The following is a 54,494-nucleotide window of genomic DNA, read 5'->3' as shown; positions in this document are numbered from 1 at the left end:
CGTCGAAGGTCGGGCCGCTGGCCAGCGGCGTGGCGCCATCGGCATGGCGCACCTCGACGTTCGTGACGCCGTTGCGGCGCAGGTTGGCGGCGGCGAAGGCGGCCAGGCCGGGGTCGATCTCCAGGCTCAGCACCTGGGCCGCGCGATGGGCCAGCAGGGCGGCCATGAAGCCGGAGCCGGCGCCGATCTCGAGCACGCTCTCGTGCTTCTGGATGTGCAGGTCCTGCAGCATGCGGGCCTCGACCTTGGGCGAGAGCATGCACTGGCCGGGTTCCTTGGCGGTGCTGGCGCCCTCGAGCGGGATCTCCATGTCGAAGAATGCCAGCGCACGGTGCGCCTCGGGCACGTAGTCCTCGCGCCGGATCTGGGCCAGCAGGTCGAGGATGTCGAGATCGAGCACGTCCCAGGGACGGATCTGCTGTTCGATCATGTTGAAGCGCAGGCGCTCGAGCGTGGGGGTGGGGTTCATGGGGTCTCTCCTCGCGGACTCAGGACAAACTTTCGATTTTAGGCGTCGCCACGGGCGTGGCTTCGGCGACCGGCTTCGGCTGGCCGGTCCAGCGGCGGCGGGCCCAGTTGGCCAGGTCGTCCATGTAGCAATAGACCACCGGCACCACCACCAGCGTCAGCAGCGACGAGGTGATGACCCCGCCGATCACGGCCTGGCCCATCGGCGCGCGCTGCTCCGAGCCTTCGCTGATCGCGAAGGCCAGCGGCACCATGCCGAAGATCATTGCCAGCGTCGTCATCAGGATCGGGCGCAGCCGCACGCGGGCCGCCAGCAGCAGGGCCTCGGCGCGCGGCAGGCCCGGCACCGGCGTGCCGTCGTCGGCGACGCCGGGCTCGCGCGCGCGGATCGCGAAGTCGACCAGCAGGATCGCGTTCTTGGTCACCAGGCCCATCAGCATGACCACGCCGATGATCGAGAACATCGACAGCGTCGAGCGGAAGATCAGCAGCGCCAGCACGACGCCGATCAGGGTCAGCGGCAGCGCCGTCATCAGCGCCAGCGGCTGCAGGAAGCTCTTGAACTGGCTGGCCAGGATCATGTAGATGAAGATCACCGCCAGCGCCAGCGCCGAGACCGCGTAGCCGAAGGACTCCTGCATGTTCTTGGTCGAGCCGCTGAACTGCCAGCCATAGCCCGGTGGGAAGGCAATGCCGGCCAGCGCCGCGCGGACGTCGGCCGAGACCTCGCCGGCCGAGCGGCCGTCGACGTTGGCGTTGATGCTCACCTCGCGCGCCAGGGCGCGGCGGTTGATCTGGTTCGGGCCGGTCGATTCGCGCACCTCGGCCACTTGCGCCAAGCGCACGATGCGGCTCGAGCCGTCGGCATTGGCGCCGACCGCGGTGCTCAGGAAGGGCAGGCGGGCCAGGTCGGCCGGCGAGTTGCGCACCTCGGGCGCCAGGCGCACGTTGACGTCGTAGGTCTGGTCGTCGGGCGCGCGCCAGTTGCCCACCGTGGTGCCGGCCACCAGCGTGCGCAGCGCGGCCGCGATCGGCGCCACGCCGAGGCCGAGGTCGGAGGCGGCATCGCGCCGGATCACCACGCTGACCGTCGGCTTGTCGGGCTTCAGGCTGGAGTCGAGGTCGACCAGGCCGGGGATCGGGCGGATCTTGTCCATCACGCGAACGGTCAGTCGCTCGAGCTCCTTCAGGTCGGGCCCCTGCAGCGAGAACTCGATCGGCTTGTTGCCGCCGACCGAATCGCGCAGGCCGACGTGCGTGACCGTGATGCCCGGAATGGCGCGCAGCCGCTCGCGCAGCACGGTCGACATCTGGTCGACGCTGCGGCTGCGCGCGCGCCGGTCGACCAGCCGCACGTAGATGCTGGCGTAGATCTTGCCCTGGGCGTCGCCGCTGTTGATGGTGGTGAGCGTGTAGCGGACCTCGGGCATCTCGCGCAGCACCGTCTCGACCTGGCGTGCCTTGGCCTCGGTCACTTCGAGCGAGGAGCCGACCGGGGTGTAGAAGCTGATCGAGGTCTCGGAGAAGTCGGCCTTGGGCACGAACTCGGTGCCCAGCAGCGGCACCATGAAGATGCTGCCGATGAAGATGCCGATGGCCGCGAACACGGTGGCCAGCTTGTGCACCAGCGCCCAGCGCAGGATGCCCTGGTAGCCCTCGGCCAGCCGCTCGGTGGCGCGGTCGAACCAGCCGGTGACGCGGCCGATGGTCTTGTCGTAGAAGGTGACGGGTGCTTCGTTCTTGCCGTGCTTGTCGATCGCCGGGTCGTGCCAGATGCTCGACATCATCGGGTCGAGCGTGAAGCTCACGAACATCGAGATCATCACGGCCGCCACGATCGTGATGCCGAACTCGTGGAAGAACTTGCCGATGATGCCTTCCATGAAGCCGATCGGCAGGAACACCGCGACGATCGACAGCGTGGTCGCCAGCACCGCCAGGCCGATCTCCTGGGTGCCGTCCAGCGAGGCCTGGTAGGCCTTCTTGCCCATCTGCACGTGGCGCACGATGTTCTCGCGCACCACGATTGCGTCGTCGATCAGGAGGCCCACGCACAGCGACAGCGCCATCAGCGTGATCATGTTGATCGTGAAGCCGAACATCGCCATGAACCAGAAGGTGCCGATCAGCGCGATCGGCAAGGTCAGGCCGGTGATCACGGTCGAGCGCCAGGAGTTCAGGAACAGGAAGACGATGAGCACCGTGAGCAGGGCGCCTTCGATCAGCGTCTGGCGCACGTTGTCGACCGCCACCCGGATCGGTCGCGAGGCATCGGCGATCGGCTCCAGCCGCACGCCCGGCGGCAGCTGCGGCTTGATCTCGGCGATCGCCTTGACCAGCCCGTCGACCACCTGGATGGTGTTCTCGTCCTGCGCCTTCTGCACTGACAGCAGCAAGGTGCGCTGACCGTTGTAGAGCGCCAGGCTGTCGATCTCCTGGGCGCCGTCGCGCACCGTCGCGACCTGGTCGACCCGGATCGGCGCGCCGCCCTTGCGGGCCACGATGATGCGGCCAAAATCCTCGGGCCGCTCCATGCGGGCGTCGATCTGGACCACGCGGTCCTGTTCGAGCGAGCGCACCGAGCCGACCGGCAGCGCCTGGTTCTCGCTGCGCACCGCATCGACCACCTGGCTGGCGCTGACGCCGAAGGCTTCCATCGCCTGCGGATTGAGGTAGATGTTGATCTCGCGCTTGGTGCCGCCGACCAGCGTCACGGAGCCGACGCCGCGCACGTTCTCCAGCCGCTTCTTGAGCACCTGGTCGGCCCAGTTGGTCAATTCGACGGCGCTGGGCTGCTTGTCCTTGTCGCCCTCGGGCAGTACCGCCACCGACCAGACGGCGCGCGAGGCCGGGTCGAAGCGCAGCACGCGCGGGTCCTTCACTTCGTCGCGGAACAAGGGCCGCACGCCGGCCACTTTCTCGCGCACGTCGTCGGCGGCCTTGCGGCCATCGACATAGAGCTGGAACTCGATGATGACGACCGACTGGCCCTCATAGCTGCGCGAGGTCAGGGCGTTGATGCCGGCGATCGAGTTGACGCCTTCCTCGATCTTCTTGGTGACTTCGCTCTCGACGATCTCGGGCGAGGCGCCCGGGTACTCGGTGATCACCACCACCACCGGGAAGTCGATGTTCGGGAACTGGTCGACCTGCAGGCGCTGGTAGGAGAAGGCGCCCAGCACCACCAGGGCGAGCATGAGCATGGTCGCGAAGACCGGATTCTTGAGACTGACGCGGGTGAACCACATGCCGTGCCAGCCTCAGGGTGCGCTGCGTGCCGAAGCGGCGGGGGCCGGCGCGGCAGCCGCCGACACCGGCGTCAGGCGCACGGCCGTGCCCTGGCGCAGCGGCCCGAGGCTGCCGGCCACCACCACCGCGCCCTCTTCGATGCCGCGCACCGCGACCATCGTCTGGCCGTCGAGCTGGCCGCGCAGGCCGGTCTCGACCGGCCGATGCGCGATGCGCCCGTCGATCACCACCTGCACATAGGGCGCCGGCTTGTCGGTGCGCACCGCGGTCAGCGGCAGGGCCAGCGTCTCGGTGCGGCCGACGTCGATCGTGCCCTGCGCGAACAGGCCCTGGCGGAAGCCGGTGCTGCGGTCGAGCCGCAGGTAGACCAGCACGCTGCGGCTGCCGGCCTGGGCGCTCGGATTGACCCGCACCACGCTGGCGCCGACCGTGCGCTCGCCGCTCTTCGGGTCGGCGACGCCGCCGCCCTCGATCTGCAGGGTGGCACGCTGGCCCACGCGCACTGCCACCGAGTCGGCCGCGGCCAGCGTGGCCTCGACCTCGATGCGGCTCAGGTCGACCACTTCGATGATCTTGGCGTCGATGGCGACGCGCTCGCCGGACTGGGCGAGGCGCTGCGCCACCTGGCCCGCGATCGGGCTCTTGAGCACGGTGTCGTCGAGCGACTTGCGGGTCATCTCGACCGCCGCCAGCGCGGCGCGATGCGTCGACAACGCCGAATTGAGGTTCGATTGCGAGGTTTCGAGCGCGGTGCGCGAGATGAAGCCCTGCTCGACCAGCGCCTTGTTGTTGTCGAAGGTGCGCTGCGCCACCTCGGCCTGGGCGCGGGACGAATCGGCCTGCTCCTGGGCCTGCCGCATGCGCGACTGGTATTCGACCGGATCGATGCGTGCGATGACCTGGCCGGCGGCCACCGTGTCGCCCTCGCGCACCGTGAGGCCGATCAGCTCGCCGGCGACGCGGGCCTTGACCTGCGCCGAATCGACCGCCCGCAAGGTGCCCGAGACCGGCAGCGTCTCGGCCAGCTCGCGGCGGGCGACGCGCACCACGTCGGTGGCCGACAGCTCGACCACCGTCTCGGTCGCGGCCGAGCCGGTGCCGGCCGCCAGCTTGGCCTGCTGCGCCTTGCGCGCGCCGATGGCACGCAGCGCGCCGGCCGCGATCAGCACCAGGACCAGGACCGCGATGGCCCATTTCATCGTTCTTTTCATTCGGCAGCCTTCGGCGTGCGGCAGAGGCCGTGCAGCACGGTCTCGGCCTGGAGCGCCAGGTATTTCTCGGGGTCGATCGTGGAGGTGTGATCGAAGCAGATCGCAGGCGAATGCTTGGTCAGCATCAGGAAGATCATCGGCGCGATGACGGTGTAGATCGCCAGGTCGACCTCGACCGGCGCGAACTCGCCGCGGTCGATGCCGCGCTGGACGATGCGTCGCAGCAGTTCATGCCCCGGCTTCACGACTTCGCGGCGATAGAACTCGGCCAACTCGGGAAAGTTGCGCCCTTCGCTCATCATCAGCTTGGTCAGGCCGGAGGCCTTGGTCGCGCCGACCCGCTCCCACCAGACCCGCATGCAATAGCGCAGCATGTCGGCGGTGCTGCCTTCGTATTCGTCGAACTCGCGGTTCCACTCGGTGAAGCGGCCGGCCAGGTTCTCGATCACCACCGCCTTGAACAGCTCTTCCTTGCTCTGGAAATACAGGAAGAGGGTGCCCTTGGAGACGCCGGCACGGGCCGCGACTTCTTCCGAACGGGTGGCGGCGAAGCCTTTCTCGACGAACAGGTCCAGCGCCGCCTCCAGCAGTTCGCCCGGACGGGCTTCCTTGCGCCGCTCGCGCTTGGCGCTCACGGGACACAGCTTGTCCTTGAGGAATCGGGAGGCGGGCATGGTATTAATGACTGGCGGGTTAGTAATGTAGTGAGGGTGTTGCACTGCGTCAAGCCGGCACAATGTGCAGTTCGTCTCGAAACTTCGCCGGAGTTGCCATGTCATCCCCATCCTCGCCCACCGAAACCATCGTCCTTGGCGGTGGCTGCTTCTGGTGCACGGAAGCCGTGTTCGACCGCGTGCAGGGGGTGCTCGACGTCGAATCGGGCTACAGCAACGGCCAGACCGTGAATCCGAGCTACGAACAAGTCTGCACCGGCCGCACCGGGCACTCCGAGGTGGTCAAGGTGACATTCGACCCGGCCGAGATCTCGCTGCACGAGATCCTCGAGATCTTCTTCGTCGTGCACGATCCGACGACGCTCAATCGCCAGGGCAACGATGTCGGCACCCAGTACCGCAGCGGCATCTACTACCTCGATGCGGCGCAGAAGCAGGTTGCCGAGGACGTGATCCGCGAGATCGGGGAGAGCAAGACCTACCGCTCGCCGATCGTGACCGAGGTGGAGCCGCTGGCCAACTACTCGGCCGCCGAGGCCTACCACCAGGACTACTTCCTGAACAACCCGAACCAGGGCTACTGCGCCTTCGTGGTCGGTCCCAAGGTCGAGAAGTTTCAGAAGACTTTTGCTGCTCGGGTGAAATCCTGAGACCTTGCGGGACAGACCAAGAAACTGCGTAGCAGTTTTTGCTCTGTCCTCAACTGACTAAATGCCTTCCCCCCAGCGCCCCCTCCGCACCCGCACCCTGTTGTGCGTGCTGGCGTTCGCGCTCTGGGCCGCGACCACGCTGGGCCTCCTGCACGGCACGCTGCACGGCGCGGCGGCACATGCACATCCCCATGCCGATGCCGCCACCGCTGCGGTTGCCAGCAAGGCGGCCGCCTCGCGCGGGTTGTCGGCGCTGTTCGGCGTCCACACCGAGGCCGAGTGCCGGCTCTACGACCAGTTGTCCCACGGAGCGGCCGCGCCTTGCGTGCCGCCGGTTCTCCTGCCGGTGCTGCTGCCGGCCGCCAGCTTCGTCTGGCTCGAGGGCGAGGTCTTCGCCCGCTGGATCGCGCTGTTCGACGCCCGCGGTCCGCCTTCCACTCGCTGAATCCCCCGCGTTTCCCGGTTGCCGACCCCGCCTGGCGGGGCGCGGCCGGCTGTCCATCGATTCAACGAGTGTTCCTTCATGTCTATTCTTTTTCCACGCCACCGCGTCGGCGTCGCGGTGCTGTCCGTCTTGTCCTGCGCGTCCCCGGTTGCCTGGGCGCAGCCTGCGCCTGAGGCGCCTGCCGCCTCGCTCGGCGAGATCACCGTCACCGGCAACCCGTTGGGCGCCACCGACCTGATCGCGCCGACCACCTCGCTGTCGAACGAGGCGCTGCTGCTGCGCTCGCAGTCCACCCTCGGCGAGACGCTCAACGGCCTGCCGGGCGTCGGCAGCACCTATTTCGGCCCCAATGCCAGCCGGCCGACGATCCGCGGCCAGGACGGCGACCGCATCCGCATCCTGCAGAACGGCGGCAGCGCGCCCGACGCCTCGGCGCTGAGCTACGACCACGCGGTGCCGGTCGATGCGCTGGTCACCGAGCGGCTCGAGGTGCTGCGCGGGCCGGCCGCGCTGCAATACGGTGGCAGCGCGGTCGGCGGCGTGGTCAACGTGATCGACAACCGCATCCCGACCGAGCCGATCGAGGGCTTCGGCGGCCGCGCCGACCTGGGCTACGCCACCGGCAACCGCGAGCAGTCCGGCGGCGTGCTGCTCGAGGGCGGCACCGACCGCTATGCGCTGCACGTCGATGCGTTCCGGCGCGATTCGAGCGACGTCTCGGTGCCGATCGAGCTGCCCTGCGCGAACCCGAAGCGCCCGGGTTTCGCACGCAAGATCTGCAACTCGGCCAACGAGGCCGACGGCGGCGCCTTCGGCGGCACGCTGTTCTTCGACCAGGGCTGGATCGGTGCCTCGGCCAGCACCTACCGCAGCAACTACGGCACGGTGGCCGAAGACGACGTCACGATCGGCATGCGGTCCGACCGCTACGCGCTCGAGGGTGAATGGCGGCCGGGCGGCTTTTTCAGCAGCGTGCATGCGAAGCTGAGCCGCACCGAGTACCGCCATACGGAGTACGAGGGCCCGGCGCCCGGCACCACCTTCACCAACGACAGCAACGACCTGCGGATCGAGGCGAGGCACCGCCCGATCGGCGGCTTCGAAGGCATGGTCGGCTTCACGAGCGAGAGCGGCCGCTTCTCGGCCAACGGCGAGGAGGCCTTTGCCCCGAACAGCCGCACCGAATCGAACGCCTTGTTCCTGCACGAGGAGTTCGGCACCTCGTGGGGCCGGCTGAGCTTCGGTGCCCGCACCGAGGAGGTCAAGGTGCGCTCGCTGGGTGATCCGTCCGACCCGGAGATCACGCGCTTTTTCGTTGGCGAGCGCGATTTCCGTCCGAGCAGCGCCGCTTTCGGCGGGCTGGTCAACCTGTCGCCGCAGTGGCAGCTGACCTCGAACCTGGCCTACACCGAACGGGCGCCCAAGGACTACGAACTGTTCGCCAACGGCCCGCACGTGGCGACCGCGGCCTGGGAGACCGGCGATCCGAACCTGAAGGTCGAGAAGTCGACCGGGCTGGACCTTGGCGCCCAATGGAAGTCGGGCGCCAACACGGCCAGGCTCAACGCCTACCTGACCCGCTTCAGCAACTACATCGGACTCAGTGCCACGGGCAATGTGCGCAGCGCGGACGGCGAGCTGAATCCGCCGCCGGTCGAGACGGCCGAGGGGCTGCTGTTCCCCGAGGTGTTCGCGGACTACGTCTATCACGGGGTGCGGGCGCGCTTCACTGGCCTCGAGGCCGGCGGCAACCTGCAACTGATCGGCGCCGATGGCTTCTCGCGGGCTGAGGACGGCGGCACGCTCGACCTCGAATGGCGCGGCGACCTGGTGCGGGCCACCAATACCGACACCGGGGAGCCGCTGCCGCGGATCGCGCCGTGGCGCGTCGGAAGCACGCTGGCCTACGGCCGCGGCCCGTGGACAGCGCGCCTGGGCTTCGACTACAACGCGGCGCAGAACCGCGTGCCACCGATGGGCGACCGCGCGACCGAGGCCTACACGCTGTGGAACGCGTCGCTCAGCTACAGGCAGCGGGTCCAGAGCGCCAACCTCACGTGGTATGCGCGGGTCGACAACATCGGGAACACGCTGGCCTACAGCGCGACTTCGATCCTGACGACGACGGTGTATCCGGCTGCGCCGCTGCCGGGGCGCAGCTTGAAGGTGGGGTTGAGGGCTACGTTCTAGGGGCGTTCGGTTCGACGGTTGGCCGGGGCGTCGGGGCGGCAGCGGCGGGCGGTACGCCCCGGGCCGGCCGACGTCACCGGCCGCTTCGCGGCTTCCCTGCGCTGCTCGCGACAGGCGGGGTCCGCGCAAACTCGCTCCACTGCGTTGCGCTCAAACACGCGCGGCCCTTTTTCCGCCTGCCGCTCCGCTGCTCGGCGGTGCCTCAACGGCCGGCCCGGGGCATACCGCCCACCACCGCTGGTACGTTGGGGTGGCATCGGCGTTGGAGACGTCGGGATGGCTTGAACACCCCCAAGCCCGGCAAGCGGTGCGGGGCGGGCGATCCCCTCTGCGCCGCTGAGCAGCGCAGCCTTTCGCGGATCAGGGCTCGCGACTGTTTGAGCCGAAGGCGAGTTTGAGCGAGACCCCGCGAAAGGCGAGCAGCGCAAGGAAGCCCGAAGGGCCGGCGCAGTGGGGTCGACAGGCCCGCACCGCTTGCCGGGCCCGCACCGAGGGTAGGCTATTCTCGAAAGCTCCATGAATGGTCTCGTCGTTTCCTCGCTGCTGCCCGTGGTCATCCTCATCGCGGTCGGCTGGCTGGCAGGGAGGATGCGCTGGATCCGGGGCGACTCGGTCAAGGACCTGTCGAACCTGGTGTTCCTGCTGCTGGCGCCGCCCCTGCTGTTCCGTTCGATGAGCACGGTGCGGATCGAGCAGCTGAGCCTGAAGCCGGTAGCGGCTTACTTCGTCGCCGCCGGCCTGATCTTCGCGGCCACGCTGGTCTGGCGCGGCTTCAATCGCACGGGCGTGGTGCTGGCGCTGGCCAACACCTACAGCAACACCGTGATGATCGGCATCGCGCTCGTCGGCCTGGCCTACGGCCCGCAGGGCATGGTGGTGCTGCTGACGCTGATCTCGCTGCACTCGCTGGTGCTGCTGACCAGCGCCACCGTGTTCCTCGAGCTCGCGCTGGCGCAGGAGGATGCGCAACGCATCGAGCCCGGCGGGGCAGGGCGGCGCTCGATGGCGCGGACCGTGCTGCGCGCCCTGCGCAACGCGATCGTCCATCCGGTGCAGGCACCGATCCTGCTGGGCTTGCTGTTCGCACAGACCGGGCTCGAGATTCCGGCCGCGATCGACAAGCCGATCGCCTTGCTCGGCCAGGCCTTCAGCCCGGTGGCGCTGATGCTGGTCGGCATCACGCTGGCGTTGACGCCGGTCGGTCAGCACTGGCGCACCGCGCTGCTCCATGCCTCGATCAAGAACCTGGTGCACCCGGCGCTGGTCGCGGCGTTCGGACTCGCCTTCGGCCTGCGCGGCCTGCCGCTGACCGTGATGGTGGTGGCGGCATCGCTGCCGATCGGCGCCAACGTGTTCCTGTTCGCGCAGCGCTACCGGACCTCGGAAGGATTGATCACCGCCAGCGTCGTGGTCTCGACCGTGATGGCGCTGGTCTCGCTGTCGATCGTGATGGCGCTCGCCGGGCGCCTTTGAAGCCGGCTCAGGGCGCCAGCCGCTCTCGCACCCAGGCGCCGCCCTCGGCGCGATAGCGCAGCCGGTCGTGCAGGCGGCTCTTGCGGCCCTGCCAGAATTCCCAGCGGTCGGGCACCAGCCGGAAGCCACCCCAGTGCGGCGGCCGTGGCGGGGACAGCAGGTGCTTCGCGGCCTGCACCGCGGCGTTCTTCACCAGCACGTCGCGGCCGCTGATGACCTCGCTCTGCGGGCTGGCCCAGGCGCCGATGCGGGAGTCGAACGGGCGGCTGGCGAAGTAGGCGTCGCTCTCGGCGTCGTCGACCTTGAAGACCCGGCCCTCGATGCGCACCACGCGCTCGAGTTCGACCCAGTGGAACTGCAGCGCCGCATAGGGGTTGCCGGCCAGCTCCTGGCCCTTGCGGCTCTGGTAGTTGGTGTACCAGACGATGCCGCGGGCGTCGTAGCCCTTGACCAGCACGATCCGGGTCGAGGGGCGCAGGTCGCCGCCCACCGTCGCCAAGGTCATCGCGTTGGGTTCGGGCACCTGGGCGTCGATGGCCTCGGCCAGCCAGCGCTCGAACTGGTCGAGCGGATCGGCAGCACTGCTGGTTTCGTCGAGCTCGGCGCGCTCGTAGCTCTTGCGCAGGGCGGCCAGTGATTCATTGGGAGAAGGCATGGCGCCATTGTTGCGCAAGCCAAGCGTGGATACTCCGTCGCATGACTCCTGCCGCCGAACCGCCCCCGCCGACCGTCATCGTGCTCGCCTCCGGCCGCGGCGAGCGCTTTCGTGCCGCCGGCGGCAGCGGCTACAAGCTGCAGGCCGCGCTGGCCGGGGCCACGGTGCTCGACCACACGCTGGCCGCGGTGCGCGCCAGCGGGCTGCCCTGGCATCTCGAGGATGTCGGCCACCCGGGCATGGGCGACTCGATCGCCGCCGCCGTGCGGGCCACGCCCGGCGCCGCGGGCTGGCTGATCCTGCCGGCCGACCTGCCGCTGGTGCAGCCCGCGACCTTGCAGGCCGTGGCATCGGCGCTCGCCGGGTCGGTGCAGGCGGCGCAGCCGCACTACCGGGGCCAGCGCGGCCATCCGGTGGGCTTCGCCGCCGGCTGCTTCGATGCGCTTTCGCGGCTGTCGGGAAACCAGGGCGCCGCCCCGGTGCTGCGCGCGCTCAAGGAGGCCGGGCAAGTGGCCGCCATCGAGGTCGACGACATCGGTGTCGTGACCGACATCGACACCCCCGAGGAACTCGCGCGCGCCGAGGCCTTGATGAAGGTGCGGCTCGGCTAGCTCCGGGCGATGATCCCGCAGGCGATCCGCGGGCCCGAATTGCCCGCCGGCTGCGTCGTGAAGTCGTCGCGGTCGCGGTGCACCACCAGCGCGCGGCCGATGATGTTGTTGGCCGCACCCTCGGTCATCGAGATGGTGTGGACGTCGACGCTGAAGCGGGCCACCCCGTTGGCGTCGGCCACCAGGCTGGGCAGTTCGCCTGCGTGGCTTCCCGGTGCGGCGAACTTGCCGTGGGTGCCGCCAGCCGGGTTGAAATGGCCGCCCGACGCATTGCCGTTGTCGCCGCAGTCGCCTTTCTCGTGGATGTGGAAACCATGCTCCGTGCCCGGCGCGAAGCCACGCACTTCGCCCTTCACGCGCACACCGTGTTCGAGCGCCGTGAAGCTCACCTTGCCCACGGTCGGGTTCGGCGTGATAGCGCCGGTCGGCGCCAGTTCGGCGGTCGCGCCGGCTTGGGGCCCCAGCGTGCCGCAGGCCGCGAGCAGGCTGGCCGCGGCCATGGCGATGGCAGGGGCGATGAGGCGAGGGCGCATGGTCGGACTACTCCTTGAATTTGTTGGTTGATGCCGAGCCCAGAGGGTATACCTGTGGCGCCGGTTCGGCGCTGTCGGCCGGGGCCGACAGCCGCGTCTGGGCCAGCTTGACCAGGCGCGCCAGCGCGGCATCGTGGATGGCATGGCGCCGCAGTTCGAGCAGGGTCTGCTCGGCATAGTCGAGCGAGCTGCCGTAGCGGCCCACCGCGTTGGCGAAGATATGGGCATAGCGCTCGTCGCTGAGCTCGCCGGTGAAATTGGGACTGCGCCGCGACAGCGTGAAGGCCAGCGCCCGGACCTTCGAATGCGGCGTCGAGCAGTCGAGCCAGCGCGGGTCGTACACCCCGGTGGGCATTTCGCGCAGCCAGAGCCGGCCGAGGGTCTCCAGCCCTTCGGCGGCCGGCACCCTGAACACCATGCCTCGGCAGCTGCCGCCCGAGAGCAGCCCGAACACCAGCCCCGGGTTCTCGACCGTGCCGCGATTGATCCGGCTCCACATCTTGAGCGCGCGGTGCCAGCCATGGACCCGGGCCGGATGTCTTTCGACGAAGCCGAAGTCGGGCCGCCAGATCAGCGAGCCGTAGCCGAACAGCCACAGGTCCTCGTGCCCGCCCCATTCGTCGATCACGCGATCGAGCATCGGCTTGGGGTCGCGCAGCGGCGTGGGCATGGGGTCCAGGCCGGGCGGCCCGGGGTCGCCGCCGGGGGGCCGGGCAGCGACGCCTACAATTTGGCGGTCATGGTTCACCGCACCATTATTTACCGACCCCTCAACTACGGAGCACCGCCCATGTCTGCCCACAGCGACGACGAGAGCCAGCAGAACTTCATCCTCGCCTTCGTGCTCGGCCTGATCGCCCTGGTGATCCTGTTCGTGATCGGCATCGTGCTCTATACCCGGGGCCATGCGGCGGGCCCGACGGCCGCACCGGCGGCCGCTGCCGCGCCGGCGACCACGCTGGCGGTGGTCACCGAGACGGTCACGGTCGTGATTCCTGACGGCGCCAGCATCCGCGTCGTCGGCGGTGTCGTGAACTTCTATTTCGCTACAGCCAGCGCCGACCTGGCGCCGGGCGCGGCAGAGGCCCTGGCGGTCGTGATCAAGGGGATCGAAAGCGGGCACAAGGCGGTCATTTCCGGCTTCCACGACACCACCGGCGACGCCGCCATCAACGAGGCCCTGGCGAAAAAGCGCGCCGAGATGGTGCGCGACGTGCTGACCGGCCTGGGCGTGCCGGCCGACAAGGTCGACCTGCAGAAGCCGGCCGTGACGGCCGGCAGCGGCAACAACGCCGAGGCGCGCCGGGTCGAGGTCAAGCTGCTCGACTGATGTCGCAGCGCGCCTCTCAGAAAAAGCCCGGCCTGTCCGGGCTTTTTCATGAGGGCTTGTTACCATGCTCTTCCGAGCCGCCCCACGCTGGCTCATCGGCAGAGCGACACAGCCCATGAACACCCATCCCACCGTCCGCGCTGTCACCGAGCGCATTCGTGCGCGCAGCCTGAGCCTGCGCAGCGCCTATCTTCAGGACGTGGCCGATACCCGCGGCCGCGACCGGGGCTCCGACCGGATGGGCTGCGCCAACGTGGCGCATGCCGTCGCCGGCATCCCGGCCAACGACAAATTCAGGGTGGTGAGCGAGCGCGCGCCCAATATCGGCATCGTCACCGCCTACAACGACATGCTCTCGGCCCACGCCCCGTACCAGGGCTATCCGGACATCGTCAAGCACGAGGCCCGCCGCCTCGGGGCCACGGCGCAGGTGGCGGGCGGCGTGCCGGCCATGTGCGACGGCGTCACCCAGGGCACGCCCGGCATGGAGCTGAGCCTGTTCAGCCGCGACGTGATCGCCATGGGCACCGCGGTGGCGCTCACGCACGACATGTTCGATGCCGCCCTGATGCTCGGCGTCTGCGACAAGATCGTGCCGGGCCTCCTGATCGGCGCGCTGCATTTCGGCCATCTGCCGACGGTCTTCGTGCCGGCCGGGCCGATGCCCTCGGGCCTGTCGAACACGGCCAAGTCCAAGGTCCGCGAACAGGCGGCGCAGGGCCTGGTGGGCCGCCAGGGCCTGCTCGACGCCGAGATGCAGGCCTACCACGCGCAAGGCACCTGCACCTTCTACGGCACCGCCAACAGCAACCAGATGCTGCTCGAGGCCATGGGCCTGCATGTGCCGGGTTCGGCCTTCATCCAGCCCGGCGACGCGATGCGCGAGGCGCTCACGCGCGAGGCGGTGCGCACGGTGCTGGGCCGGTCCTCGGACGCGGGCTTCGCGGTGCCGCCGATTGGCGAACTGGTGGACGAGCGCGTGATCGTCAACGCGATGGCGGCGCTGCTGGCCACCGGCGGCTCGACCAATCACCTGATCCACTGGGTGGCGGTGGCGCGTGCCGCCGGCATCCTGATCGACTGGAACGACTTCGCCGAACTGTCGGAGGTGGTGCCGCTGCTCACGCGGGTCTATCCGAACGGTACCGCCGACGTCAACGGCTTCCAGGAGGCGGGCGGCCCGGGCTTCGTCATCGGCGAACTGCTCGATGCCGGCCTGATGCATGCCGACGTGCTCAGCGTGCGCGCCGGAGGCATCCGCGAGTTCGCTGGCATCCCGGTGCTGGCCGGCACGCCCTCGGACGAGCGGCCGCTTACCTGGAAGTCGGCCGCGCCGTCCAAGGACGACACCATCGCCCGTCCGGTCTCGGCGCCGTTCAGCGCCACCGGTGGGCTCAAGCTGCTGCAGGGCAACCTGGGGCGCAGCGTGATCAAGATCTCGTCGGTGCCCGGCGACCGCCACGTGATCGAGGCGCCGGCCCGGGTCTTCGACTCGCAAGCCGCGCTGCAGCAGGCCTTCACGGCCGGCGAGCTCGAGCGCGACGTGGTGTGCGTGGTGCGCTGGCAGGGCCCGCAGGCCAACGGCATGCCCGAGCTGCACAAGCTCACGCCGCCGCTGTCGGTGCTGCAGGGCAAGGGCTTCCGGGTGGCGCTGGTGACCGACGGCCGCATGAGCGGCGCATCGGGCAAGGTGCCGGCGGCCATCCACGTCTCGCCCGAGGCCGCGGCTGGCGGCCCGCTGGCCAAGGTGCGCGACGGCGACCTGATCCGGCTCGACGGCGTGGCCGGCACCCTCACCGTGCTGCTGCCCGAGGACGAATGGGCGGCGCGAGAGATTTCGAAGATGCCCGACGAGGCACGCGCCGCCAACGGCCGCGGGCTGGGCCGCGACCTGTTCGCCGGCATGCGGCGCAATGCATTGACTGCTGAAGAAGGAGCCTGCTCATGGCTGTGAACGACAAGATTTCCGCGCTCGACGTGATGCGCGACGCCCCGGTGATTCCGGTCATCGTGCTGCACGACGTCAAGGACGCGGTGCCGCTGGCGCGCGCGCTGGTGGCCGGCGGCATCCGCATGCTCGAAGTGACCTTGCGCACGCGCGAGGCGCTCGAGTGCATCGAGCTGATCTCCAAGGAGGTGCCCGAGGCCGTCGCCGGCGCCGGCACCATCCGCAGCGCGGCCGATGCCCAGGCATCGGCGCTGGCCGGCGCGCGCTTCGGCGTCAGCCCGGGCTACACGCGGGCGGTCGGCAAGGCCTGCCACGACCTCGGCCTGCCGCTCCTGCCCGGCGTCGCGACCGGCAGCGAGATCATGATGGCCCAGGAAGACGGCCTGACCGAGCTGAAGTTCTTCCCGGCCGTGCAGGCCGGCGGCCTGGCGATGCTGAAGGCCTGGCAAGGGCCTTTCGGCGACGTCAAGTTCTGCCCCACGGGCGGCATCCACGCCGGCAATGCGCACGAGTTCCTTGCGCTCTCCAACGTGGCCTGCGTGGGCGGCTCCTGGATCGTGCCGACCGACGCCATCGCCGCCGGCGACTGGGGCCGCATCGAGTCGCTGGCGCGCGAGGCCTGCCAGCTGGCACGTTGAAGGACGGGGCCATGGGGGAGGTTCTGGACGGCAGCGAGCTGAAGGTCATCGCCTTCGATGTCTTCGGTACCGTGGTCGACTGGTATTCCGGCATTGCGGCGGAGGCCGAGCGCCTGCTGCCCGGTGTCGATGGCGGCGCCTTCGCGCTGGCCTGGCGCGCCGGCTACCAGCCGGCGATGAAGGGCGTGATGGAGCGGCTCGCGGCCGGCGAGGGCGGCTTCACCCTGCTCGACGAACTGCACATGGGCATCCTCGGCCAGGTGCTGCAGGACTTCGGCGTGGCCGAGCTCGACGCCGACACCAAGCGCGAACTCAACCGGGCCTGGCACCGGCTGCCGGCCTGGCCCGACGCGGTCGAGGGCCTGGCCAGGCTGAAGCGCAGATACACCATCTGCACGCTCTCCAACGGCAACATCGGCCTGCTCACCGAGATGGCCAAGCGCGCCGGGCTGCCATGGGACTGCGTGCTGTCGGCCGAGGTGTTCAAGGCCTACAAGCCCGATCCGCGCACTTACCTCGGCGTCGCGGCGGTGTTCGACGTCACGCCGGGGCAGGTGATGCTGGCGGCGGCGCACCACGACGACCTGGCGGCGGCGCGGGCCTGCGGACTGCGCACCGGCTACATCGAGCGGCCCCTGGAGTTCGGCCCCGGACGGCCGAAGGATGTCTCGCCGCAGCCCGACAACACGCTGCATGCGCGGGATATCGGGGCACTGGCGGATCTGCTGGGCTGCTGATCGCATCCGGCGCAGTCGGATCGCAAGATCGTTCAGATTTACAAGCGCGCGCCGTCCCGGTAAAAAGGCCCCGGTCCAGCCCGGAGCCCATCATGATCCTCATCGGACGTCTTGCTGTTGCGTGGACTACGGTGGCGCTGTTTCTCCTGTTCGGAGACGCGTGGCTTGCCGATCTCGCTTCGGGCTTGCGCGCCGCGCTGTTCTTTTTCTGGCTGTTCGTCACCATCCTGTGGTGCGCCTTCGGCGTCGTCGAACAGGCCGACCATCTGGCCGACATGCTCGGCGACCCGCTGGGCTCGCTGGTGCTCACGCTGTCGATCGTCATCATCGAGGTCGCGCTGATCGCCGCCGTGGCGATCGGCAGCGATGCCACCCCGACGCTGGGCCGCGACACGATGTTCGGCGTGCTGATGATCGCGCTGAACGGCGGCGTCGGACTGGCCCTGCTGCTGGGCGGGCTGCACCATCGCGAGCAGGCCTACAACCTGCAGGGCGCCGTCGCGTATCTCGCGGTGATCATCCCGCTGTCATCGGTCGCGCTCATCCTGCCCAACTTCACGCAAGCGGTTCCGGCCGGCAGCCTGACGGTCATCCAGGCGGCCTTCTTCTCTCTCTTCACCATCCTGCTGTATGCGATCTTCCTGCTGATCCAGACGCGCCGTCACCAGGAATTCTTCGTCGACGCGCAGGCCGGCAGGTCCGTGGGGGCCGGCGCAGGCATGCATGCCGGGCAGGGTCCATCCGCTGCCGTGATGGTCCGCCACACGGGGCTGCTGCTTGTCACCTTGCTGCCCATCGTGCTGCTGTCCGGGCGGCTCGCCACGCTCATCGACCACGGCACCGCAGCGCTAGCGGCGCCTTCGGCCCTGGGCGGCGTGCTCATTGCCGTCATCGTCTTCGCGCCGGAGGGAATCAGCGCGCTGGCCGCGGCGCGGGCGAATCAACTGCAGCGCTCGATCAACCTGTGCCTCGGCGCCGCGGCCTCCACCATCGGGCTCACCGTACCGGCGATCCTCATCATCGGCCTCGTGACGGGCAAGACCGTGATCCTGGGCCTGGATCCGACCGGCATGACCTTGCTGGCCCTCACGCTGATCCTGAGCACGCTCACGTTCTCAGGGCCGCGCACGACAGTCCTCGAAGGCGCCGTGCATCTGGTCGTGTTCCTCGTCTACGTGGTCCTGATCTTCAGTCCCTGACGCAGGCATCGGGGCTCGATCAGGCGCGCAGCGGATCGCTTTTGGCGTCTGATGGGCGGCTGCCTGCGGTTGATTCTCTCTGGATCAATTCGATCTTGTACCCATCCGGATCCGTCACGAACGCGATCACCGTCGAGCCGCCCTTGACCGGCCCGGCCTCTCGCGTGACATTGCCGCCGGCCGCCTTGATCTTCTCGCAGGCCGCGTAGGCGTCGGGCACGCCGAGCGCGATGTGGCCGTAGGCGGTGCCCATCTCGTAGCTTTCGGTGCCCCAGTTGTAAGTCAGCTCGATCTCGGCCTGGGCCGGGTTGCCTTCGTAGCCGACGAAAGCCAGGCTGTACTTGTACTCGGGATTCTCCGAAGTGCGCAGCAGCTGCATGCCCAGCACCTGGGTGTAGAAGTCGATCGAGCGCTGCAGGTTGCCGACGCGCAGCATGGTGTGGAGGAGTCGCATATCGGGGGGCGCGAAGAGTTGTCGTTCAGCCATTGTCGCGCTTCAGGCGCGCGCGGCGGTGCCGGCCAGCGTCAGCAGATGCGCTTCATGCCGGCGCAGGAAGCCCCGCAGGTGCTGCGCGTACTCGGGCACCACGGCGGCGCGCACGCTCGGTCGCGCCGTCAGTGCCGAGCGCCAGTCGCGCACCCGCGGCGTCGCATCGAAGACGCGCGAGGCGCTGATTTCGTCGAAGACGTCGAAATAGCGAAAGATCGGTGCGAAGACAGCATCGACCAAGCTGAAGCGTTCGCCCGCGAAGTGCGGGCCGTTCTTCAGCACCGCCTCGACGCGCTCGAACTTGGCTGCGAGCGCGCGGCGCTTCTGCTCGAACACGTCGGCATCGCGCGTGGTCTCGTAGCCCCACAGGTCGGCCAGGATTGCGGAGCCGAACTCCATCCAGGCCCGGTGCCCGGCACGCGCGAGTGGATCTTCGGGGTGCAGGCGCACGCCGGACTGCGTCTCTTCCAGGTACTCGCAGATCACATTGCTTTCGAACAGGATCGCTTCGCCGCCGCCCTCCCGCGGCACCCGCAGGAGGGGCACCTTGCCTAGCGGCGAAATGGCGGTGAACCAGTCCGGCCTGTCGGCCAGGTCGATGACGACGCGCTCGAAGGCGACGCCCTTTTCGTGCAGGACGATCGCGGCGCGCTGCACGTAGGGGCAGAGCAGGTGGCTGACCAGGGTGAGCGGCTTGAGGTGCGACATGAGGCTTTCTCTCTCTCGTTCGGCGTGGGTCGGGAAGCGGGATTCTTCCGCGCCGTGAAAACCTTGTCTAAAAAAGCCCTCTTGGCGTCTTCAGCTACCCGCGGCGGCTGGCGCCCCAGTCGGTCAGCCGCCCCTCGTGCATCACGCCGATGCAGTCGGCCATGGCCCGTGCCTCGGCTTCGTTGTGCGTCACCAGCACCGCGGTCTGGCCGGCGGCCTTGAGGATCTCGCGCACCTCGGCGGTCAGCCGCTCGCGGGTGGCGCCGTCGAGGTTCGAGAAAGGCTCGTCGAGCAGCAGCAGCGCCGGCTCGGGCGCCAGCGCACGGGCCAGTGCGATGCGCTGCTGCTGGCCGCCCGAGAGCTGGTGGGGATGGCGTTCGCCGGCATCCGGCAGGCCGACCAGCGCCAGCATCTTCGCGACGCGCCGATGCTGCTCGGCGTGGGGCAGGCGGCGCAGCCCGAAGGCCACGTTGCGCGCCGCGTCCAGGTGCGGAAACAGCGCGTACTCCTGGAACATCATGCCGACCCGGCGCCGCTCGGGCGGCAGGTGGACCTCGGGCGAGGACAAGGTGACGCCGCCCAGCCGGATGCGGCCGGCGCGCACCGGCTCGAAGCCGGCGATCGCCCGCAGCACCGTGGACTTGCCGCAGCCCGAAGGGCCGAGCAGGCAGCCGATGTCGCCGGCCTCGAGCGCCAGCGAGAAGTCCTCGACCACCGTGTGCAGCCCGCCTGGGCCTTCGTAGCCGAGGCGCAGCCCCTCGAGGGATAGCGCGGCGCTCATACAGTGGCCTCCGACAGCCCATGGCGCGCCAGCAGCACCACCGGCAGCAGTCCGGCGACCACGATCGCCAGCGCCGCGATCGCGCCTTCCTCGTAGGTGCCGCGCGCGGCCTCGGCGTAGAGCCGGGTGGCCAGCGTGTCGAAGTTGGCCGGGCGCAGCAGCAGGGTGGCCGGCAGCTCCTTCATCGCGTCGACGAACACCAGCAGCGCGCTGGCTGCGATCGCCGGCCGGAGCAGCGGAAGGTGGACCCGGCGCAAGGTGCCGCCGGTGTTTTCGCCGAGCAGGCGGGCGGCCTGCTCGAGTGCCGGCGGGATGCGCGCGAGACCGGCTTCGATGCCGCCCACCGGCATCGCCAGGAAGCGGATCGCGCAGGCCACCACCAGCACCACGCCGGCGCCCATCAGCGGCAGGCCCGGGTGGCCGATCAGCCCGGCCAGGGCGGCATCGGCGGCCAGCGCCGGGGTCAGCAGGCCGATCGCCAGCACGGTGCCTGGCACCGCATAGCCCAGCGTGGCGGCCCGGCCTTGCCAGCGTGCACCGTGGTGCGCCGAGCCTTGGGCCCGGACCGCCCAGGCGACCACCAGTCCGGCCGCCACCGCGACCACTGTGACGCCCGTCGCGACGCCGAGCGTGTTGACCAGGCTGTCGATCAACGCGCCGGAAATGCCGTTGCCCTGGCGCAGCCGCTTGACGGTCTCCCACACCAGATGGAGCGCGGGCGCCGCGAAGCCGACCAGCACCGGCAGCGCCGCGGCGGCGCTGGCCAGCCAGGCGGCCGTGCCGTGCAGGCGCCGCGGCTGGATGGCGCGCATGCGCTGGGCCGAGCCGAAGCGCTGGCGGCGCCGTCCGTGGCGCTCCAGCAGCACCAGCGCGATCACGACCAGCAGCATCGCCGACGCGATCTGCGCCGCGCCGGCGAGGTCGGAGCGCGTGATCCAGGTGGTGTAGACCGCGACCGTGAGGGTCCGGATGCCGAGGAATTCGGAGGCGCCGATGTCGTTGAGCGTCTCCAGCAGCGCCAGGCTGAGGCCGACCGCCAGCGCCGGGCGGGCCAGCGGCAGCGCGACGCGGAAGAAGGCACCGGCGCGGCTCTCGCCGAGCGAGCGGGCCGCCTCCATCAGGTGGGCCGGCTGGGTTATGAACATGGCGCGAGCGGTCATGTAGACGTAGGGGTAGAGCACGAAGCCGAGCACGAAGATGGCGCCCGGCATCGAGCGCAGGTCGGGCAGGCGGAACTGGCGCGGGCTGTCGAAACCCAGCAGCCAGCGCAGCGCGCCCTGCACCGGTCCGAGTGGGTGCAGCAGATCGAGATAGGCGAAGGCCACGATGTAGGTCGGCATCGCGAGCGGCAGCAGCAAGGCCCAGTGCAGCACGCCGCGGCCGGGGAAGTCGCAGGTGCTCACCAGCCAGGCACAGCCGGTGCCGATCAGCAGCACCAGCAGGCCGACGCCGGCCAGCAGCACGGCGGTGTCGAGCGCCGCCTGCGGCAGCACGTCGCGCACCAGCCGGGCCCAGTGGCCGAGGCCCGAACCGAAGGCCAGCCACAGCAGGCTCAGCACCGGCGCCAGCACGCCGAGCGCGATCGTCATCGAAGCGGTCCGCCAGACCGGGCCGACCGGCCGCAGCCGGGTCACTGGTCGAACGCGACCTTGTCGACCAGCGCGCTGGCCTGCTTTCGGTACTTGGCGATCTCGGCGACCGGCAGCGGATCGACCTTGAGCTCGCCGATGCTGCTGGCGATGATCGGATCGAGCGCGACGCCCTGGCGGACCGGGAATTCGTAGTTGGCTTCGGCGTAGAGCACCTGCGCCGGCGGCGAGACCAGGAACTCGAGCAGCTTGACCGCATTGGTGCGCTGCGGCGCGTGCTTCGCGACCGCGGCGCCGCTGATGTTGACGTGGGTGCCGCCGCCCTGGGCGAAGGTGGGCTTGACCACCTTGATCGCATCGCCCCACTTGCGGGCGTCCGTGCCTTCCTTGGCGCCCTTGAGCTGGCCGACGTAATAGGAGTTGGCCAAGCCGACGTCGCAGATGCCGCCGAGGATGTCGCGCGCCACGTCGCGGTCGCCGCCGGTGGCCTTGCGTCCCAGGTTGGCCTTGACGCCGCGCAGCCACTGCTCGGCCTTGGCTTCGCCGTCGTGGGCGATCATGGCCGACACCAGCGCCACGTTATAGGGATGCTGGCCCGAGCGGATGCAGACCTTGCCCTTGTACTTGGGGTTGGCGAGGTCCTCGTAGCGGAAGGCCGTGAGCGGCAGGCTCTTGTCCGCATACAACACGCGGGCCCGCAGCGACAGCGCGAACCACTGGCCGTCGCTGCCGCGCAGGTTCGATGGAATCGCCGTCTGGAGCGCAGCCGATTGCACCGGCTGGGTGACCCCGCCATCGACCAGGTCGACCAGGTTGCCGATGTCGACCGTCATCAGCACGTCGGCCGGCGAGCGCGCGCCTTCGGCCTTGACTCTTTCGAGCAGGCCGTCCTTCACGAAGACGGTGTTGACCTTGATGTCGTTCTGGGCACTGAAGGCCGCCAGCAGCGGCTGCACCAGGCCGGGCTCCCGCGTGGTGTAGAGCGTGACTTCGCCGGCAGCGTGCGCCGGCAGGGCGGCGGCCAGCAGGGTGAGGGCGGTCGCGCCCAGCGCGAGGGTCGCGCGGGCAGGCGCGCGAGGGCGTGCGGTCATGTGGCTTCTCCAGGGGGCAGTGACAAGGGGCACCGGCGGGCGGTGGGTGCGCGCCAATGCGAATAATTATCACTGCCACCTTTTGGGGTGCTGGGCCGATTCACCCACAAATTCGAAGTGTTCTCCGCGACGCCGGCGCAGGACCCGCCAGGAGCGACCGGTCATTCGGTCCGCGGACCGGCCTTGCGTGCATAGAAGGCCGAGACGACCTCGATTTCCGCGTCGGTCATCGTGCGGGCCACGTTGCGCATCTGGGCCTCGGAATCGTTGCCGCGCTCACCCGAGCGGAATGCCTTGAGCTGCAGCGCGAGATAGCCCTTGGGCATGCCTTCCAGCCACGGGGCGCCGAACTTCTGGTCGATGCCGCCATGGCACGAGACGCAGGGTGCGATATTGCGCAAGGGCGCGCCGACCCGCACCAGCGCCGGGAGTTCCTCGTCATAGGTCGTCGGCGCGGTTCGCGCCTTCGGCAGTTGGGCGTAGTAGGCCGCCAGGTCGGCGATGTCCGCGTCCGACAGGTTCCTGGACAGCGCGACCATGATGGGGCTGCCCCGCTTGCCGCCGCGGTAGTCCATCAGTTGCTTGATGATCACTTCCGGGTACTGGCCGGAGAGGTTGGGCGCATCGGACGTGCTCATTCCCTGGGCGCCATGGCACATGGTGCAGTTGAGCGCCAGCGTGGCGCCGCGTCCGACCGCCTGGGGCGAGCCCTCCTTGCCCATCGATCGATCCAGCACGACATCCGTGGACGTCGCGGCCTGCCGGGGCGCCGCGCCGAAGGACCAGTCGGCCGGCACCCCGGCCGCCCTGCAGATGCTGGCCCACACCCCCTTGGCGCTGAAGTCGCTGTGCACCGAAGGCAGCAGGACGAAGCCCGCCAGGAATGCGCCCACGGTCAGGACGATCAGCCACAAGATGCTCTTGCGGAACCAGGGGTTGCGCCAGCCGGGCGTGTCGTGCACCTTCATCACCGGCTCCCGATCGGTATCACCGGCACGGAGGCTTCCTTCAGCGAAGCCAGCTGCACGATGGGGTAGCCGTAGTTGACGATCGTGAGGCCGATCATCATCGCGACCCAGAGGCCGAAGCCGTTCAGCGCGACCGGCGTATGCGCCGACGGATGCGCCGTGCGGCTGAAGGTGAAGGGCGCCACGACCGTGCCTTCCTTCTTGCGGGCAGTGGCGAGCGTGTACACCAGCAGGATGCCGGACGCGAGCAGGATGAACCCGCCGATCGCCGACACGGTCACGGTCCAGGCCTGCGGCTGCAGCTCGGGATGCGTGAAGTCGTAGTAGGCCATGCGCCGCGGCATGCCGAGCAGGCCGACCAGGTGCCACGGCATCGACAGGATCATCATCCCGATGAACCACAGCCAGATCTGCCACTTGACGAGCGCGGCCGACAGCGGCGCGCATCCCGTGAGCTGCGGCCACAGCTCGTAGGCGATCATGAAGTACATCAGCACGATCGCACCGGCGAAGATCAGGTGGAAGTGCCCCGTCACCCACTGCGTGTTGTGGATGGTCTCGTTGAGCTGGTAGCTCATGTTGATGATGCCGCCCGCGCCGCCGAAGCCGAGCATGATGAAGGAGAAGGTCACCGCCAGCATCATCGGGTTGTCCCACGGAAGCGTCCTGAGCCAGCCGAACATCCCCTGGCCGCCGCGCAGCCTGCCGGCGATCTCGACCGACGCCACGATGGTGAACACCGTGAGCAGCGTCGGCACCGACACCATCGCCGTCATCACCGCATGCACGAACTTGAAGCCCGCGCCCACCTGCGGGTCCGCGAAGAGGTGATGGATGCCGATCGGCATCGAGAACACGAGAAAGAGCACGAATGCCACGCGCCCCATGGTGTCGCTGTACAGCCTGCCACCGATGGCGCGCGGCACGATCGTGTAGAACTCGATGTACGAGGGCATCAGCCAGAAGTACACGATGGCATGCAGCGTCCACGAGAAGAAGACGCGCGCGAGGCCGGCGTTGATCGTGTCCGTGAGCCCCAGCGAAGCCGGCAGGATCAGCACGAGCACTTCGATCGCCGCGCCGAGCGACGTCCACGCCCACAGGTACGCACCGGCCACGTTGCCGAACATCGCCAGCGGGACGGGCTCGCCGGGGTTCTGCTTCTTCCATGCGCGCAGGTTGATGGCCATGAGCGCGACCCAGATCCACGAACCCACGACCACCAGCACCACGCCCAGGTAGTAGAACGGACTCGCGAGCATGGGCGGGTAGAAGGTGTAGAGCACCGACGCCTTGCCCGATGCCATCGTCACGGCCGCCACCGCCGTGCCGACCACCACGAGCCAGAAGCCGGCCCACGCCCAGCGCATGCCGATCAGCGGCTTCTTCAGCGCAAGCTCGGAGATGGCATAGCCGAACCCCATCGCCACCAGCGTGGGCAGCACGTAGGCCATGACCGTGCCGTGGGCGGTGACCGAGCGGTAGTAGTGCTCGGGGTTGTTGATCCAGGTCGAAAGCGGGCTGCGGATGTACATCTGCCACGCACCCAGCACCAGCGCGCCCAGAAAGGCGACGAAGGCCACCCAGAAGTGGGCCAGAACGAGTTTTCTAGCGTGCAACACAACTGAGCCTTTCACCCGGCCGGGCCTTGGCCATGAATTCGTCGCGCGGCAGCACCTGCACGCGCCCCCACATCGCCTCGTGCCCTGTGCCGCAGTACTCGTGGCATGGCATCAACTGTTCGCCGGTCCGGCTGAATGATGTCGTGAAGGTCGCCACGAAGCCCGGCACGACCATCGTGTTGGCATTGGTCCGGCCGATGATGAATCCGTGGATGGCGTCCGTCGCCGTGGCGCGAAAGGTCACGGGCATGTCGGCCGGGACCGCGATGCATTGCGGCTCGAACGAATACTGCTGCGCGATCAGGCGAACGACCACCCGGCCGTCCGACTCGATGGCCGTGCCGAGATTGCTCTCGACGAACTCGCCCCGCAGATGAAGCGTCTTCACGTCGATCGTCTCCACGCGCGATGGCGGCATGGAGGCCCAGTGCACGCCGGTGACGACCATCATCAGGATCAGCACCGCGATGATCGCGCCGACGATCCAGGTCCAGCGTCGCTCGGCCGCGACGGCAATCGCCTCCGACTCGTGCGAGGGCAGGGTCGCGCTCATTGCACGGCACCGCGCGGCAGGTACACCGCGAAATAGAAGATGAAGTAGATCGCCACCACGATGGCCGTCGCGATGCCCGCCACCGCGAACGCGCCCGCGGGCCCTCGGCGCACGATGTCGTCGACGCGGCGGTCTTCTTCTTGTTCGCTGATGCTGGACATGGCTGGCTTCCTCATTCGGGCAGCAACTTGCGCAGTTCGCTGATCTGGGATGCGTCGACCGGGGTGCCGCTGTTGTCCCATGCCACGCGGATGTAGGTGACGACGGCGGCCACTTCTTCATCGTCGAGGATGTGGCTGAAAGGCGGCATGCCGTGCGGGCGCGGGTTCTTGCGTGTGCCGGGCGCGTAGCCGCCGTTGAGCACCATGCGGATCGAGTTGACCGGCGATGCCATCGTGATGGACTGGTTGCCCGCCAGCGGCGGGAACGACGGTGGATGCCCCTTGCCCTCTTCGCCATGGCACATCGCGCATTGCGTGCTGTAGATCTTGCGCCCCGTTTCCATGACGCTGGGGCTCACGAGCCGGGCCTGGCTGGTCGGCGGCGGCTCGGAGTCGCGCTGGGGCAAGGCCCTGAGGTAGACGGCCATCGCCTTGACGTCCTCGTCGCTGAGGTACTGCAGGCTGTTGTAGACCACCTCCGCCATCGGACCGTAGGTGGTGCCGCGGTGCGAGACGCCGACCTGCAGCAGGTCGGCGATCTCCTGGATCTCCCAGTTGCCGAGCCCCGCCTCGCGGTTGGAAGTGAGCGATGGGGCGTACCAGTTCTGGTTCGGGATCATGCCGCCTTCGAATGCCTTCGATTCGCTCGATCCGCCCAGCGCGTTGATGGCCGTGTGGCACATCGCGCAGTGGCCGAGCCCCTGGACAAGGTACGCGCCACGGTTCCATTCGGCGTTCTGCTTCGGGTCGGGGATGAACTCGCCTTCCTTGAAGTAGAGGGTTCGCCATCCGATCAGGAGCTCCCGGTTGTTGAATGGGAACTTGAGCTCATGCGGCCGGTTCTGCTGGCGCACCGGCGTGACCGACATCAGGTAGGCAAAGATGGCGTCGCTGTCCGCCCGCGTGACCTTGGTGTACGAGGCAAACGGCATGGCCGGATACAGCAGCGTGCCGTCCTTGGAAACGCCCGTGTGCATCATCCGGTAGAAGTCGTCGGGGGTCCATCGGCCGATCCCGGTCTCGTCGTCGGGCGTGATGTTGGGAACGAAGAGTGCGCCGAAAGGCGTGGGCATCGCGCGGCCGCCCGCGAATGGCTTGCCCGTGGGCTCCGTGTGGCAGGCCACGCAGTCGCCGGCACGCGCCAGGTATTCGCCGCGGGTGATGACCTCGGTGGTCGCATCCTTCGGGGCCGTGCTGGCGCGGCCGGGCTCGGGCAATGCGGAAGGCCGCAACCACCACAAGACGGCGGCGCCCGCCACCGCCAGCACCACGAGCGCGAGGAGGATCTTGAATGCCAGTTTCATGACCGTCACTTCTGGCTGCCGCATGCCAGGGGCATGCGAACGACATTGGCCGGTTCCGGCGACGGGTCCTTGGGCGCGGCCTGTTGTGACAGAAAGGCCGCGACCGCGTTCATGTCCGCATCGGACAGGCGCGTGGCCACCCGCTTCATGCAGTCGGGTTCGGCCGCGTGGCGCTCGCCGACGCGCCAGCGCGTGAGCTGGGCCACCACATAGGTCGGCCGCAGGCCGACGAGGCCGGGAATGCCCGGTTCCATCCCCGTCAGCGCGACGCCGTGGCAGGCGACGCACGCGGGAATGCCCTTGCCGGCATCTCCGCCCGCCACCAGCGCGCCGCCCCTGCGCATGGTTTCCAGGTCCGCCTTCATCGCGTCCGCCGGCGCGAACGGGGGACGCTGGCTCGCGAAGTGCTGGGCAATCTCCTTCAGGTAGGCATCCGGCAGATAGGCGACGAGGTAGTTCATCGGCGCGTAGTGCCGCGTGCCGTCGCGAAAGGCCACCAGCTGGTTGTACAGATAGCCCGCGGGCTTGCCGGCAATGCGGGGGAAGTAGCCGTTGTTCGTGCCTTGGCCGCTCTGGCCGTGGCAGGTCACGCAGCCCTGGACGCGGGCCTCCATGGAATCGACTTCCCGGAACGATGGAATCGCCTCCGACTGGGCGAGCACGGGAAGGCTCGCGCAGCCCCATGCGATCGTCAGGCTGGCGCTGATCGTTCGCCAGAGAAGGCATCGGGGCTTCATCGTGGCTTCCTTTCGTATTCCACGGCAGCTCGGGCCGTACCGCTCAACTGGCAGAGACGCGGACTTGGATCGTAGCGATGCCCACCATGCCTTGCAAGAAGATCATTTCGGTCCCGGCATGCGGGAGCCGGGTCAGCGGTTCGGCATCTCGAACACCAGGCAGGTGGTGGTGGCGTGGGCGTAGAGCGTGCCGTCGGCGCCGACCAGGCGGGCCTCGGCGGTGGCCAGTTGCCGGCCGCAGTGCAGCACCTTGCCCTCGGCGCGCACGCGCTGCACCTTGGGCGACAGCGCCTTGACCAGGTTCACGCCGAGTTCGGCAGTGGTGTAGCCGCGGCCGGCCGGCATCATGGTGTGGACCGCGCAGCCCAGCGCCGAGTCGAGCAGGGTGGCGAACCAGCCGCCGTGGATGGTGCCAAGCGGATTCAGGTGCTCGGCCAGCGGCCGGCCCTGGAACACCGCGCGCCCGGGCCCGACCTCGATGATCTGGAACGACAGCGTCTTGGCGATCGCGGCATAGGGGATTTCGGCCCGCAGCATGGCCTCCATCATTTCGAGGCCGGTCTTGCCGGCGAGCTGCTCGGGACGCGCCACGCCGGGGCCAGGCCCGGCGTTCAGGCGTTCGGAAATGGCGTCTTCCTCGGCGATCCAGGCTGCCAGTCGATCGGTGGCTGTCATTCGTGTTTCCTCGTCAAAGTTGCATATGCAATGATTGTAGCTACAATCATCTCCATGAATGCCATCGCCAAGCCCCAGGGCTGCACCAATTTCCGGCTCAGGCACCTGGCGCGCCAGGTCTCGCGCCACTACGACGCCGAGGTCGCCCACAGCGGCCTCAAGACCTCGCAGTACTCGCTGCTGTCGCACGTGATGCACCTCGGCCCGATCCGTCCGGGCGAGCTCGCGAAGGCGATGGGCGTCGACGCCTCGACGCTGACCCGCAACCTCAAGCCGATGGTGGCGGCCGGCTGGCTCACGCAGGGCGAGGGGTCCGATGCGCGCAGCCGGCTGGTCGAGATCACCGAGGCCGGCCGCAGCAAGCGCGCCGAGGCGCAGCGCCACTGGCGCACCGCGCAGGAAAAGCTCAATGCGCTGCTCGGCATCGACCGGGTGCTGGCGCTGCATGCCCTGGTCGACGAAAGCATCGCACTGCTGAGCGGCCCGGACGAAACGACCGAGGGAGAGCGCGATGAATGACAAGACCACCGCGGGCCCGGCGCCCGTCGCGCGCTACGCCGTCTGGCTGGTGCTGCTGGCCGCGGCCGGCACTTTCGCCCTGACCATGGGGGTGCGCCAGACGATGGGGCTCTTCCTGTCGTCGCTGAACACCGCCACCGGCCTGGGCATCGGCAGCATCAGCCTCGCCTTCGCCTTCGGCCAGCTCTGGTGGGGCCTGACGCAGCCTTTCGCCGGCGCGGTGGCCGACCGCATCGGCACCGGCCGCGTGATCTTCATCGGCGTGCTGCTGGTGGCGCTGGGCACCTTCCTCACGCCGCTGATGACCACCACCGGCGGCCTGATCTTCGCGATCGGCGTGCTGGCCGCGGGCGGCGCGGGCATGGCCGGCCCCTCGGTGCTGATGGCCGCGACCACGCGCCTGGTGCCGGCCCACAAGCGCGGCCTGGCCACCGGCGTGGTGAACGCGGGCGGCTCCTTCGGCCAGTTCGCGATGGCGCCGATCGCGATCGGCCTGATGGCGACCGTCGGCTGGGCCAGCGCTTTGCAGTGGCTGGCGATCCTGATCCTGCTCGCGCTGCCGGCGGTGTGGGTGCTCAAGGGCAACTCGAAGCAGCTGGCGGCGCAATCGGCCGCCGCCAGCGGCACCAGGCCGTTGACCGCGCGCCAGGCCATCGGCCAGGCGCTGGCGACGCCGAGCTACCGCTACCTGAGCCTGGGCTTCCTGGTCTGCGGCTTCCACGTCGCCTTCCTGGCCACCCACCTGCCCGGCGTGGTCGCGGCCTGCGGCCTGCCGCCCGAGATCGGCGGCTGGGCGCTCGGCATGATCGGCCTGTTCAACATCGTCGGCAGCCTGGCGATGGGCTGGGCCGTCGGCCGCTGGCGCATGAAGTCGCTGCTGGCACTGCTCTATGCGGTCCGCGGCCTGGCGGTGCTGGCGTTCCTGCTGGCGCCCAAGACGCCCGCCGTGATGCTGGTCTTCGCGGCCGTGATGGGCATCACCTTCCTGTCGACCGTGCCGCCGACCGCCGGCCTGGTCGCCAAGATGTTCGGCCCGGCCAACATGGCGATGCTGTTCGGCATCGTGATGCTGGCGCACCAGGTCGGCGGCTTCCTCGGCGCCTTCCTCGGCGGCTATGTGTTCCAGGCCACCGGCAGCTACGACATCGTGTGGTACATCGACATCGCGCTGGCGGCCGGCGCGGCGCTGGTCAACCTGCCGATCCGCGAGGCGCGGCCGGTGCTGGTGGCGAAGACGGCGGCGGCATGACGGCGCTCGACCCCCGCACCCGGCGCCTGCTCGAAGCGCCGATCGTGCCGACGCTGCTGCGGCTGGCAGCGCCCAACGTGGTGGTGATGGTCGCGCAGGCCTCGGTCGGGCTGATCGAGACCTTCTTCGTCGGCAAGCTCGGCACCGATGCGCTGGCCGGCATGGCGCTGGTGTTCCCGATCGTGATGCTGATGCAGATGACCTCGGCCGGCGCAATGGGCGGCGGCATCGCCTCGTCGATTGCGCGCGCGCTCGGCGCCCGGCGGCGCGACGATGCCGATGCGCTGGTGCTGCATGCGATCGCGATCGCGGTCGGCTTCGGTGTGCTGTTCATGGCCGCGATGCTGTTCGGCGGCCGCTGGCTGTTCACGCTGATGGGCGGCGACGGCGCCTCGCTCGAGGCGGCGCTGATCTATTCCCACGTGGCGTTCTCGGGCGCGGTGCTGGTGTGGTTGTTCAACTCGCTGGCGGCGGTGGTGCGCGGCACCGGCAACATGGCGGTGCCGGCCAACGTGACGGTGGTCGGCGTCGTGCTGCTCATTCCGCTGTCGCCGCTGCTGATCTTCGGCTGGGGCCCGGTCCCCGGTCTGGGCATCGCCGGCGGGGCGGTGGCCCTGCTGCTGTACTACCTGGGCGGCACGCTGGCGCTGTGGGTCTACCTGCGCTCCGGGCGCAGCCTGCTGCGGCCTTCATGGGCCGGCATGCGCTTCCGCTGGCCGCTGTTTCGCGACATCCTGCGCATCGGACTGGTCGCCGCCGTGTCGACCGTGGCGACCAACCTGTCGATCGGCATCGCGACCGCGCTGACCGGCCATTTCGGACCCGGCGCGATCGCCGGCTACGGCACGGCCTCTCGGCTCGAGTACCTGCTGGTGCCGCTGGTGTTTGGCCTCGGCGCGCCGCTGGTCGCGATGGTCGGCACCTGCATCGGCGCCGGCCAGCGCGAGCGCGCCTTGCGCGCCACCTGGGCCGGCGCTGCCATCGCCTTCGTGCTCTCGGGCGCCATCGGCCTCGTGGCGGCCTTGTTCCCGCGCCCCTGGCTGCTGCTGTTCGGACACGACCCGGCGATGCTCGAGGCCGGCGCCCAGTACCTGCGCGCGGTCGGTCCGTTCTATGGCTTCTTCGGCGTCGGGCTGGTGCTGTACTTCGCGTCGCAAGGGGCGGGGCGCCTGCTGTGGCCGGTGATCGGCAACCTGGCGCGGCTGCTGGTGGCCGGGCTCGGTGGCTGGCTGGCGCTGCGCTGGGGCGGCGACCTGCTGCATGTCTTCGCGGTGCAGGGCGCTGCGCTGGTCGTCTATGGCGTGGTCATCGCCTCGGCCATCGCGGGCGGCGCCTGGTTCGGCCGGGTCGGCTGGCCACGCACCACCCGCGGGCTGATGCGCCGGATCCAGCCTTCCTGAGAAGCTGATGGCGGCGCGGTCCCTACGCGGGCCGAGCGGGTCTCGGCGCCGGCAGCAGGCGCCGAAGGGCCTCGAAGAACAGGTCCGACTGCTCGCGCTCGCCCTGGATCTGGGCCGCGACCTGCGCGGCCAGCGCCCGATCGACCGGCATCAGCGGCCGGCCGGTGGACTGCGCGATCACCTGGTGCAGGCAGGCGCGCTCGAGGTAGTACAGGTCGTCGTAGGCATGGGCGATGCGCGCGCCGGCCACCACCACGCCATGGTTGGCGAGGAAGGCCACGTCCTTGCCGACCATGGCGCGGGCGATCCGCTCGCCCTCGCGGTCGTCGAGCGCCAGGCCGTTGTAGTCGGCATCGACCGCGATCCGGTCCATGAAGCGCATCGCGTTCTGGCTCAAGGTCGGGTCGAGCGCGCGGTCGGCCGTCAGCGTCAGCGCGGTCGCATAGGGCATGTGGCAATGCAGCACCACTGCATGGCCCGTGAGGCGATGCACCGCGCCGTGGATGAAGAGGGCGGTCGGCTCGACCCGGTGCCGGCCGGCGAGCACTTCGCCATGGACATCGATCAGCACGATGTCGTCGGCGCCGATCTCGCTCCAGTGCAGGCCGCGCGGGTTGATCAGGTAGCGGTCGCCGGCCCCGGGCAGCAGGACGCTGAAATGATTGCACACGCCTTCGGACAGGCCGTGGTGCGCGGCGGCGCGCAAGGCCAGCGCGAGGTCCTCGCGCAGGGTGCGCACGGCGGGGCTGGCGTAGTCGGAGTCTGCGGTCATGGCGGGGATTGTCAGGCGCGCTGCGTGCGGTTGAACGCGGCGACGAAGCGCAGTGCGTCCTCGTGCACCGCGGCGGCACTCTTGCCCGGCTTGTAGAGCGCCGAACCGATGCCGAAGCCGGCCGAGCCTGCGGCGCGCCAGGCGTCCATGTTGTCGGGCGTGATGCCGCCGACCGGCATCAGCGGCGTGTCCTTGGGCAGCACCGCGAGCAGGGCCTTGACCACCGCCGGCGACGCCAGCTCGGCCGGGAACAGCTTGAGCCCGGTGGCGCCCGCGGACAGGGCGCCGAAGGCCTCGGTCGGCGTCATCACGCCGGGCAGGCTCACCAGGCCCAGGCGCACGGCCTCGGCGATCACCTCGGCGTTGAAGTTCGGCGCCACGATCAGTTCGCCGCCCGCACCCTGCACCGCCCGCACCTGCTGCGGGTCGAGCACCGTGCCGGCGCCGACCAGCGCCTGCGGGAAGCGCTGGCGCAGCAGGGCGATGCTCTCGAGCGGCTGCGGCGAATTGAGCGGCACCTCGAGCAGGCGGAATCCGGCGTCGACGATGGCGTCGCCCACCGCGGGCGCTTCGGCCGGCGTGAGCCCGCGCAGGATCGCCACCAGCGGCAGTGCCTGCATGGCGGCGGAGAATTTGGCGAGCGGAATGGTCATGTCTTTCGGTGGCTGGTGGAGTGAAGGGCGTGCAGGCCGGCCCAGGTGGCCTCGGCGCCGAGCGTGCGGGCCTGGGTGCCCGAGGCCTGCAGCGCCAGCTGGTAGCGCTGCGTGAGTGCGGGGCTGCCGATCAGCACCACGTCGACCGCGGCATGGACCGACTGGGTGCGCAGTTCTTCGCCGATCAGGATGCCCGACAGGTAGCTGGCGAGTTCGCGCGTCGGCATGCGGTCGAACAGCGCCAGGGTGCGCGCGCCGAAGGCGTTGTGCAGCAGTCCCTGGCCGTTGTCGGACTGCGTCACGCCCTGCAGGAAGGCGGCTTCGTCGAGCGGCGCCGAGGTGTCGAGCGTGCGCGCCAGGATCGAATGCTGGCTCAGCAGCGCATAGAGCTCGCCGGTCATGAAGGTGCGAAAGCCCGTCACCATGCCGTTCTTGACGCGGGCCCACTTGTTGTGCGTGCCGGGCAGCACGAACAGGCCGTCGCGCAGCCCGGTCAGCGCCATGGCGCCGAAGATCTGGACCTCCTCGCCGCGCATCACGTCGGGCACGCCGTCGTGGCTGTCGTTGAGGCCCGGCGCGATCGAGATCCGCCCGGGCTCGATCTCGAGCACCTTGGCGCGCACCTCGGACAGGCCGGCGGGGCAGGGGCAGTAGGGGGCCTCGACCCAGCCCTGCTTGCTGCCGGCCATGCCGGAGATCAGGCAGCGGGTGCCCAGCGGGCGCATCCAGTCGCCGAACAGGGTCTCGAAGACCTCGGTGAAGCCGCCGGGCTTGACGCTCAGGATGCCGCGCGGATGGCTTTGCTCCTCGCGCACGCGGCCGTCGGCGTCGAGCAGCGCGCCGCGCAGCGAACTGGTGCCCCAGTCGACCGCCACCAGGTGATGGGAAGACATCGGCGCGGTCTCCGTCTCAGCCGCGCGGCTTGTAGGCCGTGACGTCGATCTCGACCTTGGCGTCGATCATCAGCCGCGCCTCGACGGTCGAGCGCGCGGGCCGGTGCTCGCCCAGGCATTCCATGTAGACCCGGTTGAAGCTGCCGAAGTCGCGCGCGTCGTCGAGCCAGACGCTGACCTTGGCAACGTCGGCCAGGGTGCAGTCGGCCAGCGCCAGAGCCTGCTCGATGCGCTTGAAGACCTGGCGCGTCTGCGCCTCGATGCCGCCGACGATGACCTGGCCCTGGTCGTCGGTGGGCACCTGGCCCGAGACGAAGACGAAGTCGCCGGCGCGGGTGGCGGGCGACAGCGGACGGGCCTGGCGATCGGAGGCGATCGGCGACTGGCCGAGCATTTCAACTTTGGACATAGCGGTTAGATGTGTAATGAAATTACAGAAAAATTAAGGGTAAACCCCCGTTTGACGCGCAATTCGCTGGGAAATACGATCGCCGATGTAATGTTATTACTCACGGAGCCGCGATGCAATCTTCCGCCAACACTGTAGCCACATCTGGTTTTCTCCGGTTGAAGCCAACGCGTGGATCGCCATGGCGTCCGCTCGCGGGGGCGTTCGCCGCCTGCGTCGCGTTCGGCCTGTGGGCCGGTGCGGCCCAGGCCGAACTGCCCAAGGGCGGGGCCGCCAACCTCGCCATGGTCGGCGAGCCGCAGGGCCTGGACCCGATGGTCAGCACCGCCGACCTGGTCGGCACGATCATGCAGCACGTCTACGAACCGCTCTACACCTTCGACGCCAACTGGAACGTGGCGCCGATGCTGGCCGAAGGCATGCCCGTGGTCTCGAAGGACGGCCTCAGCTACAGCTTCACGATCCGCAAGGGCGTCAAGCTGCACAACGGGCGCGACCTCAACGCCGACGACGTGGTGGCCTCGCTGCAGCGCTGGATGGAACTCTCGCCGCGCGGCAAGTCGGTCGCCAAGGAAGTCGAGTCGCTGAGCGCCAAGGGCCCGCTCGGCGTCGAGCTGAAGCTCAAGAACCCGTATGCGCCGCTGCTGGCCCAGCTCGCGCTGCCGAGCGGCATGGCCGCCATCATGGCCAAGGAGAGCATCGCGCCGCAGCTCAAGGACTTCATCGGCACCGGCCCCTACAAGTTCAAGGAGCGCCGGCCCGACCAGTTCACGGTGCTGACCCGCTTCGACGGCTACAGCGCGCGCAAGGAAGCACCGAGCGGCTATGCCGGCCGTCGCGAAGCCGTGCTCGACGAACTGCGCTTCGTGCCGGTGCCGAATGCCAACACCCGCGTCGAGGGCTCGCTGTCGGGCCAGTTCCAGTACGCCGACCTGCTGCCGGTCGAGGCCATCGGCCGGATCGAGAAGGGCGCGCCGGCGGTGGTGCCGATCGTCACCAAGAACTTCGGCTTCCCCTACATCGTGTTCAACACCAAGGAGGGCGTGCTGACCTCGCAGCCGCTGCGCCGCGCCGTGCAGACCGCGGTCGGGCAGGGCGAGCTGATGGCGGCCGGCTTCGGCGACAACCGCTTCTTCGTGGTCGAGCCGAACTTCTTCCCGAAGGGCACGCCGTACTTCGCGGCGGCCGGCAGCAACGTCTACAACACGCGCAATCCGCAGGCCGCCAAGGAGGCCGCGGCCAAGGCCGGCTACAACGGCCAGCCGATCCGCATCATGGCCAGCCGCCAGTACGAGTTCCACTACAACATGGCGCTGGTGATGTCCGAGCAGCTCAAGAAGGCCGGCTTCAAGACCGACCTGCAGGTGGTCGACTGGGCGACCCTGGTGCAGCGGCGCAACGACCCGAAGCTGTGGGACGTCTACTTCACCCATTCGGGCCTGTTCCCGGAACCGATGCTGTCGCCGCCGCAGCTCGGCGACGACGCGCCGGGCTGGTGGGATTCGGCGGCGAAGAAGTCCAGCATCAAGGCCTTCAACCAGGAAACCGACAGTGCCAAGCGCGGCGCCTTGTGGGGCACGGTGCAGCAGACGGTGTATGACGAAGTGCCGTTCATCGAGGTCGGCAAGTTCAACGGACTGTCGGCGCGCTCGGCCAAGCTCGAGGGCTACACGCCCGCCATCTGGCCGTTCTTCTGGAACACCGGCCTCGCCAAGTAGGCCGGAACGGAACGCCCCATGCTGCGCTTTCTGCTGACCCGCCTGGCGGGGGCCGTGGTGGTGCTCGCCATCGTCGCGGTGCTCGTCTTCGCGCTGACCCGGCTGGCTTCCGGCGATCCGGTCGCGCTGCTGCTCGGCGACCAGGCCACGACGGCCGATATCGCCCAGGCCCGCATCCAGTACGGCCTCGACAAGCCGCTGCCGACGCAGTTCGTGCTGTGGGTCGGCGAGCTGCTGCAGGGCAACCTCGGGCAGTCGCTGTTCCTGCAGCGGCCGGTCTCGCAGGCGCTGCTCGAGCGCGCCGAGCCGACCTTGTTCCTGGCCTTGTTCGCGGTCGGCATCGCGGCGCTGATCGGCATCCCGGCCGGCATGTCGGCGGCGATCTGGCGCGGCAGCGCGGCCGACCAGGCCGTGAGCGGCGTCGCGATGCTCGGCGCCAGCATCCCGAGCTTCTGGCTCGGCCTGATCCTGATCCAGTTCTTCGCCGTCAGGCTCGGCTGGTTCCCGGCCTCGGGCTATGGCGATCCGAGCGCGTCCTTCGGCGAGCGCCTGCAGCACCTGCTGCTGCCCGCCCTCGTGCTGGGCCTGCTGAATTCGGCCTTGATCATCCGCTTCACGCGGGCCTCGATGCTCGACATCCTCGGCGAGGACTATGTGCGCACGGCCCGTGCCAAGGGGCTGCCCGAGCGCGTGATCATGGTCAAGCACGTGCTGCGCAACGCGCTGGTGCCGATCGTCACGGTGCTCGGCCTCACGCTGGCGCTGATGATCGGCGGCACGGTCGTGACCGAGACGGTCTTCAACCTGCCCGGCGTCGGCAACCTGGTGGTGCGCGCGGTGCTGCGGCGCGACTATCCGGTGATCCAGGGCACGCTGCTGGTCATCGCCGCCATCTACGTCTTCATCAACCTCGGTGTCGACTTCATCTATACGCTGGTCGATCCGCGCATCCGGCTGGAGGGCAAATGAGAGCCGCAATCGTTTCCCGCTGGCGCGCAGCGATGCCGGTGGCGCGGCGCCTGTTCGGGCGCAAGATCGTGCTGGCGGCGGCCCTGGTGCTGCTGCTGGTGACCGGTGTCGCGGTGCTCTACCCGCTCCTGTCCGATGCCGACCCCGGCGCCATCGAGATCGGCCAGCGCCTGCACGCGCCTTCGCTCGAACACTGGGCCGGCACCGACGAGCTGGGCCGCGACGTGATGCTGCGCATCGTGCACGGCGCGCGCTACTCGCTGCTGATCGGCGTCGTGACGGCCGCCGGCGCGGTGCTGTTCGGCACGCTGATGGGCATGCTCGCGGGCTTCTTCCGCCGGCTCGACGCGCCGCTGATGCGCGTGGTCGACGCCATGATGTCCTTCCCCGACATCCTGCTGGGCATCGCGCTGGTGTCGATCCTCGGCGTCTCGCTGTGGAACGTGATGCTGGCCCTGGTGATCGTCTACACGCCGCGCGTGGCCCGCGTGGTGCGCGCCACCACGCTGGTGCTGCGCGAGCTGCTGTTCGTCGACGCGGCGCGCGCGCTCGGCGTGCGCACGCCGAAGATCCTCTGGAAGCACATCCTGCCGAACCTGATGTCGCCGATCCTGGTGCAGGTGACCTTCATCTTCGCCTACGCGATCCTGGCCGAGGCCGGACTGTCGTTCCTTGGCGTCGGCGTGCCGCCCGACATCCCGACCTGGGGCACGATGATCGCCGGCAGCCTCGACTATGCAGACCGCGCCTTCTGGACCATCTTCTGTCCCGGCCTGGCCATCGTGCTGACGGCGCTGTCGCTGCAGATGCTGGGCGACGGCGTGCGCGACCTGCTCGACCCGAAGCTGAGGAAGGCCGCATGAACCCGATCGCATCCGCATCGCCCCGCCTCGAAGTGCAGGGCCTGTCGACCTCCTTCGCCACCGAGGCCGGCCGCATCCAGAGCGTGGCCGATGTCTCGTTCGCGATCCGTCCCGGCGAGACGCTGGCGCTGGTCGGCGAATCGGGTTCCGGCAAATCCGTCACCAGCCTCACGCTGATGGGCCTGCATGCCAAGACCTCGCATGCGCAGGTCGAGGGCCAGGCCTGGTTCGTGCGGCGCGACGGCCGACGCGTCAATCTGCTCGACCTGCCCGAGTCCGAAAAGCGCGCGCTGCGCGGCAACGAGCTCGGCATGATCTTCCAGGAGCCGATGACCAGCCTGAATCCGGTGCTGACCATCGGCGAGCAGATCGCCGAATCGGTGCGGCTGCACCTGAAGCTCGACCGCAGGGCGGCGCACGCCCATGCGCAGCGCATGCTCGAACTGGTCGAGATCCCGGCCGCGGCGCAGCGGGTCAACGAGTACCCGCACCAGCTCTCGGGCGGCATGCGCCAACGCGTGATGATCGCGCTCGCGATGGCCTGCAACCCGACCCTGCTGATCGCCGACGAGCCGACCACCGCGCTCGACGTCACGATCCAGGCGCAGATCCTGGCGCTGATGGGCCGGCTGCAGAAGGAGACCGGCATGAGCATGCTGTTCGTCACCCACAACCTCGGCGTGGTCGCGCAGTACGCCGACGCGGTGGCCGTGATGTATGCGGGCCGGATCGTCGAGTCGGCGCCGGTGCACGACCTGTTCGCCCGGCCCGCGCATCCCTACACGCGCGGCCTGCTGGCCTGCCTGCCGGGCGTGGCGCGGCGGCGCGCCTCGCCCGTGCTGCCCGGCCGGCGCCCCCAGCTGGTCGCCATCCCCGGCCAGGTGTCGAGCCCCTTCGCGCCGCCGCCCGGCTGCGCCTTCGCGCCGCGCTGCACGCACCGCCGCGAGGCCTGCGACGCCCGCATGCCGATGCTCGATGCCAGCGGCGGCGATCGCCGGGTGCGCTGCATCGGATTCACCGAGGAGTTGGCCGCATGACGAGCGCAACATTGGCGAGCGAGAACCTGCTCGAGATCCGCAACCTGAAGAAATACTTCGGCAAGGGCAGCCATCCGGTGCGCGCGGTCGACGACGTGAGCTTCGACATCCGCAAGGGCGAGACGCTCGGGCTGGTCGGCGAATCGGGTTCGGGCAAGAGCACCATCGGGCGCCTGCTGACGCGGCTGGTCGATCCGACCGGCGGTGCCATGTCCTACCAGCCGCAGGGCTCGGATGCGCCGCCGCAAGACCTGGCTAAGCTGTCGCAGTCGCAGTTCCGCCCCCTGCGCTCCAAGGTGCAGATCATCTTCCAGGATCCCTACGCGAGCCTCAACCCGCGCATGCGCATCCGCGAGGTGCTGGCCGAGGCGCTCGACACGCACGGGCTGGCCAAGGGTGCGGCGCGCAAGCCGCGCATCGAGCAGCTGCTCCAGCAGGTGGGCCTGCGGCCCGAGCACGCCGAGCGATTCCCGCATGAGTTCTCCGGCGGGCAGCGCCAGCGCATCGGCATCGCGCGCGCACTCGCGGTCGAGCCGCAGTTCATCGTCGCCGATGAGCCGCTGTCGGCGCTCGACGTCTCGATCCAGGCCCAGGTGGTGAACCTGCTGGGCGAACTGAAGGAGCAGCTCGGGCTCACGCTGCTCTTCATCTCGCACGACCTGGACGTGGTCGAGTACCTGTGCGATCGCGTGGTGGTGCTGTATCTCGGCCGGGTGATGGAGATCGCGCCGACGCAAGCGCTCTATGCCAGCCCGCAACATCCCTACACACGCGCGCTGCTGGCGGCGGCACCGATCCCCGACCCGGCCCAGCGGCGCGTGGTCCCGCTGCTGCAGGGCGACCTGCCGAGCCCGGCGAATCCGCCCTCGGGCTGCGTGTTCCGCACCCGCTGCCCGCTGGCCGAGGAACGCTGCGCCAGCGCCGACATGCAGCTGCGCGAAGTGCAGACTGGCCACTGGCACGCCTGCTGGCGCAACGATCTTTGAGTACGCTGGCGGCACACGAAGCACCAAACGGAACGAACATGACTGAAGAGCTGATCCTCGACCACCGAAGCAAGAGCTATCCGCTGGGCGCCGCGCCATGCCGCGCCGCCGACATCGGCCAGAAGGGCTGGAACGTGCTGGCCGATGACCTGGCCTATCCGCTGGCCGTCATCCGCCGCTCGGCGCTGGCGCACAACATCGCCTGGATGCAGGACTACGCCCGGCGCAAGGGTGTGACCCTGGCGCCGCACGGCAAGACCACCATGTCGCCCGAGCTGTTCGCGCAGCAGCTGGCCGGTGGCGCCTGGGGCCTCACCTTCGCGACCATCTTCCAGCTGGCCGTGGGCGTCGAGGCGGGCGCGCGGCGGGCCATCATCGCCAACCAGGTGCTCGCCGATGCCGATCTCGACGGCCTCGACGTGCTGCTGGCCGGGCACGGCGACCTGCGGGTCTGGTTCCTGGTCGATTCGCTGGCGCAGCTGGCGCTGATCGAGGACTGGGCGCGGCGCCGGCAAAGCCCGCGGCGCTTCGACGTGCTGCTGGAGATCGGCATTCCCGGCCAGCGCACCGGCTGCCGCACGCTCGAGGAAGCGCTCGCACTGGCTGCCGCGATCTCGCGCTCGCCGGCCGTGCACCTCGGCGGCATCGAATGCTACGAAGGCGGCCTCGCCCGCTGCGACAGCGAGCACGACGCGCGTGAAGTCACGGCGCTGGTGCAGCGCGTGCTCGAAGTCGCGCGCTGCTGCGATGCGCAGAACCTGTTCGGTGACGACAGCCTGATGCTCACGGCCGGCGGCTCCGCGGTGTTCGACCTGGTCGTGCCGCTGCTGCGAGCACAGGGGCTGTCGCGCCCGGTGCTCGGCGTGCTGCGCTCGGGCTGCTATGTCACGCACGACAACGGCAACTACGCCCGCTTCCTGAAGCAGGTGGAGCAGCGCGAAGGGCTGGACGCCTCGCTGCGCCCGGCCCTGGAGGTCTGGGCGATGGTGCAGTCGGTGCCCGAGCCCGGGCTGGCGCTGCTGACCTGCGGCCGCCGCGACATCTCCTACGACCTGGAGCTGCCGATTCCGGTGCGGCATGCGCCACGCGGCGCCCGCGTGGCGGCCGATGCGCCGCCCGGCTGGACGATCAGCGCGCTCAACGACCAGCATGCCTACTTGCGCTTCGATGCCGCAGGCCCTGTGCCGCAGGTCGGCGATCGCGTCGCGCTGGGCATCTCGCACCCATGCACCACCTTCGACAAGTGGCGCTGGCTCGCGCTGGTCGACGACGACCTGGCGGTCAGCGGCGCCATCAGCACGCGCTTCTGAGGGCCGACATGCACAACCCTTCCGTTCATCTCCTGCAGCGCCTGCGCGAGCGCATGGCGCAGTTGCCGGCAGCGCAGCGCAGCGTGGTGCAGTGCGTGCTGGAGGACCCGCGCGCGGCGGTTGCCGCCACGGTCGAGCAGCTCGCGCAGCAGGCCGGCGTATCGATGCCGACCATCGTTCGGACCTGCCGCAGCTTCGGCTTCGAGTCGGTGCGCGAGTTCATGCTGGCGCTGGCCCAGGACCTGGCCGTCACGGGCTCCTACCTGCACCGCAGCGTGCTGGCCGAGGACAGCGCGGGCGACGTGGCGAGCAAGATCGTCCACGCCGCCGTGTCCTCGCTGACCGAGCTGGGCCGCCGCATCGACGTCGAGGTGCTCGACAAGGTCGCGAGCCGACTGGCCGAGGCCCGGCGCATCGACTGCTACTCGGTGGGCGCGGCGTCGACCTTCATGGCGAACGAGCTGCAGAGCCGGCTGTTCAGGCTGGGGTGCACCGCCAACGCGATCTTCGACGCCCACCAGCAGCTGGTCTCGGCCAGCACGCTGGGGCCAGATGGCGTGGCCTTCGTGATCTCGCACGTCGGTCGCATGCCCTACACGCTCGAGGCCGCGCGTTTTGCGCGCTCGCAAGGCGCCACCGTGGTGGCGCTGACCCAGCCGGGCACCCAGCTGGCCGAGATCGCGGACCTGGTGCTCGCAGTCTCGGTGCCGCAGGACGCGGTGATGCGGGTCGGCACCGAAGCCTATCTCGCGCACCTGGTGGTGATCGAGATCCTGATGGTGCGGCTGGCGCAGAAGCTCGGACCGGTCGCGACGCGCGGCCTTCAGCAATTCAAGCAGCTGCTGCACAAGCACGGCTTCGACAGCGCCGAGTATTCGGGCGCGTCGGAGACATTCGAGGACGAACGATGACCATGCCAGACACTGGCGCCACGGGATCCGGCCACGCGACGCTGCTCAGGGGCGGCACGGTCGTCGATGGCAGCGACAGCCCGGGATGGCAAGGCGACGTGCTGCTCGCCGGCGGGCGCATCGTGTCGGTGGCGGCGCCTGGCCGGACATCCCCCGATCTGCTCGCCGGCCTGCGCGCGCTGGGCCCCATCGACGAGATCGATTGCACCGGCCTGGTGGTCGCGCCCGGCTTCATCGACGTCCATACGCACGACGACTCGGCCGCGATCGAGAAGGCCGACATGCTGCCGAAGATCTCGCAGGGCGTGACCACCGTGATCGTCGGCAACTGCGGCATCTCGCTCGCGCCGATGGTGACCGACACGCCGCCGGCACCGTTGTCGCTGCTGGGCCGGGGCCAGTTCCGCCACGCCACGATGCGCGCCTATGCCGAAGCGGTGAACGCGGCGCGGCCGGCGGTCAACGTCGCTGCGCTGCTGGGCCACACCGCGCTGCGGATGCGCCACATGCCGGTGCTCGACCGGGCCGCCAACGCGGCCGAGCGCGCGGCCATGGCGGCCGACATGCAGGAGGCGATGGACGCCGGCGCGCTGGGCCTGTCGTCGGGCGTGTTCTACGAAGAGGCGTTCGCCGCCGACGTCGACGAGCTGGTCGCGGTCGCCAGCGTGGCGGCGCGCAACGGCGGTGTCTACGCCACCCACATCCGCGACGAACTGGCCGGCATCCTGCCGGCGCTGCAGGAGGCAGCGCTGACCGCGCGGCAGTCGGGCCTGCCGCTCGTGATCTCGCATCACAAATGCGCCGGACCCGCCAACTGGGGCCGCACCCGCGAGACGCTGCCGCTGATCGAAGCGCTGGCGCGCGGCCAGGAGATCGCCATGGACGTCTATCCCTACACGGCCGGCTCGACCGTGCTGCGCGAGGACCTGGTCGACGGCATCATCGACATCCTGATCACCGGCAGCCAGCCGCACCCCGAGGTCGGCGGCCGCTATCTGGCCAACATCGCGGCGGAGTGGGGCGTCACGCAGCAGGAGGCGGCCCGGCGCCTGAAGCCTGGCAATGCCTGCTACTTCCAGATGCGGGAGGACGACGTGCAGCGCGTGATGGCGCATCCGCTCTCGATGATCGGCTCCGACGGCCTGCCGAACGACGAACGGCCGCATCCGCGACTGTGGGGTGCGTTCCCGCGCGTGCTGGCCAGCTACTGGCGCGAGAAGGGCCTGCTGCGGCTCGAAGAGGCGGTCCACAAGATGACGGGCCTGTCGGCGGCGCGTTTTCGCATCGACGGCCGCGGCCTGCTGAAGGTCGGCCACATGGCCGACGTGGTGGTCTTCGATCCGCTGCGCGTGAAAGACGGCGCGACCTTCGAGCAGCCGCGCCAGTTCAGCGAAGGCATCGAGCGGGTCTGGGTCAACGGCGTGTTGAGCTACACCGCCGAAGGGCGCGCCACCGGTGCGCGCGCGGGGCGTTTCGTCAAGCGGGCGATGGCCGCCGGCTGATCGCGGCCGATCAGGGTTTCTCCTGCCGGCGGTCGAAGTCAATCATCATATGATTTGAATCGAGGGCTCCGCGGCGGGCTCCGCAGGAGACGATTCATGGCCCATTCATCGAACGCGGGGCGCCGGCAGTTGCTGCAGGGCCTCGGAGCCGCAGCCCTGCTGCCCTGGGTGCTGCCCGTGCAGGCCGAAGACTACCCGACCAAGCCGGTCGAGCTCGTGGTGCCGGCCTCTGCCGGCGGCGGGACCGACGCGCTGGCGCGCGCCTTCGCGGAAGCCGCAAAGAAGCACTTCCCGCAGCCGCTGGTCGTCAACGACAGGCCCGGCGCGAGCGGCGTGGTCGGCATGAGCGACGTGCTCAACGGCAAGCCTGACGGCTACAAGGTCAGCGTCGTCATCGCCGAACTCGTGATCCTGCCGCACCTCGGCCTCTCGAAGTTCACCTACGCCGACTTCCAGCCGATCGCGCGCCTCAACGCCGACCCGGCCGCGATCACGGTGCAGTCCGACGCGCCCTGGAACACGATCGAGGAATTCCTCGCCGCCGCCAAGGCCAAGCCCGGCGAGATGAAGGTCGGCAATTCCGGCAACGGCTCGATCTGGCACCTGGCCGCCGCGGGCCTCGAGGACAAGACCGGCGTCAAGTTCAACCATGTGCCCTACCAGGGTGCGGCACCCGGCGTGGTGGCGCTGCTCGGCGGCCACATCGACGCGGTGGCCGTGAGTCCCGGCGAAGTGGCGGTCCATGTGCAGGCCGGCAAGCTCAAGATGCTGGCGGTGATGGCCGACCAGCGCCTGAAGGCCTTCGACAAGGTGCCTACGCTCAAGGAGCGCAAGATCGACCTCTCGATCGGCACCTGGCGTGGGCTGGCGGTGCACAAGGCCACGCCGGCCGAGATCTCGACGGTGCTGCGCACCATGGCCCGCAAGGGCGCCGACGAGCCGCTGTTGCGCGAGCAGCTCGACAAGCTCAACCTCGGCTTCGCCTACCTCGACGCCGAGGCCTTCGGCCAGGCGATGCAGCGCGACCACGACTATTTCAAGCAGCTGGTGCAGAAGCTGGGGATCAAGGTATGAGCCCCCGCCCGGCCGTTCCGAAGGGGGCTCGCACCGCAGTGCGAAGCACGGAGGTTTTCCAATGAGCCACGCCACGGACCGGCCCGAGCTGCTGCTCGTCGCGCCGCTGATGCCCTTCCTGCTCGACCAACTGCGTCAGCACTACACCCTGCACGACCGCATCCACGTCAGCGACCCGGCCGCCTTCGCCGCCGTGGCGCCGCGCATCCGCGGCGTGGTCGCCAACGGCGAGGCCAAGGTGCCGCGCGAACTGATCGCGCAAATGCCGGCGCTGGAAGTGATCTCGGTCTTCGGCGTCGGCTACGACGGCATCGACGTCCCGGCCGCGCACGCGCGCGGCGTGCCGGTCACCAACACGCCGGCGGTCCTCAACGACGATGTGGCCGACCTCGCCATCGGCCTGCTGATCGCGGCCGCGCGCCGCATCCCGCAGGCCGACCGCTTCGTGCGCGCCAACGAATGGACCCACGGCCCGATCGCATTGAGCCGCAAGGTCACGGGCGGCCGGCTCGGCCTGGTCGGCATGGGCCGCATCGGCCAGGCGATCGCCGAGCGCGCGCTGGCCTTCAAGATGGAGGTGGCCTACACCTCGCGCTCGCCGCGTGCCGGTGTCCCTTATGCCTACCACCCCGACCCGGTCTCGCTGGCCGCGGCGGTCGACTTCCTGGTCGTGATCACGCCCGGCGGCGCCGCCACCAAGGGACTGATCGATGCCCGCGTGCTGCAGGCGCTCGGCCCCGACGGCTACCTGGTCAACGTCGCGCGCGGCAGCGTGGTCGACGAAGCCGCACTGATCGATGCGCTGCGACACGGCACCATCGCCGGCGCCGGGCTCGATGTCTTCGCCAATGAGCCGAACGTGCCGGAAGCCCTGCGCGCGCTGCCCAACGTGGTGCTGACGCCGCACATCGGCAGCGGAACCAAGCAGACGCGCGAGGCGATGGGCCAGCTCACCTTCGACAACCTGCACGCCCATTTCACGGGCCGGCCGCTGTTGACCCCGGTCGACGCCTGAACCGACCACATGGCCAAGAACACCCATGGCCGCACGCTGGACCTGCTCGGCGAGGCGATCGTCTCGCGCCGCTACGCGGTCGGCACGCCGATGCCGGCCGAGCCCCAGCTGTGCGAGGCTTTCGGCGTCAGCCGTACGGTGGTGCGCGAGGCCGTGAAGTCGCTGGTGGCCAAGGGCCTCATCATCACCGGCCCCAAGGTCGGTACCCGGGTGCTGCCCGACGAGCACTGGAACTGGTTCGATCCCGACGTGATCACCTGGCAGGCGCGTGCCGGCCTCACGCCCGAGTTCCTGCGCGACCTGCAGGACCTGCGGCGCGCGGTCGAGCCGGCCGCGGTGCGGCTGGCGGCCGAGCGCGCGACGGCCGAGGACATCGAAGAGATCGAGGCCGCCTACGCCGGCATGAAGCACGCCGTGGAATTCGGCGGCGACTACGTCAGCTTCGACCTGCGTTTCCACAACGGCCTGCTGCACAGCGCCCGCAACCGGATGCTGGCACAGATGAGCAAGGCGCTGCACGCGCTGCTGCGCACCAGCTTCGAGATCTCGACCGTCAAGAAAGACGGCCCGGCGCAGTCCCTGCCGATGCACCGTGCCGTGCTCGACGCCGTGATCGCACGCGATCCGGCGCGAGCCGAGCAAGCCATCATCCTGTTGATCGACGGCGCTCGCGCGGACATCGACGAGGTGCTGGGCTCGCGCCGACGACTGCCCCGGTTGTCGCGTCCGCCGCCGCGCCTGCGGGCGGCCGTCTGACGCGGAGCACCGTAGTTACTTCCCACCCCGGCTCGCGCATCGAGCTGTTCAGCTGCAAGAAAAAGGAGACAGGCAACATGAAATTCAAAGCACTCGTGGTCCCGACGATGATGGCCCTGGGCCTCGCCGTCGCCGGCCAGGCCTCGGCGCAGGAGAAGCTCACCGTCTGGTGGGTCAAGGGCTTCTACAAGGCCGAGGACGATGCGCTGTTCGCGGCCATCAAGAAGTTCGAGGACAAGCACAAGGGCGTCAAGGTCGAACTGTCGCAGTACCCGGTGCAGGACATGATCCCCAAGACCGTTTCGGCGCTCGACTCCGGCAGCCCGCCCGACGTCGCCTATGCCGACGTCTATGACTTCCAGGTCACGGGCAAGTGGGCCTATGACGACAAGCTCGAGGACATCAGCAGCGTGCTGGCGCCGATCGCCTCCCGCTTCGCGCCCAACACGATCGAGACCACCTTCCTCTACGACGACAAGACGAAGTCGAAGGCCTACTACGCCTTCCCGATCAAGCAGCAGACGATGCATATCGAGTACTGGATCGACATGCTCAACGAGGCCGGCTTCAAGGAGTCGGACATCCCGACGAACTGGAAGGACTACTGGTCGTTCTGGTGCGAGAAGGTGCAGCCCGCGAGCCGGCAGAAGAGCGGCAAGCGCAACTTCGGCATCGGCATGCCGATGGGTGTCGATTCGAGCGATGCCTTCTATTCGTTCCTGACCTTCGCCGATGCCTACAACGTGAAGCTCGTCAGCGACAGCGGCAAGCTGCTGGTCGACGACCCGGCCGTGCGCGCCGGCCTGATCTCGGCCATGACCGATTACACCAAGCCCTACCTGACGGGCTGCACGCCGCCGTCTTCGACCAGCTGGAAAGACCCGGACAACAACGTCGCCTTCCACAACAAGACCACCGTGATGACGCACAACGCGACCATCTCGCTGCCGGCCAAGTGGCTCGATGACTCGAACAATGCCTCGCTCACGCCCGAGCAGCGCGAGGAAGCGAAGAAGAACTACACCGAGCGCATCCGCACGGCCGGCTTCCCGAGCAAGCCCGACGGCAGCAAGATGGTCTATCGGACCGCGGTGAAGACCGGCGTGGTCTTCAAGGAAGCCAAGAACAAGGCGCGCGCCAAGGAATTCGTGGCCTTCCTGTTGCAGGAAGAAAACCTCACGCCGTACGTCGAGGGCTCGCTGGGGCGCTGGTTCCCGGTGACCAAGGCCGGCCAGGCAAGCCCGTTCTGGCAGGCCGACTCGCACCGCAAGTCGGTCTACAACCAGTACGCCGCCGGCACCGTGACCTTCGAATTCACGAAGAACTACAAGTTCACGGTGCTCAACAACGAGAACGTGTGGGCCAAAGCGATGAACCGCATCGTGAGCGACAAGGTGCCGGTGGACAAGGCGGTCGACGAGATGATCGAGCGCATCAAGACGGTCGCTCGCTGATCTGACACGGCGGCCGACCATGAGTTCCACAGCAAGCGCCGTGACCGCGGCCGGCACCGCCGCGACACCCATCAAGCTCGGACGCTGGCAGTTCTGGGGGCGGATGATGGTCATCCCCTACCTGCTGGTGTTCGCCATCTTCGTGCTCTACCCGGTGTGCTACGGCCTCTGGCTGGCGCGCCATCCGCAGAGCTACGTGCACCTGGTCGAAGATCCGATCTTCTTCCGCTCGGTGATCAACACGATCATCTTTCTGGTCGTCGCGATCAACGTCAAGATGCTCGTGGCGCTGGTGCTGTCGGGCTTCTTCGTGCAGTCGCGCTGGTGGATCAAGATCCTCGCCGGGATCTTCATCCTGCCCTGGGCGGTGCCGTCGATCCCGACCATCCTTTCGGTGCGCTTCATGCTCAACCCCGAGTGGGGCGTGATCAACACCACCATCTTCCGCCTGACCGGGCTCGACGGGCCCAACTGGCTCAACGACCCGACGCTGGCGCTCAGCTTCGCGATGCTGATGCACATCTGGAAGTCGCTGCCTTTCTGGACCCTGATCCTGGTCGCCGGGCGGCTCGCGATTCCGGGCGAACAGTACGAGGCAGCCTCGGTCGACGGCGCGAGTTCGTGGCAGAAGTTCCGCTTCATCAGCTGGCCGGCACTGCGCACGCTCTACGTGACCTCGCTGATCCTGTCGATGATCTGGACGCTGGGCGACTTCAACAGCGTCTACCTGCTGACCGGGGGCGGTCCGGCCGACCTCACGCACGTGCTGGCGACGCTCGGCATCCGCTACCTGCGACTCGACCAGGTCGATCTGTCGATGGCATCCATCGTCGTCGCCATGCCGCTGGTGCTGCCGCTGGTCTATTTCATGATGAAGAGGTTGTCCAAATGAGCCGCAAGCGCTGGACCGTCAAGGCCGTCGGCAACGAGGCCAAGCTGCTGCTGATCGGCATCCCGGTGCTGCTGTGGACGCTGATCCCGATCTACCACATGGTGCTGTTCGCGATCTCGCCGCGCGGCACCGCGACCAGCGGCCGCCTGTGGCCGACCTCGCCGACCTTCGACAACTTCTCGACGGTCTTCCATCAGAAGCACTTCTATCTCGATCATTTCTGGGTGCAGCTCGGCAACTCGCTGTTCATCGCGGTGGCGGTCGGGGCGATCACGCTGTTCGTCGCCACCACCGCGGCCTTCGCGATCAGCCGGCTGCGGGTGCGCGGCGGCCGCACGGTCATGAACATGGCGCTCTTCACCTACTTCATCCCTGCCGCGTTCCTCGCCGTGCCGATGTACAAGACCATGGGCAACTACGGCCTGCTCAACAGCCAGTGGGCGCTGATCCTCGCGATGGTCACCATCGCATCGCCTTATTGCATCTGGGTGCTCAAGCAGGCCTCCGACAAGCTGCCCTACGAGCTCGACGAAGCGGCGCGCATGGACGGCGCTTCGCCGCTGCAGCTGTTCCGCCTGGTGTACCTGCCGCTGATGGTGCCCTCGCTGGTGGCGGTGGGTACCTACGCGCTGCTGCTGGCCTGGAACGAGTACCTGTACGCCTTCCTGCTGCTGTCGAACGACCGCAGCGTGACCCTGGCCGTGGCGCTCGGCAACTTCCTCGCGGCCGACGATTCGCCCTGGGAACTGCTGATGGCGACCGGCCTCATCTACGCGCTGCCGCCGGCGGCCATCTACTACACGTTCAAGCGCTACATGGTCGGCGGCATCACCGCCGGAGCCGTAAAGAGCTGATCCAGAAGGGAAAAAGACAACATGGCTTCAGTCACGTTCAGGGATGTCCAGAAGTCCTACGGCAAGACCCGGATCATCGAGCGCCTGGGCTTCGAGATCGAGGACGGCGAGTTCGTCGTGCTGGTCGGCCCCTCGGGCTGCGGCAAGTCGACGCTGCTGCGCATGCTGGCCGGCCTGGAGGACATCAGCGGCGGCCAGATCATGATCGACGGGCGGGTCGTCAACGAGCTCGAATCGAAAGATCGGGACATCGCGATGGTGTTCCAGAGCTACGCGCTCTACCCGCACATGACGGTCGGCGAGAACATGGGCTTCAGCCTGCGCCTGCGCAAGGCCGAGAAGGGCCTGACCGACAAGCGGGTGGCCGATGCCGCCAAGATCCTGAACCTCGACCACCTGCTCGGGCGCTATCCGCGCGAGCTGTCGGGCGGACAGCGGCAGCGGGTCGCGATGGGGCGCGCGATCGTGCGCGACCCGAAGGTCTTCCTGTTCGACGAGCCGCTGTCCAACCTGGATGCCAAGCTGCGTGTGGCGATGCGGGCCGAGATTAAGGCGCTGCACCAGCGGCTCAAGACCACCACCGTCTACGTCACCCACGACCAGATCGAGGCCATGACGATGGCCGACCGGATCGTCGTCATGCACGACGGCGCGGTCGAGCAGATCGGCACGCCGCTCGAGCTCTACGACCGGCCCGACAACCTGTTCGTCGCCCAGTTCATCGGCTCGCCCTCGATGAACGTAATGGAGGGCACGGTGCGGCGCGCCAATGGCCAGTGCAGTGTCGAGGCGCAGGGCGCCTCGTGGCCGGCGCCGGCCGCCACGGGGGCGGTCGACGGGCAGGCCGTGCACTATGGCGTGCGGCCCGGCGACATCACGCTGTCCGAGCCGTCGCGCGGCGTGCCGGCGAGGGTGATCGTGGTCGAGCCGACCGGTGCCGAGACCGAATTGCTGGTCGAGGTCGGGGGCGCCCAACTGACGCTCGCGGTGCACGGCCGGGTCGACGCCCAGCCGGACCAGATGGTCGGGCTGGTGATCGGCAGCGAGAGCGTGCACTTGTTCGATCGCCAGACGGCCAAGCGGCTGGGCTGAAGCGGTCAGACGGTGGCGCCCGAGGAGGGCAGCAGGCGCGATGCGAGCGCGCGCGCCAGTCGCCAGCCCAGCCACAGGAAGGCCACTGGCAGCAGCAAGGTCTGAAGGATGAACAGCGAGAGCAGCTTGACGATCGTGAGGCTCCAGTCGGCCGCAGCCTTCTGGATCGCATCGTAGCGGCTGCGCAGGTCGTCCAGGTCCGGCATCCATTGCCGGATTCGGGCGCCGAGCCCGTCATCGCCCGCCGCGCGCTCGGCTGCGTGGCCCAGCACCGCAGCCGGCGAGGGTTCGATGCGCGCGAGTTCGGCGCGATAGCTGTCGGCCATGAAGGTGCGGTGCAACGCTTCGTTGGCCAGCGCCGTCATCGGCACCGCAAACCGCGTCACCAGCAGCACGATCAGGGCAGGGCGCAGCCACTGCCCCGCGCCCCTTCGGCCGTGCCGGTGCAGCAGCATCGCGGCGAGCAGGGCAGCGGTGAGAAGGGCGCAGACCAGCCAGTGGCTGCCAATCTCCAGCAGCAGGAGCTGGATGCCGAAGGACACGCTGGCGACCAGCATCACGTTCGCGAACTGTTCGACGTACGCGTTCAACGTCTGCAGCGCCCTGCCCGGGTGCGAAGCCGACGCCGACACCCGCGGGCTTGACGTCAAGCCGCGTTCCCTCGGCGACCGAAATCACGGCCCCGAGGGCGCGTGCGGTGTTCGGGATTCGCATCCGCCGGTGAGGGCAACCCGCATCGGGACAAACCTGGGCTCGCATGAAGATGGTTGATGCATAAACTGTTGACAAGCGATGCAATTCGCCGAGACCGTCGCCCTGCGATGCGGACGGGAGGATTATTCTTATAACGGGAGGTCTCGATGGGCCTGTCTCTCGGTGCGCTCGACTTGTCGCGGGCGTTCCAGCACTGCGTGCTTCGAACCAACCGCGCGGCAGAGTCTCACGACTGTCTGCGCCACGCGCTGTCGGACCACGTGCTCGCATGGCGGTCGGATTCGGTCGAGACCACCTTGTACCGCGCGCGCACGCCGAGGTTGCAGGCTTTCGTTCTGCGCTATGGGGCCGAAGTCGAAGTGCGTCCGCGCCCCTTCGACGGATTCGCGGTGGTGCAGATGCCGATCCGTGGCGCCTGCGCGATCGAGTTTGACGGTCACCGGATGCCGCTGCAGCCGGGCCAGGCCGCCATCATTGCGCCTCGGCGCGAAGTCAAGCTGCTCTGGAGCCAGGATTGCGAACAGCTGATCCTGAAAGTGCCCCTGAAACTCATGAGCGAGGCGGCCTGCACGGCGCGATTTCTCGTGTCCTCCGAGCCGGGCGGCGACGCGCGCGTGCACAGCGCGACGCTCATCGATGAAGCCGCACAGGACTATTGGGGCGGTCTCATGCAGGGGCTTGCGGGCCTGCTCATGCCCGATGCCGGGCAGCCTCGGGAGGCGGACCCGCCGCTGCCCTGCCATGCGTCATGGATCGGCCACTTCGAGCAGAACGTCGCGCTTTTCCTGCTGACGCAGCAGCACGGCGCGGAGGGCGCATCAGGCGATGATGCCGCCCTGCAGGCCACCGAGCGCTACATGCGCCAGCGGCTCTCTGCGCCTTTGGCGCTTGCCGACCTGGCGCACGCAGCCGGCGTCAGCGAACGCAAGCTGCACATACTGTGCAAGCGCCAGCATGGCGTGTCGCCGATGACCTGGCTGCGCAACCTGCGACTCGATGCGGCCCATGAGATGCTTCGGTTCAATGCGCGCCTCAACGTGACGGAAGCTGCCTTGACCGTCGCCTTCGGCCATTTCGGCCGCTTTTCCGCCTACTACCGGGATCGTTTCGGCACGCTGCCGGGGCAGACAGCGCGGCGGCTTCAGTAGCGGTCAGTCCGCAGGCTCGCGCGGCGCGAGCTCGGCGAACCACGCGCGGGGCGAGCGCCCCTGATCAGGCCCGAGAGACGAAAACCCACCGTCGACCGGAAGGTCGGCGCCGGTGATCCACGAGGCCGCATCCGAACACAGGAAGGCCACGGCGCGACCGACCTCCTGGCCGCGCCCCACGCGGCCGAGCGGATGAACGCGTGCACCGACCGCATCCGCGACTTCGACGGAGCCGCCGCTCAGTTGGACCAGCGACGGCGACCAGGTCCAGGCCGGCGAGACGCTGACCGCCCGGATGCCCCGGGGCGCCAGCGTCACGGCGAGGTTGCGCGTGAACTGCAGCATGCCGGCCTTGGAGGCCGGATAGAGCGCGCGCCCGGCTGCGCCGAACTTGCCGCCGGTGCTGCCCAGGTTCACGATGACCGCGCCCGGGCCCATCACCCTGGCCGCCTTCTGCGTGAAGATGGCGGCCGACACCAGGTTGACGTTCAAGGTCGCGAGCCATTGCGCCCGCGTCGATTCGAGCCCTGCGTCGGCGTAGACGCAAGCATTGTTGACGAGGATGTGCAGGCCTCCGAAATGGCTGCAGGCGATGTCGACGCAGCGTTCGATCTGTTCGTCGTGTTCGATGTCCGTTTCGACGAAGCGTGCCGCATCCCCGAGTTCGCGCGCCACGGCTTCGCCGGCCAGCCGGCTTCGGCCTGCGAGCACGACGCGGGCGCCATCGGCCACCAGCTCGCGGGCGATGTCGGCGCCCAACCCCTGGGTGGCGCCGGTGACGATGGCGACCTTGCCGGCGAGGCGCTCTTGCGGCTTCGGCTCGCGCTGTGTGTTCATGCGATGTCTCCATCCGAGGCGAGCGCGCCGGCTACGTCGGTGACGGTGGCCACCAGCCGCATGCTGGCCAGCGAAGCGTGGTGCGCTGCCGTGTCGGCGGCCGCGCAGGCGTCGGCCGCGACGGTCACCGCCAATCCGCGGTCCGCCGCCTCGCGCACCGTGCTCTCGACCACCGAATGCGTCGCGACTCCGGCAACGATCACGCGCCTCGCGTTCAGCAGCTGCAGCAACTGGTCGAGCGGTGTGCCGGCGAAGGCGCTGATGCGCGTATGTGTCAGCACGTGCTCGATCGGGCTGTCGCGCAGCGGCGCGAGCGCTTCGAGAAACTCGGCGCCCCATTCGCCATCGCGCACCGCGCCCAGCTCGCCCGCGCGGCGCAGGATCGGCAGGTGCTGCGCCAGGTCTGCGTAGTCGGGCCGGAACGCGATCCGCACGTGAAGGATCGGCCATCGGTTCTGGCGCGCGCCTGCCAGCAGGCGGCCGGCTGCGGCAATGAGCTGCCCGCGCGAAGGATCGTCCGCCGCCAGGCCGACCCGGATGCGGCCGTCCCGGTGCAGCACGTCGTTCTGGTAATGCAGCGCCAGAACCGCCGGAGATGCGGCGGCCATCAGATGAACACCTCAAGCGCGCCGAACACCGCGTCGCAGTTGACCAGGTCCACCCGCTTCAGATGCATCCGCCAGCCACCCTCTGCGGTGGCCTCGAGCTTGTGATGCACCTGGCCGGACAGCTGGCGCAGTTCGAGGCGCCATTCGCTCAGCTGCAGGTTCGACCGCA

At 69.0% G+C, this 54,494-nt stretch carries 56 protein-coding genes (2 of these 56 only partly in view); 29 read left to right on the top strand and 27 right to left on the bottom strand.

Features of this window, described 5'->3' with window-relative positions; all coding sequences use genetic code 11:
- The 4 genes in view from QTI68_RS17240 to QTI68_RS17225 are tightly spaced (at most 19 nt apart) and all read right to left on the bottom strand, a layout consistent with a single transcriptional unit that may run on beyond the window.
- A protein-coding gene (locus tag QTI68_RS17240; protein WP_286522999.1) for a protein-L-isoaspartate O-methyltransferase family protein crosses the window boundary here: on the bottom strand, positions 1–469 show its 5' portion. The gene continues 218 nt to the left of window position 1, outside the view; only the first 469 of its 687 coding nucleotides appear in the window; it begins with the start codon at positions 467–469; its stop codon lies off the left edge, out of view.
- A 19-nt stretch (positions 470–488) separates the two neighbouring features.
- Complete coding sequence (locus QTI68_RS17235) at positions 489–3,716, bottom strand: efflux RND transporter permease subunit (protein WP_286522997.1); 3,228 nt, start codon at positions 3,714–3,716, stop codon at positions 489–491.
- 12 nt (positions 3,717–3,728) lie between these two features.
- Positions 3,729–4,916: an efflux RND transporter periplasmic adaptor subunit gene (locus QTI68_RS17230; protein ID WP_353506428.1), complete on the bottom strand. Its 1,188-nt coding sequence runs from the start codon at positions 4,914–4,916 to the stop codon at positions 3,729–3,731.
- Between the two features lie 8 nt (positions 4,917–4,924).
- Positions 4,925–5,602, bottom strand: a complete 678-nt coding sequence (locus QTI68_RS17225; protein ID WP_286522995.1) for a TetR/AcrR family transcriptional regulator — start codon at positions 5,600–5,602, stop codon at positions 4,925–4,927.
- Between the two features lie 98 nt (positions 5,603–5,700).
- Here QTI68_RS17225 and msrA point away from each other — a divergent pair, with 98 nt between their 5' ends.
- The 4 genes from msrA to QTI68_RS17205 all read left to right on the top strand — a co-directional run bounded on the left by msrA (position 5,701) and on the right by QTI68_RS17205 (position 10,360).
- Positions 5,701–6,252 (top strand): peptide-methionine (S)-S-oxide reductase MsrA, encoded by a 552-nt coding sequence (gene msrA / locus QTI68_RS17220; RefSeq protein ID WP_286522993.1) that lies wholly within the window; start codon positions 5,701–5,703, stop codon positions 6,250–6,252.
- Between the two features lie 61 nt (positions 6,253–6,313).
- A complete protein-coding gene (locus QTI68_RS17215) occupies positions 6,314–6,697 on the top strand; it encodes a hypothetical protein (protein WP_286522992.1) in 384 nt (127 codons plus the stop codon).
- A 78-nt stretch (positions 6,698–6,775) separates the two neighbouring features.
- Positions 6,776–8,887, top strand: coding sequence for a TonB-dependent receptor (locus QTI68_RS17210; protein ID WP_286522991.1), 2,112 nt, complete (start codon positions 6,776–6,778; stop codon positions 8,885–8,887).
- Positions 8,888–9,403: 516 nt separating this feature from the next.
- Complete coding sequence (locus QTI68_RS17205; RefSeq protein WP_286522990.1) at positions 9,404–10,360, top strand: AEC family transporter; 957 nt, start codon at positions 9,404–9,406, stop codon at positions 10,358–10,360.
- Between the two features lie 7 nt (positions 10,361–10,367).
- Here QTI68_RS17205 and pdxH read toward each other — a convergent pair whose 3' ends face one another.
- A complete protein-coding gene (pdxH, locus tag QTI68_RS17200; RefSeq protein WP_286522989.1) occupies positions 10,368–11,015 on the bottom strand; it encodes a pyridoxamine 5'-phosphate oxidase in 648 nt (215 codons plus the stop codon).
- Between the two features lie 41 nt (positions 11,016–11,056).
- On the opposite strand from pdxH, the gene QTI68_RS17195 reads away from it, so the two are divergent.
- The gene (locus QTI68_RS17195; protein WP_286522988.1) at positions 11,057–11,626 is read left to right on the top strand and encodes a nucleotidyltransferase family protein; all 570 of its coding nucleotides are present in this window, start codon (positions 11,057–11,059) and stop codon (positions 11,624–11,626) included.
- Here the strand turns inward: QTI68_RS17195 and QTI68_RS17190 are convergent.
- Together QTI68_RS17190 and QTI68_RS17185 are read right to left on the bottom strand one after the other, a co-directional pair.
- On the bottom strand, positions 11,623–12,159 hold the full coding sequence (locus tag QTI68_RS17190; protein ID WP_286522986.1) for a superoxide dismutase family protein: 537 nt from the start codon (positions 12,157–12,159) through the stop codon (positions 11,623–11,625). The genes QTI68_RS17195 and QTI68_RS17190 overlap by 4 nt on opposite strands.
- Before the next feature lie 7 nt (positions 12,160–12,166).
- The gene (locus tag QTI68_RS17185; RefSeq protein WP_286522984.1) at positions 12,167–12,829 is read right to left on the bottom strand and encodes a gamma-glutamylcyclotransferase; all 663 of its coding nucleotides are present in this window, start codon (positions 12,827–12,829) and stop codon (positions 12,167–12,169) included.
- A 120-nt stretch (positions 12,830–12,949) separates the two neighbouring features.
- Here QTI68_RS17185 and QTI68_RS17180 point away from each other — a divergent pair, with 120 nt between their 5' ends.
- The 5 genes from QTI68_RS17180 to QTI68_RS17160 all read left to right on the top strand — a co-directional run bounded on the left by QTI68_RS17180 (position 12,950) and on the right by QTI68_RS17160 (position 18,011).
- Positions 12,950–13,489 (top strand): OmpA family protein, encoded by a 540-nt coding sequence (locus tag QTI68_RS17180; RefSeq protein WP_286522983.1) that lies wholly within the window; start codon positions 12,950–12,952, stop codon positions 13,487–13,489.
- Positions 13,490–13,604: 115 nt separating this feature from the next.
- Entirely contained in the window at positions 13,605–15,443 is a 1,839-nt protein-coding gene (gene edd, locus QTI68_RS17175) for a phosphogluconate dehydratase (protein WP_286522981.1), read from the top strand.
- Complete coding sequence (eda, locus tag QTI68_RS17170; RefSeq protein WP_286522979.1) at positions 15,434–16,075, top strand: bifunctional 4-hydroxy-2-oxoglutarate aldolase/2-dehydro-3-deoxy-phosphogluconate aldolase; 642 nt, start codon at positions 15,434–15,436, stop codon at positions 16,073–16,075. Before edd ends, eda begins: the two co-directional genes overlap by 10 nt.
- Before the next feature lie 11 nt (positions 16,076–16,086).
- Positions 16,087–16,812 carry a haloacid dehalogenase type II gene (locus QTI68_RS17165; protein ID WP_286522977.1) on the top strand — a complete coding sequence of 242 codons (726 nt, stop codon included), beginning with the start codon at positions 16,087–16,089 and terminating at the stop codon, positions 16,810–16,812.
- 92 nt (positions 16,813–16,904) lie between these two features.
- A complete protein-coding gene (locus tag QTI68_RS17160) occupies positions 16,905–18,011 on the top strand; it encodes a calcium:cation antiporter (protein WP_286522975.1) in 1,107 nt (368 codons plus the stop codon).
- Between the two features lie 19 nt (positions 18,012–18,030).
- Here the strand turns inward: QTI68_RS17160 and gloA are convergent, their stop codons facing one another.
- From gloA to QTI68_RS17100, 12 genes are all read right to left on the bottom strand, one after another.
- Positions 18,031–18,465: a lactoylglutathione lyase gene (gloA, locus tag QTI68_RS17155; protein WP_286523201.1), complete on the bottom strand. Its 435-nt coding sequence runs from the start codon at positions 18,463–18,465 to the stop codon at positions 18,031–18,033.
- Positions 18,466–18,507: 42 nt separating this feature from the next.
- Positions 18,508–19,209, bottom strand: a complete 702-nt coding sequence (locus QTI68_RS17150) for a glutathione S-transferase family protein (protein ID WP_286522973.1) — start codon at positions 19,207–19,209, stop codon at positions 18,508–18,510.
- 94 nt (positions 19,210–19,303) lie between these two features.
- Complete coding sequence (locus tag QTI68_RS17145) at positions 19,304–19,990, bottom strand: ABC transporter ATP-binding protein (RefSeq protein ID WP_286522971.1); 687 nt, start codon at positions 19,988–19,990, stop codon at positions 19,304–19,306.
- Positions 19,987–21,579, bottom strand: a complete 1,593-nt coding sequence (locus QTI68_RS17140; protein ID WP_286522970.1) for an ABC transporter permease — start codon at positions 21,577–21,579, stop codon at positions 19,987–19,989. The genes QTI68_RS17145 and QTI68_RS17140 overlap by 4 nt, the downstream gene beginning before the upstream one ends.
- A gap of 41 nt (positions 21,580–21,620) precedes the next feature.
- A complete protein-coding gene (locus QTI68_RS17135) occupies positions 21,621–22,670 on the bottom strand; it encodes an extracellular solute-binding protein (RefSeq protein WP_286522968.1) in 1,050 nt (349 codons plus the stop codon).
- A 161-nt stretch (positions 22,671–22,831) separates the two neighbouring features.
- Positions 22,832–23,638 carry a c-type cytochrome gene (locus tag QTI68_RS17130; protein WP_286522965.1) on the bottom strand — a complete coding sequence of 269 codons (807 nt, stop codon included), beginning with the start codon at positions 23,636–23,638 and terminating at the stop codon, positions 22,832–22,834.
- Positions 23,638–25,260 carry a cbb3-type cytochrome c oxidase subunit I gene (locus tag QTI68_RS17125; RefSeq protein WP_286523200.1) on the bottom strand — a complete coding sequence of 541 codons (1,623 nt, stop codon included), beginning with the start codon at positions 25,258–25,260 and terminating at the stop codon, positions 23,638–23,640. The genes QTI68_RS17130 and QTI68_RS17125 overlap by 1 nt, the downstream gene beginning before the upstream one ends.
- Entirely contained in the window at positions 25,247–25,813 is a 567-nt protein-coding gene (locus tag QTI68_RS17120) for a cupredoxin domain-containing protein (RefSeq protein WP_286522963.1), read from the bottom strand. Before QTI68_RS17120 ends, QTI68_RS17125 begins: the two co-directional genes overlap by 14 nt.
- The gene (locus tag QTI68_RS17115; protein WP_286522962.1) at positions 25,810–25,974 is read right to left on the bottom strand and encodes a hypothetical protein; all 165 of its coding nucleotides are present in this window, start codon (positions 25,972–25,974) and stop codon (positions 25,810–25,812) included. Before QTI68_RS17115 ends, QTI68_RS17120 begins: the two co-directional genes overlap by 4 nt.
- Before the next feature lie 11 nt (positions 25,975–25,985).
- Positions 25,986–27,278, bottom strand: coding sequence for a c-type cytochrome (locus QTI68_RS17110; RefSeq protein ID WP_286522961.1), 1,293 nt, complete (start codon positions 27,276–27,278; stop codon positions 25,986–25,988).
- 5 nt (positions 27,279–27,283) lie between these two features.
- Complete coding sequence (locus QTI68_RS17105; protein ID WP_503011706.1) at positions 27,284–28,015, bottom strand: c-type cytochrome; 732 nt, start codon at positions 28,013–28,015, stop codon at positions 27,284–27,286.
- Between the two features lie 132 nt (positions 28,016–28,147).
- Positions 28,148–28,690: a PaaI family thioesterase gene (locus QTI68_RS17100; RefSeq protein ID WP_286522958.1), complete on the bottom strand. Its 543-nt coding sequence runs from the start codon at positions 28,688–28,690 to the stop codon at positions 28,148–28,150.
- Between the two features lie 54 nt (positions 28,691–28,744).
- On the opposite strand from QTI68_RS17100, the gene QTI68_RS17095 reads away from it, so the two are divergent.
- Genes QTI68_RS17095 through QTI68_RS17085 form a run of 3 tightly spaced genes read left to right on the top strand, consistent with a single transcriptional unit; the run spans position 28,745 to position 31,858 of the window.
- Complete coding sequence (locus QTI68_RS17095; protein WP_286522957.1) at positions 28,745–29,209, top strand: MarR family winged helix-turn-helix transcriptional regulator; 465 nt, start codon at positions 28,745–28,747, stop codon at positions 29,207–29,209.
- Complete coding sequence (locus QTI68_RS17090) at positions 29,202–30,458, top strand: MFS transporter (protein ID WP_286522955.1); 1,257 nt, start codon at positions 29,202–29,204, stop codon at positions 30,456–30,458. Before QTI68_RS17095 ends, QTI68_RS17090 begins: the two co-directional genes overlap by 8 nt.
- Positions 30,455–31,858, top strand: a complete 1,404-nt coding sequence (locus tag QTI68_RS17085) for an MATE family efflux transporter (protein ID WP_286522954.1) — start codon at positions 30,455–30,457, stop codon at positions 31,856–31,858. Before QTI68_RS17090 ends, QTI68_RS17085 begins: the two co-directional genes overlap by 4 nt.
- A 22-nt stretch (positions 31,859–31,880) precedes the next feature.
- Here the strand turns inward: QTI68_RS17085 and QTI68_RS17080 are convergent, their stop codons facing one another.
- The 4 genes from QTI68_RS17080 to QTI68_RS17065 are packed head-to-tail and all read right to left on the bottom strand — an operon-like array spanning position 31,881 to position 34,585.
- On the bottom strand, positions 31,881–32,630 hold the full coding sequence (locus tag QTI68_RS17080) for an aldolase (protein ID WP_286522953.1): 750 nt from the start codon (positions 32,628–32,630) through the stop codon (positions 31,881–31,883).
- Positions 32,631–32,641: 11 nt separating this feature from the next.
- On the bottom strand, positions 32,642–33,283 hold the full coding sequence (locus tag QTI68_RS17075) for a 2-dehydro-3-deoxy-6-phosphogalactonate aldolase (RefSeq protein WP_286522951.1): 642 nt from the start codon (positions 33,281–33,283) through the stop codon (positions 32,642–32,644).
- The gene (locus tag QTI68_RS17070; RefSeq protein ID WP_286522949.1) at positions 33,280–34,176 is read right to left on the bottom strand and encodes a 2-dehydro-3-deoxygalactonokinase; all 897 of its coding nucleotides are present in this window, start codon (positions 34,174–34,176) and stop codon (positions 33,280–33,282) included. The genes QTI68_RS17075 and QTI68_RS17070 overlap by 4 nt, the downstream gene beginning before the upstream one ends.
- Positions 34,177–34,192: 16 nt before the next feature.
- The gene (locus QTI68_RS17065; RefSeq protein WP_286522947.1) at positions 34,193–34,585 is read right to left on the bottom strand and encodes a RidA family protein; all 393 of its coding nucleotides are present in this window, start codon (positions 34,583–34,585) and stop codon (positions 34,193–34,195) included.
- Between the two features lie 227 nt (positions 34,586–34,812).
- Between QTI68_RS17065 and QTI68_RS17060 the strand changes: the two genes are divergently transcribed.
- From QTI68_RS17060 to QTI68_RS16990, 15 genes are all read left to right on the top strand, one after another.
- Positions 34,813–36,303, top strand: coding sequence for an ABC transporter substrate-binding protein (locus QTI68_RS17060; RefSeq protein WP_503011713.1), 1,491 nt, complete (start codon positions 34,813–34,815; stop codon positions 36,301–36,303).
- An 18-nt stretch (positions 36,304–36,321) separates the two neighbouring features.
- Positions 36,322–37,272, top strand: coding sequence for an ABC transporter permease (locus QTI68_RS17055; protein ID WP_286522943.1), 951 nt, complete (start codon positions 36,322–36,324; stop codon positions 37,270–37,272).
- The gene (locus tag QTI68_RS17050; RefSeq protein ID WP_286522941.1) at positions 37,269–38,135 is read left to right on the top strand and encodes an ABC transporter permease; all 867 of its coding nucleotides are present in this window, start codon (positions 37,269–37,271) and stop codon (positions 38,133–38,135) included. The genes QTI68_RS17055 and QTI68_RS17050 overlap by 4 nt, the downstream gene beginning before the upstream one ends.
- A complete protein-coding gene (locus tag QTI68_RS17045) occupies positions 38,132–39,172 on the top strand; it encodes an ABC transporter ATP-binding protein (RefSeq protein ID WP_286522940.1) in 1,041 nt (346 codons plus the stop codon). The genes QTI68_RS17050 and QTI68_RS17045 overlap by 4 nt, the downstream gene beginning before the upstream one ends.
- The gene (locus tag QTI68_RS17040) at positions 39,169–40,158 is read left to right on the top strand and encodes an ABC transporter ATP-binding protein (protein WP_286522938.1); all 990 of its coding nucleotides are present in this window, start codon (positions 39,169–39,171) and stop codon (positions 40,156–40,158) included. Before QTI68_RS17045 ends, QTI68_RS17040 begins: the two co-directional genes overlap by 4 nt.
- Positions 40,159–40,196: 38 nt before the next feature.
- Positions 40,197–41,468 (top strand): amino acid deaminase, encoded by a 1,272-nt coding sequence (locus QTI68_RS17035; protein WP_286522937.1) that lies wholly within the window; start codon positions 40,197–40,199, stop codon positions 41,466–41,468.
- A gap of 8 nt (positions 41,469–41,476) precedes the next feature.
- Positions 41,477–42,379 (top strand): MurR/RpiR family transcriptional regulator, encoded by a 903-nt coding sequence (locus QTI68_RS17030; protein WP_286522936.1) that lies wholly within the window; start codon positions 41,477–41,479, stop codon positions 42,377–42,379.
- A 2-nt stretch (positions 42,380–42,381) separates the two neighbouring features.
- Entirely contained in the window at positions 42,382–43,881 is a 1,500-nt protein-coding gene (locus tag QTI68_RS17025; protein WP_286522935.1) for an N-acyl-D-amino-acid deacylase family protein, read from the top strand.
- 96 nt (positions 43,882–43,977) lie between these two features.
- Positions 43,978–44,955, top strand: coding sequence for a Bug family tripartite tricarboxylate transporter substrate binding protein (locus QTI68_RS17020; protein ID WP_286522933.1), 978 nt, complete (start codon positions 43,978–43,980; stop codon positions 44,953–44,955).
- A 61-nt stretch (positions 44,956–45,016) separates the two neighbouring features.
- On the top strand, positions 45,017–45,970 hold the full coding sequence (locus QTI68_RS17015; protein ID WP_286522932.1) for a 2-hydroxyacid dehydrogenase: 954 nt from the start codon (positions 45,017–45,019) through the stop codon (positions 45,968–45,970).
- A gap of 9 nt (positions 45,971–45,979) precedes the next feature.
- Positions 45,980–46,726 (top strand): FadR/GntR family transcriptional regulator, encoded by a 747-nt coding sequence (locus QTI68_RS17010; RefSeq protein WP_286522930.1) that lies wholly within the window; start codon positions 45,980–45,982, stop codon positions 46,724–46,726.
- 77 nt (positions 46,727–46,803) lie between these two features.
- Positions 46,804–48,180, top strand: a complete 1,377-nt coding sequence (locus tag QTI68_RS17005; RefSeq protein ID WP_286522928.1) for an ABC transporter substrate-binding protein — start codon at positions 46,804–46,806, stop codon at positions 48,178–48,180.
- A gap of 19 nt (positions 48,181–48,199) precedes the next feature.
- Positions 48,200–49,072 (top strand): carbohydrate ABC transporter permease, encoded by an 873-nt coding sequence (locus QTI68_RS17000; protein ID WP_286522926.1) that lies wholly within the window; start codon positions 48,200–48,202, stop codon positions 49,070–49,072.
- Positions 49,069–49,926, top strand: a complete 858-nt coding sequence (locus tag QTI68_RS16995; RefSeq protein ID WP_286522924.1) for a carbohydrate ABC transporter permease — start codon at positions 49,069–49,071, stop codon at positions 49,924–49,926. The genes QTI68_RS17000 and QTI68_RS16995 overlap by 4 nt, the downstream gene beginning before the upstream one ends.
- Positions 49,927–49,947: 21 nt before the next feature.
- Positions 49,948–51,018: an ABC transporter ATP-binding protein gene (locus QTI68_RS16990; protein WP_286522923.1), complete on the top strand. Its 1,071-nt coding sequence runs from the start codon at positions 49,948–49,950 to the stop codon at positions 51,016–51,018.
- 5 nt (positions 51,019–51,023) lie between these two features.
- On the opposite strand, the gene QTI68_RS16985 is transcribed toward QTI68_RS16990, so the two are convergent.
- The gene (locus tag QTI68_RS16985) at positions 51,024–51,668 is read right to left on the bottom strand and encodes a hypothetical protein (protein ID WP_286522921.1); all 645 of its coding nucleotides are present in this window, start codon (positions 51,666–51,668) and stop codon (positions 51,024–51,026) included.
- 210 nt (positions 51,669–51,878) lie between these two features.
- On the opposite strand from QTI68_RS16985, the gene QTI68_RS16980 reads away from it, so the two are divergent.
- On the top strand, positions 51,879–52,880 hold the full coding sequence (locus QTI68_RS16980) for an AraC family transcriptional regulator (protein WP_286522919.1): 1,002 nt from the start codon (positions 51,879–51,881) through the stop codon (positions 52,878–52,880).
- Positions 52,881–52,883: 3 nt separating this feature from the next.
- On the opposite strand, the gene QTI68_RS16975 is transcribed toward QTI68_RS16980, so the two are convergent.
- The 3 genes in view from QTI68_RS16975 to QTI68_RS16965 are tightly spaced (each overlapping or abutting the next) and all read right to left on the bottom strand, a layout consistent with a single transcriptional unit that may run on beyond the window.
- On the bottom strand, positions 52,884–53,717 hold the full coding sequence (locus tag QTI68_RS16975) for an SDR family oxidoreductase (protein WP_286522915.1): 834 nt from the start codon (positions 53,715–53,717) through the stop codon (positions 52,884–52,886).
- Positions 53,714–54,325: an isochorismatase family protein gene (locus tag QTI68_RS16970; RefSeq protein ID WP_286522913.1), complete on the bottom strand. Its 612-nt coding sequence runs from the start codon at positions 54,323–54,325 to the stop codon at positions 53,714–53,716. The genes QTI68_RS16975 and QTI68_RS16970 overlap by 4 nt, the downstream gene beginning before the upstream one ends.
- On the bottom strand, positions 54,325–54,494 hold the final stretch of the coding sequence (locus QTI68_RS16965) for an aromatic-ring-hydroxylating dioxygenase subunit beta (RefSeq protein WP_286522911.1). The gene runs 364 nt beyond the window's last position; 170 of the gene's 534 nt are visible here — the last part of the coding sequence; the start codon falls outside the window, past its right edge; the stop codon is at positions 54,325–54,327. Before QTI68_RS16965 ends, QTI68_RS16970 begins: the two co-directional genes overlap by 1 nt.

The sequence above is a fragment of the Variovorax sp. J31P207 genome (assembly GCF_030316965.1).
Classification (GTDB): Bacteria; Pseudomonadota; Gammaproteobacteria; order Burkholderiales; family Burkholderiaceae_C; genus Variovorax; species Variovorax ginsengisoli_B.
The sequence above is the reverse complement of the archived record's forward strand: the minus strand, read 5'-3'. Positions and strand labels throughout refer to the sequence as shown.

Coding starts and splice junctions, on each gene's coding strand:
- QTI68_RS17235 (WP_286522997.1), bottom strand. CDS start 3,716: ATGTGGTTCACCCGCGTCAGTCTCAAGAATCCGGTCTTCGCGACCATG.
- QTI68_RS17230 (WP_353506428.1), bottom strand. CDS start 4,916: ATGAAATGGGCCATCGCGGTCCTGGTCCTGGTGCTGATCGCGGCCGGC.
- QTI68_RS17225 (WP_286522995.1), bottom strand. CDS start 5,602: ATGCCCGCCTCCCGATTCCTCAAGGACAAGCTGTGTCCCGTGAGCGCC.
- msrA (WP_286522993.1), top strand. CDS start 5,701: ATGTCATCCCCATCCTCGCCCACCGAAACCATCGTCCTTGGCGGTGGC.
- QTI68_RS17215 (WP_286522992.1), top strand. CDS start 6,314: ATGCCTTCCCCCCAGCGCCCCCTCCGCACCCGCACCCTGTTGTGCGTG.
- QTI68_RS17210 (WP_286522991.1), top strand. CDS start 6,776: ATGTCTATTCTTTTTCCACGCCACCGCGTCGGCGTCGCGGTGCTGTCC.
- QTI68_RS17205 (WP_286522990.1), top strand. CDS start 9,404: ATGAATGGTCTCGTCGTTTCCTCGCTGCTGCCCGTGGTCATCCTCATC.
- pdxH (WP_286522989.1), bottom strand. CDS start 11,015: ATGCCTTCTCCCAATGAATCACTGGCCGCCCTGCGCAAGAGCTACGAG.
- QTI68_RS17195 (WP_286522988.1), top strand. CDS start 11,057: ATGACTCCTGCCGCCGAACCGCCCCCGCCGACCGTCATCGTGCTCGCC.
- QTI68_RS17190 (WP_286522986.1), bottom strand. CDS start 12,159: ATGCGCCCTCGCCTCATCGCCCCTGCCATCGCCATGGCCGCGGCCAGC.
- QTI68_RS17185 (WP_286522984.1), bottom strand. CDS start 12,829: ATGCCCACGCCGCTGCGCGACCCCAAGCCGATGCTCGATCGCGTGATC.
- QTI68_RS17180 (WP_286522983.1), top strand. CDS start 12,950: ATGTCTGCCCACAGCGACGACGAGAGCCAGCAGAACTTCATCCTCGCC.
- edd (WP_286522981.1), top strand. CDS start 13,605: ATGAACACCCATCCCACCGTCCGCGCTGTCACCGAGCGCATTCGTGCG.
- eda (WP_286522979.1), top strand. CDS start 15,434: ATGGCTGTGAACGACAAGATTTCCGCGCTCGACGTGATGCGCGACGCC.
- QTI68_RS17165 (WP_286522977.1), top strand. CDS start 16,087: ATGGGGGAGGTTCTGGACGGCAGCGAGCTGAAGGTCATCGCCTTCGAT.
- QTI68_RS17160 (WP_286522975.1), top strand. CDS start 16,905: ATGATCCTCATCGGACGTCTTGCTGTTGCGTGGACTACGGTGGCGCTG.
- gloA (WP_286523201.1), bottom strand. CDS start 18,465: ATGCGACTCCTCCACACCATGCTGCGCGTCGGCAACCTGCAGCGCTCG.
- QTI68_RS17150 (WP_286522973.1), bottom strand. CDS start 19,209: ATGTCGCACCTCAAGCCGCTCACCCTGGTCAGCCACCTGCTCTGCCCC.
- QTI68_RS17145 (WP_286522971.1), bottom strand. CDS start 19,990: ATGAGCGCCGCGCTATCCCTCGAGGGGCTGCGCCTCGGCTACGAAGGC.
- QTI68_RS17140 (WP_286522970.1), bottom strand. CDS start 21,579: ATGACGATCGCGCTCGGCGTGCTGGCGCCGGTGCTGAGCCTGCTGTGG.
- QTI68_RS17135 (WP_286522968.1), bottom strand. CDS start 22,670: ATGACCGCACGCCCTCGCGCGCCTGCCCGCGCGACCCTCGCGCTGGGC.
- QTI68_RS17130 (WP_286522965.1), bottom strand. CDS start 23,638: ATGAAGGTGCACGACACGCCCGGCTGGCGCAACCCCTGGTTCCGCAAG.
- QTI68_RS17120 (WP_286522963.1), bottom strand. CDS start 25,813: ATGAGCGCGACCCTGCCCTCGCACGAGTCGGAGGCGATTGCCGTCGCG.
- QTI68_RS17115 (WP_286522962.1), bottom strand. CDS start 25,974: ATGTCCAGCATCAGCGAACAAGAAGAAGACCGCCGCGTCGACGACATC.
- QTI68_RS17110 (WP_286522961.1), bottom strand. CDS start 27,278: ATGAAACTGGCATTCAAGATCCTCCTCGCGCTCGTGGTGCTGGCGGTG.
- QTI68_RS17105 (WP_503011706.1), bottom strand. CDS start 28,015: ATGAAGCCCCGATGCCTTCTCTGGCGAACGATCAGCGCCAGCCTGACG.
- QTI68_RS17100 (WP_286522958.1), bottom strand. CDS start 28,690: ATGACAGCCACCGATCGACTGGCAGCCTGGATCGCCGAGGAAGACGCC.
- QTI68_RS17095 (WP_286522957.1), top strand. CDS start 28,745: ATGAATGCCATCGCCAAGCCCCAGGGCTGCACCAATTTCCGGCTCAGG.
- QTI68_RS17090 (WP_286522955.1), top strand. CDS start 29,202: ATGAATGACAAGACCACCGCGGGCCCGGCGCCCGTCGCGCGCTACGCC.
- QTI68_RS17085 (WP_286522954.1), top strand. CDS start 30,455: ATGACGGCGCTCGACCCCCGCACCCGGCGCCTGCTCGAAGCGCCGATC.
- QTI68_RS17080 (WP_286522953.1), bottom strand. CDS start 32,630: ATGACCGCAGACTCCGACTACGCCAGCCCCGCCGTGCGCACCCTGCGC.
- QTI68_RS17075 (WP_286522951.1), bottom strand. CDS start 33,283: ATGACCATTCCGCTCGCCAAATTCTCCGCCGCCATGCAGGCACTGCCG.
- QTI68_RS17070 (WP_286522949.1), bottom strand. CDS start 34,176: ATGTCTTCCCATCACCTGGTGGCGGTCGACTGGGGCACCAGTTCGCTG.
- QTI68_RS17065 (WP_286522947.1), bottom strand. CDS start 34,585: ATGTCCAAAGTTGAAATGCTCGGCCAGTCGCCGATCGCCTCCGATCGC.
- QTI68_RS17055 (WP_286522943.1), top strand. CDS start 36,322: ATGCTGCGCTTTCTGCTGACCCGCCTGGCGGGGGCCGTGGTGGTGCTC.
- QTI68_RS17050 (WP_286522941.1), top strand. CDS start 37,269: ATGAGAGCCGCAATCGTTTCCCGCTGGCGCGCAGCGATGCCGGTGGCG.
- QTI68_RS17045 (WP_286522940.1), top strand. CDS start 38,132: ATGAACCCGATCGCATCCGCATCGCCCCGCCTCGAAGTGCAGGGCCTG.
- QTI68_RS17040 (WP_286522938.1), top strand. CDS start 39,169: ATGACGAGCGCAACATTGGCGAGCGAGAACCTGCTCGAGATCCGCAAC.
- QTI68_RS17035 (WP_286522937.1), top strand. CDS start 40,197: ATGACTGAAGAGCTGATCCTCGACCACCGAAGCAAGAGCTATCCGCTG.
- QTI68_RS17030 (WP_286522936.1), top strand. CDS start 41,477: ATGCACAACCCTTCCGTTCATCTCCTGCAGCGCCTGCGCGAGCGCATG.
- QTI68_RS17025 (WP_286522935.1), top strand. CDS start 42,382: ATGCCAGACACTGGCGCCACGGGATCCGGCCACGCGACGCTGCTCAGG.
- QTI68_RS17020 (WP_286522933.1), top strand. CDS start 43,978: ATGGCCCATTCATCGAACGCGGGGCGCCGGCAGTTGCTGCAGGGCCTC.
- QTI68_RS17015 (WP_286522932.1), top strand. CDS start 45,017: ATGAGCCACGCCACGGACCGGCCCGAGCTGCTGCTCGTCGCGCCGCTG.
- QTI68_RS17010 (WP_286522930.1), top strand. CDS start 45,980: ATGGCCAAGAACACCCATGGCCGCACGCTGGACCTGCTCGGCGAGGCG.
- QTI68_RS17005 (WP_286522928.1), top strand. CDS start 46,804: ATGAAATTCAAAGCACTCGTGGTCCCGACGATGATGGCCCTGGGCCTC.
- QTI68_RS17000 (WP_286522926.1), top strand. CDS start 48,200: ATGAGTTCCACAGCAAGCGCCGTGACCGCGGCCGGCACCGCCGCGACA.
- QTI68_RS16995 (WP_286522924.1), top strand. CDS start 49,069: ATGAGCCGCAAGCGCTGGACCGTCAAGGCCGTCGGCAACGAGGCCAAG.
- QTI68_RS16990 (WP_286522923.1), top strand. CDS start 49,948: ATGGCTTCAGTCACGTTCAGGGATGTCCAGAAGTCCTACGGCAAGACC.
- QTI68_RS16980 (WP_286522919.1), top strand. CDS start 51,879: ATGGGCCTGTCTCTCGGTGCGCTCGACTTGTCGCGGGCGTTCCAGCAC.
- QTI68_RS16975 (WP_286522915.1), bottom strand. CDS start 53,717: ATGAACACACAGCGCGAGCCGAAGCCGCAAGAGCGCCTCGCCGGCAAG.
- QTI68_RS16970 (WP_286522913.1), bottom strand. CDS start 54,325: ATGGCCGCCGCATCTCCGGCGGTTCTGGCGCTGCATTACCAGAACGAC.